The sequence below is a fragment of the [Actinomadura] parvosata subsp. kistnae genome (genome assembly GCF_900323885.1).
GTDB classification, from domain to species: Bacteria; Actinomycetota; Actinomycetes; order Streptosporangiales; family Streptosporangiaceae; genus Nonomuraea; species Nonomuraea composti.
Genome location: NZ_OOHJ01000031.1, coordinates 1 through 54,778, shown reverse-complemented (window position 1 = coordinate 54,778; position 54,778 = coordinate 1). Strand labels below are relative to the sequence as shown.

At 73.1% G+C, this 54,778-nt stretch carries 57 protein-coding genes and 1 tRNA gene (1 of these 58 cut by a window edge); 24 read left to right on the top strand and 34 right to left on the bottom strand.

Features of this window, described 5'->3' with window-relative positions; genetic code table 11:
• Positions 1–371, bottom strand: the 5' portion of a protein-coding gene (locus KIS93_RS67025; RefSeq protein ID WP_246005557.1) for a hypothetical protein. It extends 154 nt beyond the left edge of the window; 371 of the gene's 525 nt are visible here — the first part of the coding sequence; it begins with the start codon at positions 369–371; the stop codon falls past the left edge of the window.
• Between the two features lie 85 nt (positions 372–456).
• Here KIS93_RS67025 and KIS93_RS60095 point away from each other — a divergent pair, with 85 nt between their 5' ends.
• Genes KIS93_RS60095 through KIS93_RS60085 form a run of 3 tightly spaced genes read left to right on the top strand, consistent with a single transcriptional unit; the run spans position 457 to position 4,629 of the window.
• Entirely contained in the window at positions 457–1,509 is a 1,053-nt protein-coding gene (locus KIS93_RS60095; RefSeq protein WP_080040852.1) for a C39 family peptidase, read from the top strand.
• A 4-nt stretch (positions 1,510–1,513) separates the two neighbouring features.
• A complete protein-coding gene (locus tag KIS93_RS60090) occupies positions 1,514–3,370 on the top strand; it encodes a S9 family peptidase (RefSeq protein ID WP_230466382.1) in 1,857 nt (618 codons plus the stop codon).
• Positions 3,367–4,629, top strand: a complete 1,263-nt coding sequence (locus tag KIS93_RS60085) for a M20/M25/M40 family metallo-hydrolase (protein WP_080040854.1) — start codon at positions 3,367–3,369, stop codon at positions 4,627–4,629. Before KIS93_RS60090 ends, KIS93_RS60085 begins: the two co-directional genes overlap by 4 nt.
• Before the next feature lie 12 nt (positions 4,630–4,641).
• Here the strand turns inward: KIS93_RS60085 and KIS93_RS60080 are convergent, their stop codons facing one another.
• Positions 4,642–6,174 carry an FAD-dependent monooxygenase gene (locus tag KIS93_RS60080; RefSeq protein WP_080040855.1) on the bottom strand — a complete coding sequence of 511 codons (1,533 nt, stop codon included), beginning with the start codon at positions 6,172–6,174 and terminating at the stop codon, positions 4,642–4,644.
• 95 nt (positions 6,175–6,269) lie between these two features.
• On the opposite strand from KIS93_RS60080, the gene KIS93_RS60075 reads away from it, so the two are divergent.
• Positions 6,270–6,923, top strand: a complete 654-nt coding sequence (locus KIS93_RS60075; protein WP_080040856.1) for a TetR/AcrR family transcriptional regulator C-terminal domain-containing protein — start codon at positions 6,270–6,272, stop codon at positions 6,921–6,923.
• 64 nt (positions 6,924–6,987) lie between these two features.
• Positions 6,988–7,596, top strand: a complete 609-nt coding sequence (locus tag KIS93_RS60070) for a TIGR03086 family metal-binding protein (protein WP_080040857.1) — start codon at positions 6,988–6,990, stop codon at positions 7,594–7,596.
• Positions 7,597–7,653: 57 nt separating this feature from the next.
• On the opposite strand, the gene KIS93_RS60065 is transcribed toward KIS93_RS60070, so the two are convergent.
• The 4 genes from KIS93_RS60065 to KIS93_RS60055 are packed head-to-tail and all read right to left on the bottom strand — an operon-like array spanning position 7,654 to position 10,787.
• Complete coding sequence (locus KIS93_RS60065; RefSeq protein ID WP_080040858.1) at positions 7,654–8,397, bottom strand: DUF427 domain-containing protein; 744 nt, start codon at positions 8,395–8,397, stop codon at positions 7,654–7,656.
• A gap of 49 nt (positions 8,398–8,446) precedes the next feature.
• The gene (locus tag KIS93_RS60060; protein ID WP_246005556.1) at positions 8,447–8,923 is read right to left on the bottom strand and encodes a hypothetical protein; all 477 of its coding nucleotides are present in this window, start codon (positions 8,921–8,923) and stop codon (positions 8,447–8,449) included.
• Positions 8,875–9,036 (bottom strand): hypothetical protein, encoded by a 162-nt coding sequence (locus tag KIS93_RS67020; protein ID WP_246005555.1) that lies wholly within the window; start codon positions 9,034–9,036, stop codon positions 8,875–8,877. Before KIS93_RS67020 ends, KIS93_RS60060 begins: the two co-directional genes overlap by 49 nt.
• Before the next feature lie 11 nt (positions 9,037–9,047).
• Positions 9,048–10,787 carry a YibE/F family protein gene (locus KIS93_RS60055; protein ID WP_222108147.1) on the bottom strand — a complete coding sequence of 580 codons (1,740 nt, stop codon included), beginning with the start codon at positions 10,785–10,787 and terminating at the stop codon, positions 9,048–9,050.
• A gap of 76 nt (positions 10,788–10,863) precedes the next feature.
• Here KIS93_RS60055 and KIS93_RS60050 point away from each other — a divergent pair, with 76 nt between their 5' ends.
• Complete coding sequence (locus tag KIS93_RS60050) at positions 10,864–11,571, top strand: DUF72 domain-containing protein (RefSeq protein WP_080040861.1); 708 nt, start codon at positions 10,864–10,866, stop codon at positions 11,569–11,571.
• Positions 11,571–12,539: a magnesium transporter CorA family protein gene (locus tag KIS93_RS60045; RefSeq protein ID WP_230466383.1), complete on the top strand. Its 969-nt coding sequence runs from the start codon at positions 11,571–11,573 to the stop codon at positions 12,537–12,539. The genes KIS93_RS60050 and KIS93_RS60045 overlap by 1 nt, the downstream gene beginning before the upstream one ends.
• On the opposite strand, the gene KIS93_RS60040 is transcribed toward KIS93_RS60045, so the two are convergent.
• The 4 genes from KIS93_RS60040 to thrS form a co-directional block, all read right to left on the bottom strand.
• Positions 12,434–12,967, bottom strand: coding sequence for a DUF1850 domain-containing protein (locus tag KIS93_RS60040; RefSeq protein ID WP_186405125.1), 534 nt, complete (start codon positions 12,965–12,967; stop codon positions 12,434–12,436). The genes KIS93_RS60045 and KIS93_RS60040 overlap by 106 nt on opposite strands.
• Before the next feature lie 26 nt (positions 12,968–12,993).
• Positions 12,994–13,962, bottom strand: coding sequence for a TAXI family TRAP transporter solute-binding subunit (locus tag KIS93_RS60035; RefSeq protein ID WP_080040863.1), 969 nt, complete (start codon positions 13,960–13,962; stop codon positions 12,994–12,996).
• 5 nt (positions 13,963–13,967) lie between these two features.
• Positions 13,968–15,947, bottom strand: a complete 1,980-nt coding sequence (locus KIS93_RS60030) for a TRAP transporter permease (RefSeq protein WP_222108146.1) — start codon at positions 15,945–15,947, stop codon at positions 13,968–13,970.
• Between the two features lie 68 nt (positions 15,948–16,015).
• Positions 16,016–17,224, bottom strand: a complete 1,209-nt coding sequence (gene thrS, locus KIS93_RS60025) for a threonine--tRNA ligase (RefSeq protein WP_246005554.1) — start codon at positions 17,222–17,224, stop codon at positions 16,016–16,018.
• 198 nt (positions 17,225–17,422) lie between these two features.
• Between thrS and KIS93_RS60020 the strand changes: the two genes are divergently transcribed.
• Complete coding sequence (locus KIS93_RS60020) at positions 17,423–18,394, top strand: helix-turn-helix transcriptional regulator (RefSeq protein ID WP_080040864.1); 972 nt, start codon at positions 17,423–17,425, stop codon at positions 18,392–18,394.
• Between the two features lie 7 nt (positions 18,395–18,401).
• On the opposite strand, the gene KIS93_RS60015 is transcribed toward KIS93_RS60020, so the two are convergent.
• A complete protein-coding gene (locus KIS93_RS60015) occupies positions 18,402–18,716 on the bottom strand; it encodes a sensory rhodopsin transducer (RefSeq protein WP_080040865.1) in 315 nt (104 codons plus the stop codon).
• A 305-nt stretch (positions 18,717–19,021) separates the two neighbouring features.
• Positions 19,022–19,708 (bottom strand): L-2-amino-thiazoline-4-carboxylic acid hydrolase, encoded by a 687-nt coding sequence (locus tag KIS93_RS60010; protein ID WP_080040866.1) that lies wholly within the window; start codon positions 19,706–19,708, stop codon positions 19,022–19,024.
• Between the two features lie 290 nt (positions 19,709–19,998).
• Here KIS93_RS60010 and KIS93_RS60005 point away from each other — a divergent pair, with 290 nt between their 5' ends.
• Together KIS93_RS60005 and KIS93_RS60000 are read left to right on the top strand one after the other, a co-directional pair.
• Positions 19,999–20,337 carry a YciI family protein gene (locus KIS93_RS60005; protein ID WP_080040867.1) on the top strand — a complete coding sequence of 113 codons (339 nt, stop codon included), beginning with the start codon at positions 19,999–20,001 and terminating at the stop codon, positions 20,335–20,337.
• A 20-nt stretch (positions 20,338–20,357) separates the two neighbouring features.
• Positions 20,358–21,626: an RNA polymerase sigma factor gene (locus KIS93_RS60000; protein ID WP_222108145.1), complete on the top strand. Its 1,269-nt coding sequence runs from the start codon at positions 20,358–20,360 to the stop codon at positions 21,624–21,626.
• On the opposite strand, the gene KIS93_RS59995 is transcribed toward KIS93_RS60000, so the two are convergent.
• Together KIS93_RS59995 and KIS93_RS59990 are read right to left on the bottom strand one after the other, a co-directional pair.
• A complete protein-coding gene (locus tag KIS93_RS59995) occupies positions 21,606–22,796 on the bottom strand; it encodes a cytochrome P450 (protein ID WP_080040868.1) in 1,191 nt (396 codons plus the stop codon). The two genes, KIS93_RS60000 and KIS93_RS59995, sit on opposite strands and share 21 nt — an antisense overlap.
• Before the next feature lie 124 nt (positions 22,797–22,920).
• Complete coding sequence (locus tag KIS93_RS59990; RefSeq protein ID WP_230466384.1) at positions 22,921–23,388, bottom strand: ATP-binding protein; 468 nt, start codon at positions 23,386–23,388, stop codon at positions 22,921–22,923.
• Between the two features lie 171 nt (positions 23,389–23,559).
• On the opposite strand from KIS93_RS59990, the gene KIS93_RS59985 reads away from it, so the two are divergent.
• Positions 23,560–24,027, top strand: a complete 468-nt coding sequence (locus KIS93_RS59985; protein WP_080040870.1) for an adenylyltransferase/cytidyltransferase family protein — start codon at positions 23,560–23,562, stop codon at positions 24,025–24,027.
• A gap of 242 nt (positions 24,028–24,269) precedes the next feature.
• On the opposite strand, the gene KIS93_RS59980 is transcribed toward KIS93_RS59985, so the two are convergent.
• Positions 24,270–25,127 carry an NAD(+)/NADH kinase gene (locus KIS93_RS59980; protein ID WP_080040871.1) on the bottom strand — a complete coding sequence of 286 codons (858 nt, stop codon included), beginning with the start codon at positions 25,125–25,127 and terminating at the stop codon, positions 24,270–24,272.
• Positions 25,128–25,195: 68 nt separating this feature from the next.
• Between KIS93_RS59980 and KIS93_RS59975 the strand changes: the two genes are divergently transcribed.
• Positions 25,196–26,047: a DUF72 domain-containing protein gene (locus tag KIS93_RS59975; protein WP_080040872.1), complete on the top strand. Its 852-nt coding sequence runs from the start codon at positions 25,196–25,198 to the stop codon at positions 26,045–26,047.
• 26 nt (positions 26,048–26,073) lie between these two features.
• Here KIS93_RS59975 and KIS93_RS59970 read toward each other — a convergent pair whose 3' ends face one another.
• The 3 genes from KIS93_RS59970 to KIS93_RS59960 all read right to left on the bottom strand — a co-directional run bounded on the left by KIS93_RS59970 (position 26,074) and on the right by KIS93_RS59960 (position 29,371).
• Positions 26,074–27,396, bottom strand: coding sequence for an enolase C-terminal domain-like protein (locus KIS93_RS59970; protein WP_080040873.1), 1,323 nt, complete (start codon positions 27,394–27,396; stop codon positions 26,074–26,076).
• A gap of 8 nt (positions 27,397–27,404) precedes the next feature.
• On the bottom strand, positions 27,405–28,319 hold the full coding sequence (kdgD, locus tag KIS93_RS59965) for a 5-dehydro-4-deoxyglucarate dehydratase (protein WP_080040874.1): 915 nt from the start codon (positions 28,317–28,319) through the stop codon (positions 27,405–27,407).
• A gap of 134 nt (positions 28,320–28,453) precedes the next feature.
• Positions 28,454–29,371 carry a LysR family transcriptional regulator gene (locus tag KIS93_RS59960; RefSeq protein WP_080040875.1) on the bottom strand — a complete coding sequence of 306 codons (918 nt, stop codon included), beginning with the start codon at positions 29,369–29,371 and terminating at the stop codon, positions 28,454–28,456.
• A gap of 167 nt (positions 29,372–29,538) precedes the next feature.
• Between KIS93_RS59960 and KIS93_RS59955 the strand changes: the two genes are divergently transcribed.
• The 5 genes from KIS93_RS59955 to KIS93_RS59935 all read left to right on the top strand — a co-directional run bounded on the left by KIS93_RS59955 (position 29,539) and on the right by KIS93_RS59935 (position 34,416).
• Positions 29,539–30,546, top strand: a complete 1,008-nt coding sequence (locus tag KIS93_RS59955) for a tripartite tricarboxylate transporter substrate binding protein (RefSeq protein ID WP_080040876.1) — start codon at positions 29,539–29,541, stop codon at positions 30,544–30,546.
• Positions 30,547–30,686: 140 nt separating this feature from the next.
• Positions 30,687–31,232: a tripartite tricarboxylate transporter TctB family protein gene (locus KIS93_RS59950; RefSeq protein ID WP_080040877.1), complete on the top strand. Its 546-nt coding sequence runs from the start codon at positions 30,687–30,689 to the stop codon at positions 31,230–31,232.
• A 9-nt stretch (positions 31,233–31,241) separates the two neighbouring features.
• Positions 31,242–32,753 carry a tripartite tricarboxylate transporter permease gene (locus KIS93_RS59945; RefSeq protein WP_080040878.1) on the top strand — a complete coding sequence of 504 codons (1,512 nt, stop codon included), beginning with the start codon at positions 31,242–31,244 and terminating at the stop codon, positions 32,751–32,753.
• Positions 32,750–33,145, top strand: a complete 396-nt coding sequence (locus KIS93_RS59940) for a universal stress protein (RefSeq protein WP_080040879.1) — start codon at positions 32,750–32,752, stop codon at positions 33,143–33,145. Before KIS93_RS59945 ends, KIS93_RS59940 begins: the two co-directional genes overlap by 4 nt.
• On the top strand, positions 33,142–34,416 hold the full coding sequence (locus tag KIS93_RS59935; RefSeq protein WP_080040880.1) for a glucarate dehydratase family protein: 1,275 nt from the start codon (positions 33,142–33,144) through the stop codon (positions 34,414–34,416). The genes KIS93_RS59940 and KIS93_RS59935 overlap by 4 nt, the downstream gene beginning before the upstream one ends.
• A 52-nt stretch (positions 34,417–34,468) precedes the next feature.
• Here the strand turns inward: KIS93_RS59935 and KIS93_RS68190 are convergent, their stop codons facing one another.
• From KIS93_RS68190 to KIS93_RS59890, 9 genes are all read right to left on the bottom strand, one after another.
• Positions 34,469–35,500, bottom strand: coding sequence for a DUF6461 domain-containing protein (locus KIS93_RS68190; protein ID WP_080040881.1), 1,032 nt, complete (start codon positions 35,498–35,500; stop codon positions 34,469–34,471).
• 40 nt (positions 35,501–35,540) lie between these two features.
• On the bottom strand, positions 35,541–36,290 hold the full coding sequence (locus KIS93_RS59925; protein WP_080046996.1) for a FadR/GntR family transcriptional regulator: 750 nt from the start codon (positions 36,288–36,290) through the stop codon (positions 35,541–35,543).
• Positions 36,291–36,300: 10 nt separating this feature from the next.
• Positions 36,301–37,425, bottom strand: coding sequence for an L-talarate/galactarate dehydratase (locus KIS93_RS59920; RefSeq protein WP_080040882.1), 1,125 nt, complete (start codon positions 37,423–37,425; stop codon positions 36,301–36,303).
• Positions 37,426–37,429: 4 nt separating this feature from the next.
• Positions 37,430–38,551, bottom strand: a complete 1,122-nt coding sequence (locus KIS93_RS59915) for an L-talarate/galactarate dehydratase (protein WP_080040883.1) — start codon at positions 38,549–38,551, stop codon at positions 37,430–37,432.
• Between the two features lie 82 nt (positions 38,552–38,633).
• Positions 38,634–39,836, bottom strand: a complete 1,203-nt coding sequence (locus KIS93_RS59910) for a cytochrome P450 (RefSeq protein ID WP_080040884.1) — start codon at positions 39,834–39,836, stop codon at positions 38,634–38,636.
• 55 nt (positions 39,837–39,891) lie between these two features.
• Positions 39,892–41,472 (bottom strand): FAD-dependent oxidoreductase, encoded by a 1,581-nt coding sequence (locus KIS93_RS59905; RefSeq protein ID WP_080040885.1) that lies wholly within the window; start codon positions 41,470–41,472, stop codon positions 39,892–39,894.
• Between the two features lie 34 nt (positions 41,473–41,506).
• Positions 41,507–42,439, bottom strand: a complete 933-nt coding sequence (locus KIS93_RS59900) for a TIGR03620 family F420-dependent LLM class oxidoreductase (RefSeq protein ID WP_230466385.1) — start codon at positions 42,437–42,439, stop codon at positions 41,507–41,509.
• A gap of 49 nt (positions 42,440–42,488) precedes the next feature.
• The gene (locus KIS93_RS59895) at positions 42,489–42,695 is read right to left on the bottom strand and encodes a hypothetical protein (protein WP_080040887.1); all 207 of its coding nucleotides are present in this window, start codon (positions 42,693–42,695) and stop codon (positions 42,489–42,491) included.
• A gap of 15 nt (positions 42,696–42,710) precedes the next feature.
• Positions 42,711–42,983, bottom strand: a complete 273-nt coding sequence (locus KIS93_RS59890) for a hypothetical protein (protein WP_080040888.1) — start codon at positions 42,981–42,983, stop codon at positions 42,711–42,713.
• Positions 42,984–43,064: 81 nt separating this feature from the next.
• On the opposite strand from KIS93_RS59890, the gene KIS93_RS59885 reads away from it, so the two are divergent.
• Positions 43,065–43,937, top strand: coding sequence for a hypothetical protein (locus KIS93_RS59885; protein ID WP_155128109.1), 873 nt, complete (start codon positions 43,065–43,067; stop codon positions 43,935–43,937).
• A gap of 59 nt (positions 43,938–43,996) precedes the next feature.
• Here the strand turns inward: KIS93_RS59885 and KIS93_RS59880 are convergent, their stop codons facing one another.
• The 6 genes from KIS93_RS59880 to KIS93_RS59855 all read right to left on the bottom strand — a co-directional run bounded on the left by KIS93_RS59880 (position 43,997) and on the right by KIS93_RS59855 (position 50,633).
• Positions 43,997–46,768 carry an FAD-binding and (Fe-S)-binding domain-containing protein gene (locus KIS93_RS59880; protein WP_080040890.1) on the bottom strand — a complete coding sequence of 924 codons (2,772 nt, stop codon included), beginning with the start codon at positions 46,766–46,768 and terminating at the stop codon, positions 43,997–43,999.
• A 6-nt stretch (positions 46,769–46,774) separates the two neighbouring features.
• Positions 46,775–47,623, bottom strand: coding sequence for a fumarylacetoacetate hydrolase family protein (locus tag KIS93_RS59875; protein WP_080040891.1), 849 nt, complete (start codon positions 47,621–47,623; stop codon positions 46,775–46,777).
• Between the two features lie 11 nt (positions 47,624–47,634).
• A complete protein-coding gene (locus tag KIS93_RS59870) occupies positions 47,635–48,492 on the bottom strand; it encodes an SMP-30/gluconolactonase/LRE family protein (RefSeq protein ID WP_080040892.1) in 858 nt (285 codons plus the stop codon).
• Entirely contained in the window at positions 48,489–49,259 is a 771-nt protein-coding gene (locus KIS93_RS59865; RefSeq protein ID WP_080040893.1) for an IclR family transcriptional regulator, read from the bottom strand. Before KIS93_RS59865 ends, KIS93_RS59870 begins: the two co-directional genes overlap by 4 nt.
• Before the next feature lie 47 nt (positions 49,260–49,306).
• Positions 49,307–50,302: a zinc-dependent alcohol dehydrogenase family protein gene (locus tag KIS93_RS59860; protein WP_080040894.1), complete on the bottom strand. Its 996-nt coding sequence runs from the start codon at positions 50,300–50,302 to the stop codon at positions 49,307–49,309.
• A gap of 97 nt (positions 50,303–50,399) precedes the next feature.
• The gene (locus KIS93_RS59855) at positions 50,400–50,633 is read right to left on the bottom strand and encodes a hypothetical protein (RefSeq protein WP_080040895.1); all 234 of its coding nucleotides are present in this window, start codon (positions 50,631–50,633) and stop codon (positions 50,400–50,402) included.
• Between the two features lie 165 nt (positions 50,634–50,798).
• Between KIS93_RS59855 and KIS93_RS59850 the strand changes: the two genes are divergently transcribed.
• The 5 genes from KIS93_RS59850 to KIS93_RS68185 all read left to right on the top strand — a co-directional run bounded on the left by KIS93_RS59850 (position 50,799) and on the right by KIS93_RS68185 (position 54,021).
• Entirely contained in the window at positions 50,799–51,164 is a 366-nt protein-coding gene (locus KIS93_RS59850) for a nuclear transport factor 2 family protein (protein WP_080046997.1), read from the top strand.
• 98 nt (positions 51,165–51,262) lie between these two features.
• Positions 51,263–52,108, top strand: a complete 846-nt coding sequence (locus KIS93_RS59845) for an LLM class F420-dependent oxidoreductase (protein ID WP_080040896.1) — start codon at positions 51,263–51,265, stop codon at positions 52,106–52,108.
• 65 nt (positions 52,109–52,173) lie between these two features.
• Positions 52,174–52,500: a hypothetical protein gene (locus tag KIS93_RS59840; protein WP_186405124.1), complete on the top strand. Its 327-nt coding sequence runs from the start codon at positions 52,174–52,176 to the stop codon at positions 52,498–52,500.
• A 41-nt stretch (positions 52,501–52,541) separates the two neighbouring features.
• Positions 52,542–53,132: a TetR/AcrR family transcriptional regulator gene (locus KIS93_RS59835; protein WP_168005549.1), complete on the top strand. Its 591-nt coding sequence runs from the start codon at positions 52,542–52,544 to the stop codon at positions 53,130–53,132.
• A gap of 52 nt (positions 53,133–53,184) precedes the next feature.
• The gene (locus KIS93_RS68185) at positions 53,185–54,021 is read left to right on the top strand and encodes a GNAT family N-acetyltransferase (RefSeq protein ID WP_080040898.1); all 837 of its coding nucleotides are present in this window, start codon (positions 53,185–53,187) and stop codon (positions 54,019–54,021) included.
• 61 nt (positions 54,022–54,082) lie between these two features.
• Here KIS93_RS68185 and KIS93_RS59825 read toward each other — a convergent pair.
• A tRNA-Pro gene (locus tag KIS93_RS59825) sits at positions 54,083–54,159 on the bottom strand.
• 96 nt (positions 54,160–54,255) lie between these two features.
• Between KIS93_RS59825 and KIS93_RS59820 the strand changes: the two genes are divergently transcribed.
• Positions 54,256–54,681 carry a helix-turn-helix domain-containing protein gene (locus tag KIS93_RS59820; RefSeq protein ID WP_080046998.1) on the top strand — a complete coding sequence of 142 codons (426 nt, stop codon included), beginning with the start codon at positions 54,256–54,258 and terminating at the stop codon, positions 54,679–54,681.
• Positions 54,682–54,778 lie beyond the last annotated feature (97 nt).

Below are 54,778 nucleotides of genomic sequence, written 5' to 3'. Positions count from 1 at the left end.
AGCGGCCCGTTGACGTCGACGTTGGTGGTGCCGCGGTCGAGCATGTCGCCGTCGAGGGCGAGGACGTCGAGCCGGGCGTAGACGCCGCCGCAGGCGGAGAACGACTCGAACCTGAGCCGCTGCCCGTCGCACGTGACGACGGGGTCGCGGGTCGATCCGGGGCGGGGCTGGTGGTAGCGGGTGAGCGCCACGTCGGCCACGGCCAGGAGCCCGGCGGCGGCCGGGGCGGCGTGGGTGAGCAGCCCGCTGAAGAACCTCGGGTGGGCGGCGGGGCCGGATAACGCCGTGCCACCGGAGGTCGAGAGGCCGAGCTTCCCGCCGGCCAGCACGGAGGGCCCGGTGTAGGTGTATGCCTGTACCGCTGATGTCATGCCCCGAACCATAGGGATGATCACCGACACAATCCGGGGCCGGTACGTAAACCATCCGATGCGCGACGTGGAGTGCGAAACCACAATGTGCCTGGTGCTCACCGTCGATCTGGCCCATGTCGCCTTTGCCCGTCTTACCGTGCCGGCGGGCGCCCGCGTGTGGACCGGCGAGGAGCTGCCGATCGGCTTCGCCGCGACCCAGCTCGTCCCGTCGTGGACGGCGCGCACCCCGCCGGGCGCGTGGATCGAGGTCGCGCTGCGGGCCAGGACCGCTTCGGGTGAGCTGACCAAGTGGTACGTCATGGGCCGCTGGTCGGAGCAGGGCGCGCCGCGTACCTCGGTGCCGGGCCAGGGCGACGAGCACGGGGACGTGGCGGTGGACACGTTCGTGGCCAGGCAGCCGGTGACGTCGTTCCAGGTGCGGGTGACCCACTATGGCGAGGGCTCGCGGGTGACCGGGCTGGGCGTGATGGCCTCGGCGCTGCCGCGCGTGCCGCCGCCGCCGAGCGCGCCGGGCCCCGGCGGCGCGGTGGAGCTGGCGGTGCCAAGGCGTTCGCAGCACGCGCACGCGGGACATCACGTGCGCTACGACGGCGGCGGCGCCAACTGGTGCAGCCCCGCCTCGGTGGCCATGGTGCTGGCCTACTGGGGGCGCGGGCCCGCGCCGGACGAGTTGGCCTGGGTGGGCGACGGCGACCCGGCCCCCGACGTGGACCACGCGGCGGCCGGCACGTACGACGAGAGCTACCAGGGCACCGGCAACTGGCCGTTCGGCGTGGCGTACGCGGGGCGGTTCGGGTTGTCCGGGTTCGTGACGCGGCTGCGGTCGGCGGCGGAGCTGGAGCGGTTCGTACGGGCCGGCATCCCGGTGATCACCTCGCAGTCGTTCAAGGCGTACGAGCTGCCCGGCTCCTGCTACTCCACGAACGGGCACATCCTGGTCGTCACCGGTGTCACGGCCGGGGGCGACATCGTGGTCAACGACCCGGCCGCGCCGTGCGACGCCGAGGTGCGGCGGGTGTATCCGCGGGCGGCGTTCGAGCACGTGTGGCTTCGGAGCTCCGGCAGCGGCGGCATCGCGTACGTGCTGCACCCCCCAGACGTTCCTCTTCCTCCTTGTACGAATGGCAATTGGTGAGTTGATGAGCATTCGACCGATCGACGTGGCCCATATCGACGGCGGCCCCCAGTGGGTGGAGGCGGTGGCCACGCCCTCCGGTGTCGAGGTCTGGTGGGACGAGCCGCGCCCGCACGAGGGCGGCCGGCGGTGCGTGGTGCGCCGCCTGCCCGACGGCTCCCGCGTCGACGCGCTCCCCGAGGGCTGGAACGCCCGCAACCGGCTGGTCGAGTACGGCGGCCGCTCCTGGCGCCCGCTGCCCGGGGGCGGCCTGGTGTTCACGAACTGGGCCGACCAGCGCGTCTACCGGCTGGACGGCGGCGCCCCGGTGCCGCTCACCCCGGAGGGCCCGTCCCGGTACGGCGACCTGTACCTGCCGCCGGGCCGCGACGAGGTGTGGGCGGTCAGGGAGATCGCCGACGTGCGGGACCTGGTGGCGGTGCCGCTGGACGGCGGCCCCGTGCGGGTCGTGGCCGAGGCCCAGCACTTCCTGATGAACCCCCGCCTCTCCCCCGACGGCCGGTGGGTGGCCTGGATCGGCTGGGACCACCCGAACATGCCCTGGGACGGCACCGAGCTGTGCGTGGCGCCGCTGTCCGACGACGGCACCGCCGGGCCGTACGAGGTGGTGGCGGGCGGGCCGCGCGAGTCGGTCTGCCAGGCGGAGTGGCGCGACGACACGAGCCTGTACGCGGTGACGGACCCGACCGGCTGGTGGAACGTGCACCTCGTCCCCCTGGACGGCTCCCCGGGCCGCAACCTCACCCCGATGGAGCTGGAGTTCGGCATGGCGGCCTGGAAGCCGGGCCTGACCTGCCTGGCCGTGGCCGAGGACGGCCGCCTGGCCGTCGTCTACGGCACCGCCGACCACCGGCGCCTCGGCGTGCTCGACCCGGAGAGCGGCGACCTGCGGGAGCTCGGCGGCGCGGCGACCCACTGGGCCTCGACGGTCTCGGTCGCGGGCGGCAAGGTCGCGGCGGTGGGGGCGACGCCGTACACGCCGCTGGAGGTCACGCTCGTCGGCCTGGACGACGGCGCGCACGAGGTGGCGTCGCCGCGCAAGGCCCTGCCGGACCGCGCCCTGCTGCCCGATCCGGAGACCGTGACGATCGAGGGCGTGCACGCGCACCTGTACCCGCCGTCCGGGGTGCGCGGCCCCGGACCGTACGTGATCTTCGCGCACGGCGGCCCGACCGGGCACATGCCGGTCATGCTCGACCTGGAGATCGCCTACTTCACCAGCAGGGGCATCGGCGTGGCCGTGGTCAACTACGGCGGCTCCACGGGCTACGGCCGCGCCTACCGGGAGCGGCTGCGCCACCAGTGGGGCGTCGTGGACGTACAGGACTGCGCCAAGGTGGCGCGCGGCCTGGTCGAGCTGGGCCGGGCCGACGCCGCCAAGCTCGCCGTCAGGGGCGGCAGCGCGGGCGGCTGGACGACGGTGGCGGCGCTCGTGCACAGCGACGTGTTCGCGGGCGGGGTGGCGCACTACGCGATCACCGACCCGGAGAGCTGGGCCGCCGAGACGCACGACTTCGAGTCGCGCTACCTCGACGGGCTGATCGGCCCCCTGCCGGAGACGCGGCAGCGCTACACCGATCGTTCCCCGCTGCTGAACGCCTTCCGCGCCTCCGGCCCCTGCCTGATGCTGCACGGCCTGGAGGACGCCATCGTGGACGTGTCGCAGGCCCGCCGCTTCACCGCCGAACTGGACAGGCACGGCAAAGAGTGGGCCCTGCTGACCTTCCCCGGCGAGCAGCACGGCTGGCGCAGGGAGGAGACTGTCGTCGCGGTGCTGGAGGCCGAGCTGGCCTTCTACGGGCTGATCTTCGGCATGGACACGCCGGAGGTGCCGCCGCTGACTCTTAAGGGGAGAGCGTGAAGAGCGTTGCCGAGATCTGCTCGGACCTGATCAGGTTCGACACCACGAACCCGGGCTCCGGCGAGCGTCCGGCCGCCGAGTACGTCGCCACGCTGCTGGCCGACGCCGGCCTGGAGCCGGAGGTGTTCGAGTCGGCGCCCCGGCGCACCACCGTCGTGGTCAGGATGGCGGGCGACTCCCCCGACGCGCTGCTCGTGCACGGCCACCTCGACGTCGTGCCCGCCGACCCGGCCGAGTGGCGGATGCACCCGTTCTCCGGCGAGATCGAGGACGGCTGCGTCTACGGGCGCGGCGCCGTCGACATGAAGGGCTCGTGCGCGATGACCCTCGCCACCGTGCTCGGCATGCGGGCGCGCGGCGAGCGGCCGAAGCGGGACCTCGTGCTGGCGTTCCTGGCCGACGAGGAGGCCACCGGCGACTACGGCTCCCGGCACGCCGTCAGCGCGCACCGGGAGCTGTTCGACGGGGTCAGCGAGGCCATCAGCGAGTCCGGCGGGTTCAGCGTCGCCTCCGAGGGGCACCGCGTGTACCCGATCGCGGTCGGCGAGCGCGGCACCGCCTGGATGAAGCTGACCGCGCACGGCGTCGCCGGGCACGGCTCCCGCCCGGCCGTGGACAACCCCGTCGCCACGCTGGTGCACGCCCTGTCGCGGGTGGCGTCGTACGAGTGGCCGGTGCGGCTGACGCCGTCGGTCGCGGCGCTCCTCCAGGAGCTGTCGGAGATCACCGGCGCGCCGATCGACCTCGACCGGCTGGACGCCGAGGCGGCCCGGCTCGGCGCGCTCGGCAGCCTGTTCAAGGGACAGATCCGCAACTCCGCCAACTCCACCATGCTGGAGGCCGGCTACAAGGTGAACGTCGTGCCCTCGACGGCCTCGGCCCACGTGGACGGGCGCTACCTTCCGGGGCTCCAGGAGGAGTTCCTGGCCACCGTCGACGAGCTGCTCGGGCCGAAGGTCACCCGCGAGTTCGTGAACCTGGAGGAGGCGCCCGACGCGCCCTACCCGTCGGCGTTCTTCGACGAGCTGGCCGGGGCGCTGGTGGCCGAGGACGCGCACGCCCGGCCGGTGCCGTACGTGATGGCCGGGGGCACGGACGCCAAGTCGTTCGCCCGGATCGGCATCAAGGGGTACGGGTTCGCGCCGCTGATGCTGCGGCCCGATCTGGACTACTTCGGGATGTTCCACGGGAAGGACGAGCGGGTGCCGGTGGAGGGCCTGGAGTTCGGCACCCGCGTCCTCACCCGCCTGTTCACCTGACCCGCACCGGCCTCACGCGGCCGTGCGCGCGGGCGGGCCGAACCACGTGGTGAGCGCGTCGCGCGCCCCGTCGGGCTCACCGGCCCAGGCGACGTACCCGTCCGGACGGACCAGCAGCGCGCTCGCCCCGCCGAGGTCGGCGCCGGTCTCGGCGCGGGCGAACCGGACCCGGTCGCCGTGCCCGGCCGGGACGGCTTCGAGGCCGCCCGGCCGCGCGTCCGGTCCTGAGCCGCCGATGAGGAGGCCGTGGCCGTCGCGCAGCAGCTCGGCGACCCCGGCCGGGCCGGTCAGCGGCAGGTCGGCGGGGACGAACCGGCCCGTCAGGGGCACGGCCGCGCCGGGCGCGTAGTCGATCGCCGTGCCGTCCATCATGCCCGCGAAGTGCCGCCACGCCTCCGGCAGCCCGATCACCTCGCCCAGCACCTCGCGCAACGCGTCCACCTGCGCCCCGGGACGCATGAGCGCGACCTGCGCCCGCGCGTTCCGCAGGACCCTGGCCGCCACCGGGTGCCGCTCGGCGGTGTAGCCGTCGAGCAGGCTCTGGGGCGCCGCTCCCCGCGCCACCAGCCCCAGCCGCCAGCCGAGGTTGAACGCGTCCTGGAGCCCGAGGTTGAGGCCCTGGCCGCCGATGGGCGAGTGCACGTGCGCCGCGTCCCCGGCCAGCAGCACCCGCCCCTTCCGGTACGACTCCGCGTGCCGGGCGTTGTCGCTGTACCGGATGCCGGTCACGAGCCGCCGCACCACCACGTCCTTGCCGGTCACCCGCCGCAGGCTGTCCTGCAGCTCGGCGGCGGTGACGGGCGCGTCCCTGTCGCCGGGCCCGCCGTCGAACTCGATGGTCGCGATCTCCCCCGGCACCAGCGACAGGTTGACCAGCCCGCCGGGCCCGCGCAGTGACGACGTCACCATGGAGGGGTCGGCCAGCTCGGCGACCGCCGTCCGGCCCGTCATGGTGGGCGGCGTGCCGTCGAAGGCGAACCCGGCGCGCTTGCGCACCACGCTCCGCCCGCCGTCGCAGCCCACCAGGTACGCGCCGGGCACGGCGCGCCCGTCGTCGAGCACGGCGGTGACGGACGAGCCGTCCTGGACGACGTCGGTGACCGCGCGTCCCTGCCGGATCCGCACCCCCATGGCGGTGGCCCGCTCCGCGAGCAGCTCCTCCAGCCGGTCCTGGCGGAGCATCACGTACTGGGCGTTCCCTTCGGGGTCGAGGAGCGGCAGCCCGGCGAAGTGCCCGCGGATCTGCCCCTTGCGCAGGATCTCCAGCATCAGCGCGACCACGTCCCCGGCCTCGCCGGGCTCCTGACGGTCGGCGGCCAGGGCGTCGAGCATGTCCCACTGGGCCCGTTCGACCGGCTCGACGAGCCCGCGCAGGGCCAGCGACTGCATCGTGCGGGCGTTCAGCGAGCGCAGCCCGAGGCTGCGCGTCCGGCGCCGCTCGCCGTCGGCGGCCTCCAGCACCAGCGGGTCGGCTCCGGCGAGCTTGAGCTCGCAAGCCAGCAGCAGGCCGACCGGCCCGCCGCCGACGATGATCACGTCTTCCATCGATCTCCTCTACTTACAGCGTAAGCATACGCCGTAAGTAAAACACGTACACCGTAAGCTTTGTCAACCGGCACCCGAGGGAGAGGAAGGCGCACATGGCTCGACGCGAGCCGCTGAACAGGGAGAAGGTCCTCGACGCGGCGCTGGCGCTGGCCGACGAGGAGGGCCTGGACGGCTTGTCGATGCGGCGCCTGGCCAAGGCGCTCGGCGTGGAGGCGATGTCGCTCTACAACCACGTCTCGAACAAGGCCGACCTCCTCGACGGCATCGCCGAGCGCGTGTTCGCCCAGGTGGAGCCGCCCGATCCGGAGCTGCCGTGGCAGGAGCAGGTCAGGTCGGCGGCGCTGAGCATGTACCGGGCCTTCCGCCGCCATCCGGTGGTGCCGATGGCGCTGGTGACCGACCGCTCCAACCCGACCTCCGTGCGCGCGCTGTCGCCGCTGGACGCCCTGGTGGGGGCGCTGTACGCGGGCGGGTTCGACGACCAGGGCGCGTGGCGGGCACTGGGGGCGGTGAACTCGCTGGTGTTCGGGTCGCTGCTGCTGTCCACGGGCGGGTTCGCGGCGGACGTACGGGAGCACGCGGGCGCGACGAACGTCGGCGCGTACGTCACCCAGATGAACCCGGCCGCGCTGCCGCACTTCAGCCGGTTGCTGCGCTGGACGCAGGGTGGCGGGGTGGACCCGGAGGCCGACTTCCGCCACGCGCTCGACGCGCTCATCAAGGGGCTGGAAAACCAGGCGTCCTAAGAGTGGAACAAAGCATTCCGTTCTGATAGAGTGGTGTCAACAACAGCGGAAAGGGACACCACTCATGAGCGACAGCATCAACACCAGCGGCTGGGACGTTCTCGACGCCTCGCACGAGGCGCTGCGTCAGGCCGTGCGCGGCGTGCCCGCCGGCGGCTGGAGCCTGCCCACGCCGTGCGCCGGGTGGAGCGTCGCGCACGTCCTGCAGCACGCGGCGGGCGACCAGATCGGCTTCGCCTCCGCGCTCACCGGCGAGCCCGGCCCCGACTTCAACCCGTTCGACCCGTCCGGCACCATCGACGGCGACCCCACCGCCCTGATGGAGGACGCGCTGGCCCGCTCGGCCAGGGCGTGGGCGGGCGTCGACCGGGAGGCCGCCGAGGTGCCCACCCCCGTGCCGCCGCACAAGATGACCCCCGAGTCCGGCGCGGCGGCCTGCGCGCTCGACGCCGGCGTGCACGCCTGGGACATCGCCATGGCCACCGGCGGGCCGTCGCCCCTCACCCCCGAGCTGGCCCGGCCCCTGCTCAAGGTGGCCAGGGAGATCGTCGAGCCGCTGCGCGCCTGGGGCGCGTACGCCGCCGAGCTGGAGAGCCGGCCCGGCGACGACGACGTGGCCACGCTGCTGCGCTACCTCGGCCGCGACCCCCACTGGACGCCGGCAGCCTCCTGACTCCGGCAGCCTCCTGCCTCAGCCGGCCTCTGACGGCCGCCCGACCCGCCGCCCGGCTCAGGCGAACTTGGTCTTCGGCCGCTCCTGCAGCTCGCCGTCCACGTACACGTCGAGCTTCTCGTCGTAGAACGCGATCAGCCCCGCGATCTTCTCGCTCTCGGGCAGCGGCGTCCGGTACGACCACGCCAGGTCCTTCTTGCCGTTGACCGCCCAGTACTCCGCCGTGCCCTTGTAGGGGCAGTGCGTGACGGTGTCGGTGTGCTCCAGCAGGTCGAGGCGCACGTCGGTCTTCGGCAGGTAGTACCGGGCGGGCAGGCCCGTCTCGAAGAGGATGCGCGGGCTGCGGGAGTCGGCCACGGTCACGCCGTCCACCTCGATCCGCACGTGCCGCGAGCTCGCCAGGATGTCCACCCTCGTGTACGGGTCGCGCGGGTGGAAGAACACCTCCTCGTCCTCCTCGAACCAGGCGTCCATGGCGTCCCAGTCGAAGCGGACGTATCCCCGGATCTGCTCCAGCGGCGAGTCGGGATAGGCCAGCGCCGCGTCGGGGGCCTCGGCGGTGCCCGACGTGACGGTGTAGACGACCGCGTCGCCCCTGCTCGGGGAGTGCTTGGTGGCTCCGGTGGCCTTCAGCGCGGACTCGTCCACGTCGTCCGGCGGGAAGTAGTAGGTGGGGTAGTACGGGACTTCCCACACCAGCAGGGCGTCGGTGGTGTCGGCCACCACCCGCCCGCCCAGGTAGGTCCGCACGCGCTTGGCCGTGCGCTCGACGCGCACCCGGCCGCGGTTCGTGGCATCCATGTTGGCGCCAACCCCGCCGGCGGCGCCGCTATTCCGCCGGTGGGTGTCGTCAGATGCCCAGGCCGAACGCGCTGAGCGTCGCCCACGTCGTCAGCGTGCCGACCACCGCCCCGGCCAGCACCTGCGGCCCCGTGTGGTGCGACAGCCGTACCCGCGCCCAGCACACCAGCGCCACGACGGCGGCCCCGGCCAGCGCGGTCGGCCACGCGGGCAGGACGTGGGCCAGCACCACCACCGTTCCGGCCGAGACCGCGGCGTGGAAGGAGATCTTCCAGCGCGACGTGACCGGGACGGTCACGCCCAGCGCGACCAGCATCGCCGTCACGGTCGCGACCAGCAGCGTCGGCGCGCCCAGCACCACCAGCAGCGCCAGCGCCACCAGCACGGCCGCGACCGCCGCCAGCAACGGGCCGGTGCGGCGGGCGCGGTCCACGATGTGGTGCGAGTCGAGCCTGCCCGAGCGCACGCCGACCGCGATCACCGCCGCCGGCACCCCGCCGCAGAACGCCGACGCCACCAGCCCCACGCCGCCCCGCCCCAGCCCTGGGCCAGCAGGCCGACGAGCGGGGGCATGACGATCACCAGCACCTGGGGTGCCAGCACGTTCGTCACCCGTTTCGCCAGGAGGTCGGCCGTCATGTCAGGAAAGATTACGCGATCATGGCCCCCGCTCCCGCCCGCGGGTCCCGGGTCCGGCGCGGGCCCCTCAGGATGAGGTCAGCGGCCCGACCGGCGACGGTGGCGCGCCGGTCGGTCGGGACCCGGCCCCGGGCCGGGCACAGGTCCCGGGCCGGGCATAGGCCCCGCGCCGGGCACAGGTCCCGGGCCGGGCGCAGGTCCCGAGGTGGGACCAGGCGACGGGGCGGGCGCGGGCCCGGAGGCGGGGCCTGGCCAGGGGCGTCGGCGGGCCAGGGGGCGTCTTGGGGCCATGGGGCCGGGGCGGGCCCAGCGCCGGTCGGCCCGCGGCCGTCACCGTGCCGCCCGGCGGCGGGCGCCGGCTCCGGGCGGGCACGCGCGTCGGGGCGGGGCTGCGGCGTGAAGAACCCGTCGTAGTCGTCCTCGTCCCGATCGTGCCTGCGGGTGAAGAAGTCCTCGTATTCGGAGTCCCGCGCCGAGCGCCCGGAGCGCCCGGCATGCCCGCCGTGCGCGGAGTGCCCGACGTGCGCGGAGTGCGCGGCATGCCCGGCGGGGTCGGGGCGGTCGGCGGGGTCGGGGTCGGGTGCGGGATCCTCGGCGAGCCGACGGGAGGCCGTCAGGGCGGCCAGGGCGGTCGTGATGGGGACGGCGGCGATGAGGCCCAGCGTGCCGACGATGCTGCGGACGATCTCCTGCGCGATGACCGGCGTCGACATCACCTCGCCCAGCGGCTGCTCCCCGATGCTGAACAGCAGCAGCAACGGCAGCGACGCCCCCGCGTACGCCAGGATGATCGTGTTGATGACCGACGCGATGTGCGCGCGCCCGATCCGCATGGCCGAGCGGTAGAGGCGGCCGAAGCCGTAGGACGGGTTGGCGTGGGCGAGCTCGGCGACCGTGACGGCCTGGGTGACGGTGACGTCGTCGAGCACGCCGAGGGCGCCGATGATGATGCTGGCCAGCAGCAGCCCCTGGGTGTCGAGCGACAGGCTCATGTCGAGGGCGAGCGCGCTGTCGTCGGTGATGCCGTTGAGCCGGGCGAACCCCAGGGCGGCGTACGACAGCACGCCGGTCAGCGCCAGGCTGGCCAGCGTGCCGAGGACGGCCACGGACGTGGACAGGGAGAACCCGTGCGTGAGGTAGAGCACCGCCAGCATGATCGCCGCGGCGCCGACGATGGCGACCAGCATGGGCGGCCGCCCGTCGAGGATGCCGGGGATGACGAACGTCAGCAGCAGCACGAACGTGACGGCCAGCCCCACCAGCGCCGTCACCCCGCGCCACCGCCCGAAGGCGATGACGGCGAGCGCGAACGCCGCCCCGAACAGCCACAGCGGCGTCGACCGGTCGTGGTCGGAGATCTGGTAGGTGCCGTCGGCGCCGCGCAGCAGGATGACGTCGTCGGCGGCGGCGAAGTGCTGCGCGCCGGGCCCGCTGGGCAGGCGGAGCTCGACATCCTGCCCGGCGTCGGGCCCGTCGCCCACCTTGACGACGGCGTTGCCGCAGGTGGCGGGGTCGGGCCGGGGCGAGCCTTCGAGGGCGGCCGGGCAGGTCTTGAGCGTGACGCTGACGACGGTGCCGGTCAGCCGCTGCACGCCGGACTGCGCGGGCGCGGCCGCTTTCCCGCCGTCCGGCCACAGCCAGAGGAGGGCGGCCAGGGTGACGACGGCGAGCGGCACCAGGACGGCCAGACCGGCCACCACCGTGCGGCGCGAGCTGGGAACGGCGGTACCGTGCGCGTGGTTGGCGCCCATCGCGTGACAAGTCCTCCTCGGCTGACGAACTAGGACAGTTGTACTGCACGCGGCTGTGCAGGGTAGGCCAGATGCCATGACGCGGCTGGTGGGCACCTCGGGGTGGCAGTACAAGGACTGGCGTGGCGTCCTGTATCCGGAGGGCGTGCCGATGCGGTTGTGGCTGGAGACGTACGCGGCCGAGTTCGCCACCGTCGAGAGCAACAACGCCTTCTACCGCCTGCCGAGCCTGGAGTCGTTCGCGGCCTGGCGCGACCGGACGCCGCCGGGTTTCGTGATGGCGGTGAAGGCCAGCAGGTTCCTGACCCACATCAGGCGGCTGGAGGAGCCGGAGGAGCCGGTCGCGCGCCTGATGGGCGCCGCCGCCGGGCTGAAGGAGAAGCTGGGGCCCATCCTGCTGCAGCTCCCGCCGACGCTCAAGGCGGACCCCGCCCGGCTCGACCGGTGCCTGGGCTGCTTCCCGCCGGAGGTGCGGGTGGCGGTGGAGCCGCGCCACGACTCGTGGTGGACCGAGGAGGTGCGGCAGCTCCTGGTGGCGCGCGGGGCCGCGTTGTGCTGGGCCGACCGGCTGGGCCGGCCGGTGACCCCGCTGTGGCGGACGGCGGATTGGGGGTACGTGCGCCTGCACCAGGGCCGCTCCGGCTGGTCGTACGGCGAGGGCGCGCTGCGCACCTGGGCGGCCCGGGTGGCGGAGGCGGGCTGGCAGGACGCCTACGTCTACTTCAACAACGATCCGGGAGGGGCGGCCGTGCGCAACGCCCGACGATTTGCCAGACTCGGCTAGTGCATACGCGTCTGTACCGGAACGGCGTCCTCGAGAAGGAGGGCTTCCCCGTCGAGGAGGTCTCCGACCACGTGGCGGACCCGGAGAACGTGGTCTGGTTCGACCTGTGCGCCCCGTCGCCGGAGCAGCTCGCCGTCATCAGCGAGGAGCTGGGGCTGCACGAGCTGGCGATCGAGGACGTGCTCAGCGACCACGAGCGCCCCAAGGTGGACGTCTACGACCATCACCTGTTCGTGACGGTGTACGGGCTGTATCTCGAAGCGGGCCGGATCGTGCCCGTCGAGGTGGACGTCTTCGTCACGAAGAACGCCCTGGTGACCGTGCGCGAGAACGACCGCTTCGACCTGGGCGGGGTGCTCAGGCGCTGGGACTCCGCCTCCCGCATGGCCTGCCACGGCGTGACGTTCCTGCTGCACGGCCTGCTCGACCACGTCGTGGACCAGCACTTCGACCTGGTGCAGGAGCTCGACGGGCAGGTGGAGGCGATGGAGGAGTCGCTGTTCGCGCAGAGCGTCCGCGACGGCAGGGCGTTGCAGCAGTCGATGTACCTGCTGCGCAAGGACACGACGAAGCTGCGCCGGGTCACCTTCCCGATGCGGGAGGTGATCGGCACGCTGCTGCGCCGCGACGAGGACCTGGTGGCCGACCCGGCGATGAAGCCGTACTACGAGGACGTCTACGACCACGTCCTGCGGGTCACCGAGTGGGTGGAGTCGATCCGCGACATGCTCGCCAACGTGCGCGAGACCCGCCTGTCGCAGCAGGGGTTCCGGCTGAACGAGATCATGAAGCGGGTCACGAGCTGGGCCGCGATCATCGCGGTGCCGACCGCGATCACCGGCTTCTACGGCCAGAACGTGCCCTACCCGGGGTCGGGGACCCCGCTGGGGTTCTGGACGTCCACGGTGCTGGTGGCGCTGGCGTCAGCGGGGCTGTACGGGGTGTTCAAGAAGAAGGACTGGCTGTAGGGCCGCGAAGACCCCGGGGCACGGCACGCCGGGGCGGGCTGGGCGAGCGCGAGCGCCAGCCGCACCTCGCGGGCGCCCCGCTCCGGGTACAGCGGCAGGCAGCGCCCGCCCGAGACGAGCGTCCTGCGCCCGATCGGGGTCGCGAGCAGCGTCAGCTCCTCGTACGTGGCGGGCTCGGCCGGCCGCAGCACGTACGCGCCGCCGGGCAGGCGGGCCCGCTCGCCCTCCAGCGCGTAGTAGTCCAGCACGCCCCCGCTGAGCGACACGACGGCCCGCATCGTGAACCGGGTGCCCTCCACGGTGAACACCTCGGCGGAGGGCGCGCGGTAGACCGAATGCACGTACGCGATCGAGAACGTGCCCGCCACCACGGGCAGGCCGTTCACGGTCGGGCGCCCGGCGTCGCCGCCGGTGCCGAGCGCCGCCACCGCCGCGAGCGCCAGGAGCAGGCGGATCAGCCCTTCTCCTTGTAGTAGCGGGCCGCGCCCGGGTGCAGCTCGACCGGGGCGACCTGCTGCCCGAGTGCCGGGTCGAGCTTGCGGGCCTCCGGGTGCACCATCGCCAGCTCGGCCTTCTTCTCGAACAGGGTCTTGGTGATGTCATAGGCGAGCTGCTCGTTCATGGAGGTGGGGACGAGCAGCACGTTCGCGATGCCGATGGTCCTGATCGTGCCGGACAGCTTGTAGGTGTCGGCCAGGTCCACGTCGAGCAGGGCGTACTGCGGCCCGTACGTCTGCTGCAGCTTCGCCAGCACGTCGCGGGTGTCGAGCATCTTCATCCTGCTCTTGCTGGCGGCCAGGTCGGTGATGCCGGCCGTGGGCAGGCCGCCGACCCAGAAGAACGCGTCGATCGTGTCGTCCTTGACCGCCTGCACCGATTCGTTGATGGACAGCTGCTGCTTGCTGATGTCGGTGTCGGGGTCGAGGCCGGCCGCCTGCAGCATGCGCCTGGCGACGACCTGGGTGCCGGAGTTGGCGGGGCCGAGCGAGACGGTCTTGCCCCTGAGGTCGGCGAGCTTGGTGGCCTGGACGCCGGGGGCGACCACGACGTGCGCGTAGTTGTCGTAGATGCGGGCGATGGCCTTGACGGGCTGCTTGGCGGTGAAGGTGTCCTTGCCGTTGACGGCGTCGGCGGCGGTGTCGGCCTGGGAGAAGCCGATCTGGGCCTTGCCGGAGGCCAGCAGCTTGATGTTCTCGACGGAGGCCGAGGTGGCCGAGGCGATGGCGCGGGTCTGGGGGATGGTGGCCGACAGCTGCTGGGCCAGGCCGCCGCCGTAGACGTAGTAGACGCCGCTCGTGCCGCCGGTGGCGATCACGATGCGGTTGCCCGAGCCGCCGCCCGCGCCCTGCCCGCCGCAGCCCGCGACGGCCAGGACGGCGGCGGCGGCGATCGTGAACATGCGCTTCACTTCCGGCGTGAACATGCGCTTCACTTCGGGTCCCTTCTGCTTCTGAACAGGTGCAGGGCGACGGCCACGGCCAGCACGGCCAGGCCGGTGACGATCGGGACGGGCTCAAGGAACAGCAGCAGCACCGCGGCCACCGCCGCGAGCAGCCGCTCCGGCCAGCGGGCCAGCCCGCCGGTGGCCATGGCCAGGGCGGCCACCGCGACGGCCGAGACCGCGGTCATCAGCAGCACGGTGCCGAGCGGCCCCTGCGCGAGCAGGGCCTGCCCGTTGGGCGTCAGCACGAAGGCGAACGGCACCAGGAAGGCCGGCAACGTGTAACGCCAGGTCATCATCATGGTCCGGTACGTGTTGCCGCCGGTGATCGCGGCGGCGGCGACCGCGGACAGCGCCGTGGGCGGGCTCACCTCCGACAGGACCGCGTAGTAGAAGACGAACATGTACGCCTCGGGCCGGGTGACCCCGAGGTCGAACAGCGCCGGCCCGATGATCACGGCGGCGATGATGAAGCTGGCCGTCACCGGCACGGCCAGGCCCAGCAGCAGCACCGCGACGGCCGCCATGGCGGTGGTGATGACGAGGTTGCCGGCGCCGAGGTCCACGATGATGTCGGCGAGGTTCTGGCCGAGGCCGGTGAGCGTGATCGTGCCCACGATGATGCCGGCCGCCGCGCAGACCGCGGTGACGGGCAGCACCTCCAGCGTGCCCCTGGCCAGCGCCTGCCCGACGCGCTTGGGCCCCATGCGGTGCCGCGGGTCGAGGAACGACAGCAGGAACGCGATCGCCGTGGCGATCACCACGGACTGGAACGCCGAGCGGTCGAGCGCCATCAGCACGACGATGAGGAGCAGCGAGCTGAAGTGGTAGCCGAAGCGCAGCAGCAGCCGGCCGACGCCGGGCGTGTCCACCTGCACGGCCTGGGTGCCGAAGTGGCGCGAGTCGATCTCGATGGCCAGGAAGATGCCGAGGTAGTACAGCAGCGTGGGGATGGTCGCGTACAGCAGCACCTGGAGGTAGCCGACCCCGAGGTACTCGGCGATGATGAACGCCGCGGCGCCCAGCGTGGGCGGCGACAGGATGGCGCCGATGCCGCCGGCGGCGAGGATGCCGCCCGCGGCCTCCTTCGGGTAGCCGGCCCGCCGCAGCACCGGCCAGGCCACGCTGCCCAGGCTGACCGTGGTGGCCACGCCGGAGCCCGACACGGTGCCGAGCAGGAAGCCGGCCGTGGTGACGGTGCGGCCGGGGGCGGCGCGGGAGCGGCGGAAGGCGGCGAAGCTGAGGTCGATGAAGAACTTGCTGGCGCCGGAGTAGTCGAGCACGGCGCCGTAGATGGTGAACAGGATGATGTAGCTGGCGGCCACCTGCATGGGCACGCCGAAGAAACCCTCGGTGCCGGTGTAAAGCTGCGAGACGATTTGTCCGATATCAAACCCGGAATGCCCGATAGTCCAGTCAATGGGCAAATATGAGCCGTAGTACGTATAAAGCAGGAAAAGGAGGCAAATGATGGCGAAGGACCAGCCGACCGTCCGCCGTACCGCCTCCAGCAGCAGCACCGTCAGCACGACGCCCGCCACCACGTCCACGTCCGTCAGCGCCGCGCCCGAGCCCCGGTCGCGGAAGGCATCGATGTCCAGCAGCGGGTAGACGAGCACGGCCAGCGCCATCGCGGCCAGCACCCAGTCCATCGGGCTCGGCCACTCCGCCCGCCGCTCGCCGTCCTGCGGCGCAGGTGGCGGCTCGGGGCGCCGCAGGAGGCGCCGCGCGAACGGCGCCAGCCCCGAGCGGTAGCAGAGGAACACCAGCGGCAGCGCCACCGCCAGGAACGTCATGCGGTGCTGGATCGTCTCGACCGGCCGGAAGACCACCACCAGCGAGTACGCGGAAAGCAGCCCGCCCATGACCCAGACGCCGAGCTTGAGCGGCCCGCCCAGTCGCCGCGCCGGACGTTCCTGCTCGTGAGCGGAGACCAGCTCTGACTCGCGATCGCTCAGCTCGGTCAAGTGCGTCCTCCCCCGACACGGCGTTGCAGGGACTTTACGAGCCGTTTACGCGATCAGGGAAGCCTCTGTTATGCATTTGATTTCCGCTTTTCAGGCGAACGGCCGCGATCGTGCGGCCAGTTCCTCGATCGGCACCTCCCCCGCCTGGCTGCCGTCGCGCAGCCGCACCGCCGCCCGCCCGGCCGCTCCCCCGTCGGCCGCCTCGCGCGGCCCCACCACGAGCTGGTACGGCACCAGCCGGTGCGCCCTGATCCTGGCCCCGAGGCTGCCCCGGTCCGGGGCGCCAGCTCGGCCCGCAGCCCGGCGGCCACGCAGCGGCGCAGCACCCGCTCGGCGGCGGGCAGCTCGGCGTCCGACAGCGGCAACACCACGGCCTGCACGGGCGCCATCCACTCCGGGAACGCGCCTCCGTGCACCTCGATGAGGTGGGCGACCAGCCGCTCCAGGCCGCCGACCACGCTGCGGTGCACCATCACGGGCCGCTCGCCGCCGACGTAGCTCAGGTCGAAGCGCTCGGGCTGGAAGTAGTCGACCTGGACGGTGGACAGGGTGGACTCGCGGCCCGCCGGGTCGGCGATCTGGATGTCGATCTTCGGGCCGTAGAAGGCGCCCTCGCCGCGTTCCTCGTCGTACGGGCGGCCCCGCTCCTTGAGCACGTCGCGCAGCACCGACTCGGAGCGCGCCCACATGCCGGGGTCGTCCACGAACTTGGCGCCCTCGCCGCGCAGCGACAGCCGGTAGCGGGCGACCCGGATGCCGAGCCGCTCGTGGGCGGTCTCGATCAGGTCGAGCGCGGCCGACACCTCGGCGGCGGCCTGCTCGGGCGCGCAGAACACGTGCCCGTCGTTGAGCTGGATGGCCCGCACCCTGGTCAGCCCGCCGAGCACGCCCGACAGCTCCGAGCGGTACATGCCGCCCAGCTCGGCGACGCGCAGCGGCAGGTCGCGGTGGCTGCGCTGCCGGGAGCGGTAGATGATCGCGTGGTGCGGGCACAGGCTGGGCCGCAGCACGAACTCCTCCCCGCCCACCCGCATCGGCGGGAACATGTCCTCGGCGTAGTGCGACCAGTGCCCCGACCGCTCGTACAGCTCCCGTTTGCCCAGCACCGGCGAGTTGACGTGCTGGTAGCCGTTGCGGCGCTCCAGCTCGTGCACGTAGTCCTCAATGGCCTTGCGCACGGCCGCCCCGGCGGGCAGCCAGTAGGGCAGGCCGGAGCCGATGAGCGGATCGGTGTCGAAGATGCCCAGCTCGCGGCCGAGCCTGCGGTGGTCGTTCATGATCAACCTCTCTCAGGGAAAGGGCGAACGACCAGGCTCCCGGGCGTCCGCCCGGGAAGCATGCAGTCAGCGCGCCGGGACGGTGTCCGGCGTCGTCGTGACGAGAGCGCGCTGCATGAGAACGACCCTAGCACCCCCCGCCGTGCGGCCACCGGGTAAATTTCCGGGCTGGAAAACGGCAAGTGATATAAAAGCACCGTGGCCGAGATCACCGTGGACGTGCGCCATCTCCAGGCGTTCGCCGAGGTCGGCTACCAGGTGGCGGGCGGTGGCGGCGCCGAGGGCGCGATGGCGGCGCTGCGCCGCGTGGTGCCGCTCGACGCCTACGAGTTCGTCGCCTACGACCCCGCGACGGGCCGGCACCAGAGCGTCGTCTCCGACGGCCATCCGCGCATCGACCACGACGCGGCCGAGGAGTACGCCGGGCTGGAGGCGTACCGGCGGGCCATCGCCACCCGCGCGCCCGTCGCCATGCCCGAGCCGGGCACCGAGCGTTACTTCCGCCGCCACCTGGCCCCCTACGGCTGGCGGGCCGGGCTGACGGCGCCGCTGTTCCTGCGCGAGGGCCGCTACACGGGGCTGCTGCACCTGGCGGCCAGGCAGGCGTTCCCCCGGCGCACCGGCGCGCTGGTGGCGGCCGTGAGCCCGATGCTGGCGCACGTCACCGACCTGAGCAGGTGCGTCATCGACCCGGTCGGGCTGCCGCCGGGCTTCCGCGCGGTCGCCTACGACCGGCTCGGCACGCGCCGCGAGGTGCCCGGGCACGAGGTCTCGGCCGCGCTGTGGGACGACCCGGCGATGGCCGCGTACGCGCGGGCGTTCATCGACTCGCGGGAGCTGAGCCGGCACGGGCTCTGGCTCGGCGCCGGCGGGCGCTGGCACGAGGTGCGGCTGCTGCGGGCCGGCGTGGGGTTCCAGGGGTCACTGCAAGGAGCGGTGGCCGCCGAGCGGCGCTGCCACCTGCCCTACGACCTGACGGGGCGGGAGGTCGACGTCCTGACCCGGGTGGCGGCCGGCGACTCCAACCCGCAGATCGCGGCGGCGCTGGTGCTCAGCGTGCGCACCGTCACCACCCATCTGGAGCACATCTTCGCCAAGCTGGGCTGCGACAGCCGCACCCGCCTCACCACCAAGGCCCTCGCCGAGGGCCTGTGCCGCCTCGACCTGTGACAGGTGCTCAGGCGGCGGGGCGCCGGGGCTCCGGCACGCGTTGCGCGGCCCGGACGAGCACCGGGGCGTCCGACACCACCACGACCGAGTAGCGCCGCTCCGGGGCGGGCAGGCCGGGCCCGGCCAGGTCGGCCAGCACGTGCGAGCGCGTCCGCTGCGACGGGACGACGAGCCGGAACGGCCCCTGCGGCCGGCCGCCCTCGGCGCAGAACGTCACCTCCACATGGGCGTCGCCCGGCCCGGTGTTGTACAGGTCGAGCCGGTCGCCGGGCAGGCACCCGTCGGTGATCGCCATCTTCCCGTACCGCACCATCGTGCCCATCCGTGACTCCCGTCCGTCGTCGTACCGGCGTTCCGCTACCCAGGCGGGGCGCGATCTATCCGACCGCGCCCCTCCGGTCAGGACTCACCACCAGTCCCAGCCGCCGCCCCATGGGCCGCCCCACCAGCGCCTGCGGTGGCGGCAGCGGCGGCGCCGCCAGCGGCGTCCCCGGCAACCTCCTCCTTCACGGAATCCGGTCATGATTCCTCCCCCGACTGTCGACTCCCCCTCCTTTCGACGTTATGCCTGTTGAAGATGACAATCGAGGGCATATACCCCTATTTCGCCCAGCGTTGGGCGTGATTTCAGCCGGCTTCTCCCGCGCCGGTGCGCGTGAAGTGGAACGGGCAGTGGGTGCCGCCCAGGCCGATCGTGGTGGGCCGGTCGAAGCGGAAGCCGTCCTGGTCGGGGGCGATCGCCTCGATCCAGTTGCCGTCGAACGCGCACAGGGCCGGGGTCAGCTCCGGAGCGCCGTTCGCCACGAGCACGTCGTGGTAGAAGCAGCGCCGCACCTCCAGCAGGTAACGCCGGTCGTCGTCGGCCGTGCGGCGGAAGACGAACCCCTTGCCGAAGGCGTGCTCCTCGCGGGACTTGGAGACGGCCACCATGGCCGCGAACGGGTCGGGCGCCGCGTCCAGCATCGCCCGGGTGCCCTCACGGACGGCCGCGCCGAGCGGCTCGATCAACGCGGCGCGTACCGCGTCGAGGGCCACCTCCCGCCCCAGCCGGGGCAGCAGCGCCTCGTACGCCGCCACCAGGGCGAGGGTGATGCGCAGGTTGTGGCGGGCGGGCTCGTCGACGATCAGGTGCGCGTTCGCGCTCTCCAGCTTCGCGTGCCGGGCGCGCATGGAGGCGAGCAGGCCGGCGGGGAGGTGGTGCGCGCGCAGCGTCGCGGCGACGTGCTCGAAGAAGCCGTCGATGAGCGCCGCCGTCTCACGCCCGGGATCGGGGACGTAGTCGCCGCCGGTGAGTCCGAACTGGTCGGTGGACATGGGTAACGTCCTTTCGGGGACAGGCTCGGCCCCGAACACGGCTCGGCCTCACGCGGAGCATGCCGACCGTGCTCGCCACCGAGCGAGCACGCCGACGCGCTCCACCGACCGACCAGGCGTCAACGAACTTCATGGATACTGACCCGTCGATCATGCCACGCGCGAGCACCCGCCCGCGCCCGCGACGGGGCGAAAAAGTTTTTTCGCGGGTCGTGTCCTTCCGGGCCGGTCCCGTTCGTAGACAGGGCGACGCGGCACTCCGGCCGCGTCCGGACGACAAGGGAGACACCATGAAGTACATGCTGCTGATCAACAGCCTCGGCATCGACGGCGAGGCCGGGGAGACCTCGTTCGAGGAGTGGGTGGCCTACGACAAGAGCGTCAGGGACGCGGGCGTCTTCGTCGCCGGCGAGTCGCTCGCCGACCTCACCACCGCCACCACCGTCCGCGTGAGCGCCACCGGCGAGCGGACCGTCACCGACGGGCCGTTCGCCGAGACGCGGGAGATCCTCGGCGGGTTCTACGTCATCGACGTGCCCGACCTCGACGCCGCCCTCGACTGGGCGGCCCGCTGCCCGGGGGCGCGCGCCGGCAACGTCGTGGTCCGGCCGGTCGCCCAGTTCGACTGAGAAGGAGAGGGGACGGGGTGATGATGGCCGGTGTGGGGCCCTCCATCGAGGCGGTGTTCCGCGAGGAGCGGGGGCGGCTGCTCGCCGCCCTGGTGAGCCGCTTCGGCGACCTCGACCTGGCCGAGGAGGTCGCCTCCGAGGCCATCGAGGCGGCGCTGGTGCACTGGCCCAGCGATGGCGTGCCCCCGAACCCGGGCGGCTGGCTGATGACCACCGCCCGCCGCAAGGCCGTCGACCGGCTGCGCCGCGACCGCGCGTACGCGGCGCGCCTGGCCATCCTCCAGGTGGAGGCCGAGCGGGCCGGCCCCGCCGGTCCCGCCGACCATGGCGAAGGGGAGCTGCCCGACGAGCGGCTGCAGCTCTTCTTCACCTGCGCCCACCCCGCCCTGCCCGCCGAGGACCGGGTGGCGCTGACGCTGCGCTGCCTGGCCGGGCTCACCACGCAGGAGGTCGCGCGCGCCTTCCTCCTGCCGCCCGCCACGATGGCCAAGCGCATCGTGCGGGCCAAGAAGAAGATCCGCGAGGCCCGCATCCCGTTCCGCGTCCCGGGCGCGGACGAGCTGCCCGGCCGGCTGCCCGGCGTGCTCCAGGTGATCTACTCGATCTTCACCGAGGGGTACGCCGCCAGCACCGGCCCCGACCTGCAACGGCTCGACCTGGCGGAGGAGGCCATCCGGCTGGCCCGCATCCTGCGCCGCCTCCTGCCCCGCGAGCGGGAGGTGGCCGGGCTGCTCGGCCTGATGCTGCTCGTCCACGCCCGCCACGCGGCCAGGATCGGCGCGGACGGCGAGCTGGTCCTGCTCGCCGACCAGGACCGCGGCCGGTGGGACCGCGCGATGATCGAGGAGGGGCAGGCCCTCGTGGTCGCCGCGCTCAAGGGCGGCCCGCCCGGCCTGTACGGCGTGCAGGCCGCCATCGCCGCCCTGCACGACGAGGCCGCCGACGTCGCCACCACCGACTGGCCGCAGATCGTGGCCCTGTACGACGTGCTGCTCGCGCTCGCCCCCTCCCCCGTGGTCGCGCTCAACCGGGCCGTGGCGGTGGCGATGCGCGACGGCCCGGAGGCCGGGCTGGCGCTGCTGGACGAGCTGGCGCGGGAGCCGCGGCTGCACGGCTACCAGCCGTACGCGACGGCGCGCGCCGACCTGCTGCACCGGCTGGGCCGGCACCGCGCCGCCGCCGACGCCTACCGCCAGGCCATCGACTGGGCGGGCACGGAGCCGGAACGTGCCCACCTGCGCCGCCGACTGGAGGAGTGCGAGACATGCCTACGAGAGGCTGACGACTAACCCCCTGATCTCGTAGCCGCCGATGTCGTTGTTGAACGTCACCCTGGGCGCCGCCGCCATCCTGACCCCCTCCATGGCGAGGAGCCGGGTCAGGAAGACGTCGGTCTCGAGGATCGCGATCGCGGACCCGGGGCACTTGTGCGGGCCGTCGCCGAACGCCAGCGCCGCCGCCCCCGTGCCGTCGCTGACCGCCCGGCCCGGCCGCACCGCCAGCGGCTCGTCGCCCACGGCGGCGGGGTCGGTGTTGGCCGCGTCGACCAGCACCTCCACCACCGCGCCCGCCGGCACCGTGACCGGGCCGCCGTCGCCGGGCAGCTCGATCGGGGCCGTGGTGCGCCGCCGCAGCCGCGCCACGACCGGCTCCAGCCGCACGATCTCGTGCAGGACGGCCAGCCGCTCGGGCTCGTCGGCGGCCCGGTAGCGGGCCATCAGCGCGTCGTCGGTGAACAGGTGCCAGGCCGCCACGCAGATGAACTCGCGCGTGGTGACCATCCCCGCCGCCGCGAACGTCAGGCACTCGCCGAGGATCTCCGCCGCCGAGCACCCGTCGTCCAGCAGGTGGGTGATGAGGTCGTCGCGCGGCTCGCGGCGGTGGTCGCGGATCGCGGGGCGCACGTCGGCCAGGTAGAAGCGCAGCCAGTTGGCGTTCTGCCGGAACAGCCAGTAGAGGCCGTGCAGGCTGGTCAGCCCCGGCCTGCCGTACTTCTCGGGGAAGAAGCGCTCCAGCCGCTCGCGGATGCCCGGCCTGCTGGAGGTCAGCCCGATGATCGCGGAGGCCACCTCGATCGCCATCCCGAAGCTCAGCTCCGACAGCGGCGCCCGGCCCGCCGCCCGCAGCTTGCCGAGCTGCCGGTCGGCGACGTCCGCCATCAGCCCGCGGTAGCGCTCGTCCACGCGGCGGGGCGTGAAGAAGCGGGCCGTCTGCCGCCGGTCCTCCCGGTGCTCGGGCCCGTCGCGGTACAGGACCGGCCGCCGGAGCCTGGCCGGCAGCTTCTCCACCGTCTCGATGCCCAGCCCCGCCTGCACGGTGGCCTCGCTGCGCAGCACGGCGCGGGCCGCCGTGTGGCCGCTCACCTGCCAGGTGCCGTCGCCGGCCCGGTGGATGGGGCAGGCCGGCCGCTGGGTGCCGGGCCGCTCGATCTTGCGAGCGTCACCGCCGTCCTGAGTCACGCCGCCGCGTCTCCCGTCCGTGCTCGCCCGTTTCGACCATGATCCCGCTCGCTCGGCGGCGGATCAAGACGGCGGATCAGACGGGGGCGGATCAGACGGGGGCGGATCAGACGGGGGCGGCTCGTCAGCCCGCCAGGCGGGCGTCCACCCGCTCCCGCAGCAGCTCGAACCAGACCGTCGTCGCCCCCGCCTCCCTGGTGAACCCCCAGCGGTGGCTGAGCGCCTCGATCAGCGGCAGGCCGCGCCCGCTCGTGGCCTGCGTGCCGGTACGGCACACGCACGGCGGCTCCTCCGACCCGCCGTCCGCCACCAGCACCCGCACCGCGGTCGCCGACGCCGCCACGCGCACCGTGAACGAGCCGCCGGCGCCGGACTTGGTGTGCAGGATCGCGTTCGTGGCCAGCTCGCTGGTGAGCAGCGCCACGTCGTCGTAGAGCGGATGGTCGCGGCCGAGCGCCGCCGTGACCAGCTCTCTGGCCCTGGCCACCTGGGACGGCATCCCCGGCAGCCGGACCACGAGATCACCCGCGCCGCCGCGATCGTCCCCGTCCGTGTCGCGCGAGTCCGTGTCGTGCGAGTGCGGCGCTGCCACGGTGACCTCCCCCGAATCCGGTGACGTCATGAGACGCCCCAGAGGTGGTCCGGAGATGATTGCGAAAAGGTAGGAATGACCTTTCCCGAGGTCGCCTGCACGCCCCGGTTCACCGACCGAGTACGCTGCGATCGACGAGTCGTCTAGGCCCGTGGGGGAGCAGGAGGTCGTGTGAGCAGCCTGGAGGCCGTCTGGACGCTGCCGTACGAGCGGCCGGGGGCGGCGGTCGTGACCGGTGTCTTCGACATACTTCACGTGGGTCACGTGCGCTATCTCGGCGCGGTGGCGGCACGCGGGCTGCCGCTGGTGGTGGGCGTCGAGGACGATCCGCGCGTGCGCGCGTGGAAGGGGCCGAGCCGCCCGTTCAACCCGTCGGCGGAGCGCGCCGAGGTGCTGGCCGCGCTCCGCTTCGTCGCCGGCGTCTTCATCGTGACGGGGCCGCCCGAGGCGCACGGCCCTGACGACTACATCGACCTGCTGGCCCCGATGCGGCCCGCGGCGCTGGCCCACACGGCGGGCGACCCGCACGCGGGGGCGCGCGCCGCGGCGGCGGCGATCCTGGGGGCCGACTGCTGGGAGATGGCCGCCATCCCCGACCGCTCGACGACCCGCATCGTCAACGCGGCCGGCAAGGGCTGAGCCGAGCTTCCAGCGGGCCGAACTCCGAGCGGGCCGAACTCCGAGCGGGCCGAGCTTCGAGCGGGCCGAGGTTCGAGCCGGCCGAGGTTCGAGCCGGCCGAGGTTCGAGCCGGCCGAGGTTCGAGCCGGCCGAGGTTCGAGCCGGCCGAGGTTCGAGCCGGCCGAGGTTCGAGCCGGCCGAGGTTCGAGCCGGCCGAGGTTCGAGCCGGCGAGCGGGCGCCCGGCCCGCGTCATGGATGGCGTCAGTCGACCTCGGCGCTGCCGTCCACGCGGAGCTTGCGCCGCGCCCGTTCGTAGAACGTGGTGCCCAGCCGCACCACCTTGGCGGCCCCTGGCCAGGCCGAGACCGTGATGCTGTCGCCGGGGCACAGGTGCCCCACCACGGCCCCGTCGACCTCCACGGCCAGCCGCCCGCTGGTCGGCAGCACCTGCAGCGTCACCTCCTCGTCGGCGGGCAGCACCAGCGCCCGGTTGAACGACGAGTGCGCGGCGGCGGCCACGACGAGCACCGCCTCCACGCGCGGCGACACGATGGGCCCGCCGGCGGAGAAGCTGTAGGCGGTGGACCCGGTGGAGGTGGCCACGATGACGGCGTCGGCGGAGTAACGCACGAACGGGCTGCCGGACGGGGTGACGGACACGCCGGCCAGCCCCTCGCCGGGGATGCGGACGAGCGCGATGTCGTTGAACGCCGTCACCTCGGCCCCGGCCACCGTGCTGCGGATCGCCATGCGCGGCTCGATCGTGTACGCGTGCTCGTCGATCGCCGACAGCGTGCCGGGCAGCTCGTCCACGTCGATCTCGGCGAGGAACCCGAGCCGCCCCAGGTTCACGCCCAGGATGGGCGTCGGCCGGCCGGCCAGCAGCCGCATGGTGCGCAGCATCGTGCCGTCGCCGCCCAGCCCGACCAGCAGGTCGGCCCGCTCGACGAGCGAGGTGGCGTCCACGGGGACGGCGGTGCAGTCGATGCGGCCCACCTCCTCGGGCAGGCCGAGCACGGTGGCGCCCTTGTCGGCGGCCCACCGCAGGATCGTGTCTATCGCCTTCTTCGAGTCGCGCTGAGGATGCAGAACCAGCCCGACCGTCCCGACCATGCCCATGTGCCCACATTACGGCCACCTCCTGTGTGGGGATGTGACGGGTCGCGGGTGGCGATAACGTCGTGCCCATGCGGCTTCACGTGGGATGCGCGATGTGGGCACACGCGCGCTGGCAAGGACGCTTCCTCCCCGCCCACCTCTCCCCCGGTGACCGCCTGCGGGCCTACGCCTCGTGGTGCGACGCGGTGGAGGGCAACACGACGTTCTACGCCACCCCGTCCAGGGCCACGGTGGAGTCGTGGGCGGCGCAGACGTCCGAGGACTTCCGGTTCGTGATCAAGCTGCCCAAGCCGGTCACCCACGAGCACCGCCTGGTGGGCGCGCAGGCGGAGCTGGCGGCGTTCCTGGACGCGATGGAGCCGCTGGGGCCACGGGTGCACGCGTTCTGGATCCAGCTGCCCGGCTCGTTCTCCCCCGCCGACGTCGGCACGCTCGCGGCGTTCCTGCGCGGGCTGCCGCAGGGGCACCGGTACGCCGTGGAGGTGCGGCACCGCGCCTTCTTCGAGGACGAGCGCGCCGAGCGGCTCCTGGAGCGCGTGCTGGAGCCGGCCGGGGTGGAGTGGGTGCCGTTCGACACGACGGTGATGTTCGCCGGCCCGCCCACGAGCGACGCCGAGCGCGACGCGTGGACGAAGAAGCCGCGGGTGCCGCGCCGTACGCGGGCGCTGACGGCCCGCCCGATCGTGCGCTACCTCGGCAGGGACGCCGAGGAGCGCACGGTGGAAGGCTGGCGGCCGTGGGTGGAGCAGGTCACGCGGTGGCTGCGCGAGGGGCGCGAGCCGACCGTGTTCGTGCACACCCCGGACAACGCCGACGCGCTGCGGCTGGCCCGCCGCTTCCACGACGAGGTGCGCGCCGGCGTCCCGGAGCTGGACCCGCTTCCGGATCCGACGCCGGACGAGCCGCTGACCCTCTTCTGACGGGCGGGCGGGCTCCTGGCGGGCTCCTAGCGGACCAGGCAGGGCCGCTTCGGGTCGAACACCCAGCCCTCCACCAGGAACTGCATGGCCACGGAGTCGTCGCGGGCGCCGAGGCCGTGCCGCAGGTACAGCTCGTGGGCGGCGGCGAGGGCGTCGCGGTCGAGCTCGACGCCGAGCCCCGGCGTGTCGGGCACGTCGATCGCGCCGTCCACGATCCGGAACGGCTTGGTGGTCAGCGCCTGGCCGTCCTGCCAGATCCAGTGCGTGTCCAGGGCCGTGATCTCGCCCGGCGCGGCGGCCCCGACGTGCGTGAACATGGCCAGCGAGATGTCGAAGTGGTTGTTGGAGTGCGAGCCCCACGTCAGCCCGAAGTCGTGGCAGAGCTGGGCGACGCGCACGGACCCGGCCATGGTCCAGAAGTGCGGGTCGGCGAGGGGGATGTCGACCGCGTCTGAGCGGATGGCGTGGGCCATCTCGCGCCAGTCGGTGGCGATCATGTTGGTCGCGGTGGGCAGGCCGGTGGCGCGGCGGAACTCGGCCATCGTCTCGCGCCCCGAGAAGCGGCCCTCGGCGCCGCACGGGTCCTCGGCGTAGGCGAGCACGCCGCCGAGGCCGCGGCACAGCCGTACGGCGTCGGCCAGCAGCCAGCCGCCGTTGGGGTCGAGCGTGACCCGCGCGTCCGGGAACCGGGCGGCCAGGGCCTTGACCGCCTCCACCTCCTCCTCGCCGGGCAGCACGCCGCCCTTGAGCTTGAAGTCGGCGAAGCCGTAGCGCTCCTGCGCGGCCTCGGCCAGCGCGACCACGGCCTCGGGCGTCAGCGCCTCCTTGCGGCGCAGCTCGGACCAGGCGTCGCCGGCGCCGTCGTCCACCAGGTACGGCAGGTCGGTCCGGCCGGGGTCGCCGACGTAGAACAGGTAGCCCAGCATCGGCACCCGGTCGCGCTGCCGCCCGTCGCCGAGCAGGTCCGCGACGGGCAGGCCGAGGTACTGGCCGTGCAGGTCGAGCAGGGAGGACTCCAGGCCGGTGACGGCGTGCACGGTGGTGCGCAGGTCGAAGGTCTGCAGGCCGCGCCCGCCGGCGTCCCTGGCGGCGAACCGCTCCGACACCGAGCGCAGCAGCGTCCGGTAGCGGGCCACGGGCTGACCGGCCAGCAGCTCGCCGGCCTCCTCGATGGTGCGCCTGATGGCCTCGCCGCCGGGCACCTCGCCGAGCCCGGTGCGCCCGTCGGAGTCGGTGGTGATGACGACGTTGCGGGTGAAGAAGGGGCCGTGCGCGCCGCTGAGGTTGAGCAGCATGCTGTCGTACCCGGCGACCGGGACGACCTCGACGCGCTGGATCGTGGGTGACACGCGACCCCCTAGCTGATCTTGTTGATGAGGGCGGTCAGCTCGGCGAGCTCGCCGTCCTTCAGGTTCGACAGCGGCGGGCGCACCGGCCCGGCCGGGCGGCCGACGGCGGCCAGGCCCGCCTTGATGATGGAGACGGCGTAGCCCTTGGTGCGGTCGCGGATGTCGAGGTAGGGCACCACGAACTCGCGGATGCGCCGGTAGACGGCGGCGCGGTCCTGGGCGCGCACGTCGGCGTAGAAGTCGAGCGCGTACTGCGGCACGAAGTTGAAGATGGCCGAGGAGTAGGTGCTCATGCCGAGCTGCAGCAGCGGCAGCGCGAACGTCTCGGCGGTGGGCAGGCCGCCGATGTAGGCCAGGCGGTCGCCGACGGCGGCGTAGATGCGGGTGAGGTTCTCGATGTTGCCCACGCCGTCCTTGAAACCGACGAGCGTCTCGTTCCGCTCGGCCAGGGCGGCCACGGAGCGGTCGTTGAGCACGGCGTTGGCGCGGCTGTAGACGATCACGCCCAGGCTCGACGCCTGGCACACCGCGGAGACGTGCTCGACCAGGCCCTCCTGGCCGGCCTCGGTGAGGTAGGGGGGCATGAGCAGGATGCCGTCGGCGCCGGCCGCCTCGGCGGCCCTGGCCTGGGCGACGGCGTTGGCGGTGCCGCCGGTGGCGGGGGCCACGACCGGCACGCGGCCGTTCACCTCGCTCACCGCCGCGCGGACCACGCGGTCGATCTCCTCGGCGGTCAGCGAGAAACCCTCGCCGGTGCCGCCCGCGGCGAACAGGCCGGCCACCGGGTAGGAGCTGAGCCACGCCAGGTGCTCGCGGTAGGCCGCCTCGTCGAACTCCAGATCCTGGGTGAAATGGGTGACGGGGAACGACAACAGGCCGCTCTTGAGCTGGGTGGCGAGCTCCTGCGGGGAGTAATGGGGCATGTCGGGCGCTCCTCGCTTCACTTGCGGCCGTGGGATTTCTCCGCGCCGCCGGTAAGAACTGTCGCCGACAGGCTAAGGAGGTGGGGCGATACTTGTCCAAGTGCGATTCTGTATCCGGCGATACCCGTAGGGCATCACCCGGCTTCCAGGTCCGGCAGCAGCTCCAGCACGCGGGCCAGCGCCGGGTTGGTGGAGTCGCGGCTCCAGATGACGTGCAGCTCGACCGGCTCGCCGTTGCCCGCCTCGCCGTCCAGGGGGTCGCCGCCGCCGCGTACGAGGTCACAGAAGGCGATGCCGTCCACGCCGAGCGAGCGGGCGCTCGCCGGCGCCAGCGCCACGCCGCGCCCGGCCGCCACGAGCAGGACGGCGGTGAGGATCTGGTGCACCTGCTGCTCGATGCGGGGGTGGGCGTTGGTGAGGAAGCGCACGGTCAGCTCGTGGAAGTAGCGCGACTGGACCGGGTTGTAGCTGATCACCGGCAGGCCGTCGAAGTCGTCGGGCGCGAGCGGGCGGCCCAGCTCGGCCAGCGGATGGCCGAGCGGCACGGCGGCGCACAGCGGCTCGCGGAAGACCACCCGGGAGTCGAGCGTGTCGATGTCGAACGGCGGGCGGGCCAGGCCCAGGTCGAGCTCCCCGCGCAGCAGGCCGTCCACCTGCCCGGCGGTCACCCGCTCGTGCAGGATGACGTCGATCTCCGGCAGCTGCTCCGACAGCCGCCGCAGCAGCGCCCCGAGCATGCTGATGGCCGAGACGGCGGTGAAGCCCAGGCGCACGGTGCCGGCCGCGCCGCTGGCGATGCGCCGCGCCCGGTCGCCGGCGGTGTCGACGAGGGAGAGCATGCGCCGGGCGTCCTCCAGGAAGCCGCGCCCGGCGTCGGTGAGCACGACGCGGCGGTTGTCGCGTTCCAGGAGGGTCACGCCGATCACGCGCTCCAGCTTCTGGATGTGCCTGCTCAGCGGGGGCTGGGTCATGCGCAGCCGATCAGCCGCGCGGCCGAAGTGCAGCTCCTCGGCGACCGCCACGAAAGCCCGGATCTGATCGAGTGTTAGCATGATGCATGAAGAGTATCACTCGATACCGAATTGAGCCTGGACAGGCATCGAGGCTGGTCCATAGTCTCCGGAGACTACAGAGCGGAAACCTTGCCGTAACCTTACGCAACCCCTCTCCGCTGCACGAAGATCCACGGGCGGCACCCGCCCGCACGAAGGAGAAGTCAATGCCGACATCTCGGACAGCCCCCCGTCGCATCCTCCTGGGTGTCGTCGGCGCCGCCGCCGCGGTCGCGCTGACCGCCTGCGGTGGCGTCAAGACGACCTCCTCCGGTGGCGGCGACGGCGAATATCCCACGGGCAACATCGAGTTCAGCGTGGGCGCCTCCGCGGGCGGCTCGACCGACCTCATCACCCGCGCGCTGGCCCAGGGCATCGGCAAGGAGCTCGGCGTCTCCACCCCCGTCCTGAACAAGCCGGGCGCGAACGGCGCGCTGAACGCCAAGGAGCTGCAGTCCGCCAAGCCCGACGGCTACAAGATCGCGGTGCAGAACGCCTCCCTCTTCACGATCACGCCGCTCACGGTGTCGCCCGCCGAGGCCACGAAGATCGACTCGTTCGACGTCATCACCGGCATCTCGCGCGACGACTACGTCATGGCGACCAGCGCCCAGTCCGGCTACAAGTCGATCGACGACCTGAAGAAGGCCGGCAAGACGATCAGGTACGGCACCACCGGCGTCGGCACCGGCGCCCAGCTCGCCTCCGCCCTGACCTTCAAGACGGCCGGCATCGAGTCCACCGCCGTGCCCTTCGACGGCGGCGCCCCCAACCTGACCGCCCTGCTCGGCAACCAGGTGGACGTGTCGACCATGCAGATCGGCGAGGCCATCGAGAACATCAAGGGCGGCAAGCTCGTCCCGCTCGCCGTCTTCTCCAAGGAGCGCATCCCGTTCCTGCCGGACGTCAAGACCGCCAAGGAGCAGGGCTACGACGTCCAGGTGACCCAGTACCGCTTCCTGACCGCGCCCAAGGGCACGCCCGAGAACGTCAAGGCCAAGCTGCTCGACGCGGCCAAGAAGACGTTCGCGACGACGGAGTACAAGAAGTTCAACGAGGAGAACTCCCTCACCCCGATGGAGGTCTCCCCGCAGGAGGTCCTCACCTCCCTGCAGAACGACTCCGCCACGTTCAAGGCGCAGCTCGACAAGTACGGCATCAACCTGGCCGGTTGACGAGGGAGCGGCGGGCGGGCGCACCGGCCGCCCGCCGTCCCCCCTCCGCTTCTCGCCGCCGCTTCCGCGCTGTTTCCGCGCCGCTGCCCTGCCGCTTCCGGCGCCGCACGAAGCCCGCGCACTAAGGAGTGTTGAAACCCATGTCCGACCCCACGCAGCCGCCGGGCGCGGCGCCCGAGCAGGCCGGCCTCGATCTCCAGGAGGAGACCGAACGGCTCCAGGCCGAGCTGGAGGAGGCCAGGCCGCCGCACGCGGGCCCGATCTCGCAGATCGCGGCCGCCGTCGTGGCGCTGGCCGTCGGCGTCTTCGGTGCGGTCGGCTCGTACGCGCTCGGGCTCGGGCGGCTCACCCAGCCCGGGCCCGGCCTGTGGCCGTTCGCCATCAGCGTCGTCATCATCGTGCTGTCGGCCGTGCTCGTCGTCACCGGGCGCGGCCTCCAGGACACCGAGCGGTTCTCCCGCTCCAGCCTGCTCACCGCCGCCGGCCTGGTGACACTCGTCGGGCTCGCCGCGCTGCTGCCGGTGATCGGCTTCGAGATCCCCTCGCTGCTCCTGATGTTCATCTGGCTGCGCTGGCTGGGCAAGGAGTCGTGGCGCTCCTCCATCGTGATCAGCATCGGCGCCGTGGCCGCGTTCTACGTGCTCTTCGTGCTGCTGCTGCAGATCCCGCTCCCTCGCCTCATCTGAGAAAGTCACATGGACATCTCCCCGATCCTCGACGGTTTCGGCGTCGTCCTTGAGCCGACGAACCTGCTCTACTGCCTCATCGGCGTCATCATCGGCATGCTCATCGGCGTGCTGCCCGGCCTCGGCCCCGGCGCGACCATCGCCATCCTGCTGCCGATCACGTACGGCATCGGGCCCGTGTCGGCGATCATCATGCTGGCGGGCATCTTCTACGGCGCCCAGTACGGCGGCACCATCACCTCGGTCCTGCTCCGCCTGCCCGGCGAGGCGTCCTCGGTGGTCACCGTCTTCGACGGCTTCGCGCTGGCCAAGCAGGGCAAGGCGGGCACGGCGCTGGGCATCGCGGCCATCGGCTCGTTCATCGGCGGCACCGTCTCGATCATCGGCCTGACGCTCGTCGCCCCGGTCGTCGCCGGGTTCGCGCTCGACTTCGGGCCGCCCGAGTACGCCGCCCTCGGCATCCTCGGCGTGCTGCTGATCTCCTCCATCGGCAACGGCAACAAGCTCAAGGCCATCATCGCCGCCTGCGTCGGCCTGCTCATCGCGACCGTCGGCCGCGACACCTTCACCGGCGCCGAACGCTTCACCTTCGGCAGCCTCAACCTGGCCGAGGGCATCGACTTCATCCCGATCGCCATGGGACTGTTCGGCCTCAGCGAGATCCTCTACAACCTGGAGGAGCGGCACAACCAGGTGCACGCGCCGGCCAAGGTCGGCAACGTGTGGCCCTCGCGCAAGGACCTCGGGCAGGCGAGCGGCGCCATCGGGCGCGGCTCGCTCATCGGGTTCGTGCTGGGCGTGCTGCCCGGCGGCGGCGCCGTGCTGTCGTCGCTGGCCGCGTACGCGCTGGAGAAGCGGCGCGCCAAGCAGCCCGAGCGCTTCGGCAAGGGCGCCGTCGAGGGCGTCGCCGCGCCGGAGACCGCCAACAACGCCGCCGCCACCTCCTCGTTCATCCCGCTGCTGACGCTCGGCATCCCGGCGAACGCGACGATGGCGCTGATGTTCGGGGCGCTGCTCATTCAGGGCATCCAGCCGGGGCCGCAGCTCGTCACCGAGCACCCCGACGTGTTCTGGGGCGTCATCAACTCGATGTACATCGGCAACATCCTGCTGCTGATCATGAGCATCCCGATGGTCGGCGTGTTCGTGCGCATCCTGCGGGTACGGCCCGCCATCATGGCCCCGATCACCGTGCTCATCACGCTGCTCGGCGCGTACACCGTGCGCAACCAGGTCTACGACATCTTCCTGGTGATCGCGTTCGGCGTGCTGGGGTACCTGATGAAGAAGTTCGGCTTCGAGCCGGGGCCGCTGGTGCTCGCGTTCGTGCTGGGCTCGATGATCGAGAGCTCCGCCCGCCAGGGGCTGCTCATCTTCGGCGGCGACCCGACCGGCTTCGTCACCCGCCCCATCTCCGGGACGATCTTCGCGCTGATCCTGGCGGTGGCGGCCTGGCCGCTGATCCGCAAGGCGCTGCCCCGCAAGACCTCCGTCGAACGTGTTGAGGAGAAGATCAAATGACCATCCTCGTCGGGTACCTGCCCACGCCCGAGGGCGAGGCCGCCGTCGACGCGGGCCTGCGCGAGGGCGCGCTGCGCGGCGAACGCGTGATCATCGTCAACTCGCCGCGCCGGGGCGCCCCCGTCGACGAGCACATGATCGACGACGCCGCCGGGGCCGAGCTGCTGCGCCGGGCGCGCGCGGCCGGGGTCGACGCCGAGCTGCGCCAGCCGCTGCACGACGACGACCTGCCCGAGACGTTCGAGGCGCTGGTCAAGGAGACCGGGGCGACGCTCGTCGTGATCGGGCTGCGGCACCGGTCGCTGGTCGGCAAGTTCATCATGGGCAGCGAGGCGCAGCGCATCCTCATGGAATCGACCGTCCCCGTCCTGACCGTGAAGGCGGCCCAATGAGCGTTCGCGAGGCCGGGCGGATCAGCCGGGTCACCGTCACCCCCGTCGCCTTCCGCGACCCTCCCCTGCTCAACGTCGTCGGCGTGCACCAGCCGTACGTGCTGCGCACCATCGTCCAGGTGCACACCGACGAAGGGCTCGTGGGGCTCGGCGAGACGTACGCCGACCAGGGCCACGTGCGGCGGCTGGAGGCCGTGGCCGCCGCCCTGCCCGGCGCGGACGTCTTCGACCAGCACGCGCTGCGCCGGATCGTCAGCGAGACGCTCGGCGCCGCCACCGGGGGCGCGGGCGCCAGCTTCGGCGGCATGCTGGAGGTCTCCAGCGCCGTCGACACCGTGGTGTCGCCGTTCGAGGTGGCGCTGCTCGACCTCCAGGGCAAGGCGCTCGGCCGGCCCGTCAGCGACCTGCTCGGCGGCGCCGTCCGCGACCGCGTGCCGTACTCGGCGTACCTGTTCTACAAGTGGGCCGGCCACCCCGGCCACGACGAGGACACGTGGGGCGAGGGCCGCACGCCCGAGCAGCTGGTCGCCCAGGCGCGCCGGATGGTCTCCGAGTACGGCTTCACCGCCATCAAGCTCAAGGGCGGCGTGTACGAGCCGCGCCACGAGCTCGAGACCGTCGAAGCCCTCGCCGCCGCCTTCCCCGACCACGCCCTGCGCATCGACCCCAACGGCGCCTGGACCGTCGAGACCTCGATCAAGGTGGCCGACCGGCTCTCCGGCGTCCTGGAGTACCTGGAGGACCCGACGCCCGGCATCCCCGGCATGGCCGAGGTCGCCAAGCACACCTCACTCCCCCTGGCCACGAACATGTGCGTGATCGCGTTCGAGCACCTCAAGCCGGCGGTGGCCGCCGACGCCGTCCAGGTCGTGCTCTCCGACCACCACCTGTGGGGCGGCCTGCGCCGCTCGGCCCTGCTGGGCGGCATCTGCGAGACGTTCGGCATGGGCCTGTCCATGCACTCCAACTCCCACCTCGGGGTCAGCCTCGCCGCCATGACCCACCTGGCCGCCGCCACCCCCAACCTCACCTACGCCTGCGACACCCACTACCCGTGGAAGACGGAGGAGGTCATCAAGCCCGGCGCCCTGCAGTTCACGGACGGCGCCGTCACCGTCCCCACCGGCCCCGGCCTGGGCGTGGAGCTGGACGAGGACGCACTGGCGATGCTGCACGAGCAGTACGTGCGGTGCGGGCAGCGGGGCCGCGAGGACACCGCGTACATGCGCACGATCGTCCCCGACTTCACCCCGAACACGGCCCGCTGGTAACCCCGCGTCCCCCTGCCGCCCGGCCAGTCAGCCCAGGATCGCGCCCGGCTGCTCAGCCCAGGAGCCGCAGCAGCCCGGCGCGGACCTCGTCCCACCCGGCGCCGAGCGCGAGACCGGCGTGGTGGAAGGCGTCGAAACCCTTCGCCCGGTGCCCCGGCCCGCCGGCCAGGACCGTCAGGGCCCGGCCGGCCTGCATGCGACGCCAGCGCGGATCCTCCTCCTGCGGGACCTCGCCCTCCCGCTCCCGCCAGGCGCCCGTCAGCGGCCAGGTCAGCTCCTCCCTCAGCCGGTCGGCGTCGCTGAACGCGGAACGGCGGGCCAGACTCTCCAGGACGTCATCGGCGACGGCGTACTCGCCGAGCCCGAACCGGCCACGCAGCTCACCGGCGAGCTCACGTATCACCGCCCACTGGGCGGAGGCACCGGCCCGCGCGAAGCTCCGGCGCAGCACCGTGTCAGGATCGTCCAGCGGCTCCGCCGTCGCCCCCGGTGGAGCGGGACGGGCCAGCACGGCGTAGGGATGCGGGCTTCCCAGCCACTGCGAGGTGAGGCGCACGCCGGTGTAGAGCTCGACCGCCACGAGCGCCCCCTGCTGCCATTCCTCGTCATCGGCGGCGACGACCCCCTCCAACGCGGCCACACCCGGCGCCACCTCCGCCGTCACCTCCCCATCCCGGTCCTCCGGCTCCATCGCGTCGACGGACAGGACGATCCGCCCGCCGGCGGCGAAGGTGAGCCGGTTGTTCCCATCGACGTCCCAGTACACGCCGCAGGCCCTGCCACCGGCGCTCACCCGGCTCAGGCAGGCGGGCGAGGCCGCGAGGTAACCGTTCTGCTCGAAGATCCCGATCCCGCCGGGCGCGAGGCCGACGCTGGGGTGCGGCGGCCCGTCGGGCGGCACCTCCCACGGGCTCACCGCCTCGCGCAGGGAAGTGCGGGGGCGCCCGTGCAACCGGTCGGCGACGCCCTGGACGTCCAGGTTCGGCGCCGTGACCGCGACCCAGCACAGGGCGACGCTCAGCCTGGGGTCGCCGGCGAGCAGGGCACGGTAGTGACGCAACACGTCGAGAGGGGGCGCGGCCATGCGCCCATCCTGCCGTGCGGGCCGCTGCCCCGCCGCCGGCTCAGGGCGCCTGGAGGCGGGCGCGGGAGTTCGACAGGTGGAGGCGCATGGCGGCGCGGGCGGCGGCGGCGTCCTGGGCGGCGATGGTGCGGTAGATGTTCTCGTGTTCGAGCGTCACCCGCGTGAAGTGGGTGGCGTCCGACACCGTGTAGACGTGCTCCAGGCGGGTGCGGGGCAGCATGATCATCATGGGGCCGAGCGAGGCCAGCAGGTCGGAGTAGAAGCGGTTGTTCGCCGCGAGGGCGATCTTGAAGTGGAACTCGAAGTCGGCCTCCACGGCGTTGCTGGGCTGCTCGCCGGAGCGGCCCAGGTCGACAAGGGCGCGTTCGATGGCCTTGAGCTGCAGGTCCGTACGCCGCTGCGCCGCCAGGCCGGCCGCCTCCGACTCGATGCCGATGCGGAAGTCGATCATGTCGAGGATGTCGCGGTGGGTCCGCACCTGCGACGCCTCCACCGAGAACGCCGTGGAGGCGGGCAGGGCCAGCACGAACGAGCCGCGCCCCTGGAAGGTCTCGACGAGCCCGGCGGCCTGCAGCCGGGAGACGGCCTCGCGCACCACCGTGCGGCTGACGCCGAACTCCTGGATCAGGGACGACTCCGTGGGGAGCTTCTGGCCGGGCTGGATCTCGCCGGCCAGGATGCGGGCCTTGAGCCGTTCGACGAGCTCGTGCGCGAGCCCGCGACCGGTGTCGCGATCAAGCCTGCGATCCGAAGGGCCGGGGTCGCGGGCGGGCTTGGGGTCTGGCGGCACGGCGGACAATCTACCGGCCGTTCAGGTGGAACTCGACCTGGTCAAGCCGCCAGTCCCGCGCCCGTCCCGCCAGGCTCAGCCCGAGCCCCGGACGGTCGGGCACGGCGATGCGGCCGTCCGCGATCTCCAGGCGCTCCTCGAAGAGGGGCGAAAGCCATTCGATGTGCTCGACCCAGGAGTCGCGCGGGCAGGCGGCGGCGAGGTGGACGTGGATCTCCATCACGAAGTGCGGCGCGACCTGGAGGCGCGCGTGGTCGGCGAGCGCGGCGACCTTGAGGTACGGGGTGATGCCGCCGACGCGCGGCACGTCGGGCTGGAGATAGTCGACGGCCCGCAGGTCGATGAGCCGGACGAGGTCGGGGATGCTGGAGAGCATCTCGCCGGTGGCGATGGGGGTGTCGAGGGCGGCGGCGAGCTGGGCGTGCCCTTCGGCGTCGTACGCGTCCAACGGCTCCTCGATCCACACCAGCCCGAACTCTTCCACCGCCCGCCCGAACCGGAGGGCGCTGGGCCGGTCCCACTGCTGGTTGGCGTCCACCATCAGCGGCACCCCGTCACCGATGTGCTCGCGGACAGCGGTCAGGCGCCGCAGGTCCTCGGCCATGGCGGGCTGGCCGACCTTGATCTTGATGCCGCCGATCCCGCCGGCCAGCGACTGCGTGGCCTTCTCCGTGACCTCCTCGATCGGGGCCTGGAGATAGCCGCCGGAGGTGTTGTAGACGCGCACGGAGTCGCGGTAGGCGCCGAGCAGCTTGGCCAGCGGCAGCCCCGCCCGCTTCGCCTTCAGGTCCCACAACGCCACGTCGATCGCGGCCAGCGCCTGCGTGGCCACCCCCGACCGGCCCACCGAGGCGCCCGCCCACAGGAGCCGGTCGTAGAGACGCCCGATGTCGGCGGGGTCCTCGCCCAGAAGGAGCTCGCCGACCTCCTTGACGTGCGCGAACTGCGCCGGCGTGCCGGCCCTGGTCGTGTAGGAGAACCCGAGCCCCGCGATCCCATCCGCAGTGGTGATCTCGCAGGTCAGGACGTCGATCCGGGACAGGGGGCGCTGCCGCCCCGTGGCCACCTTGGCGTCGCTGACCGGCCGGGCGAGGGGCACGGCGTGGCGGCCGAAGCGTACCGACTGGACGCGCACGGGCTCAGGCCCGCCCGAACGCGACGGAGTCCACCGTCCACTTGCGGCACTGCTCGCTGAGCGTGAACCCGAGCCCGGGGCGGTCCGGCACGATCATGCGGCCGTCGCGCGTCTCCAGGCGCTCGTTGAACAGCGGGTTCAGCCACTCGAAGTGCTCCACCCACGGCTCGCGCGGGTAGGCGGCGGCCAGGTGGAGGTGGATCTCCATGGCGAAGTGCGGCGCGAGCTGCAGGCCGGCGTGGTCGGCGAGGGTGGCCAGGCGTAGGAACGGGGTGATGCCGCCGACGCGCGGGGCGTCGGGCTGGATGATGTCGGCGGCGCGGGCCTCGATGAGGCGGACGTGCTCGGCGACGCTGGAGAGCATCTCGCCGGTGGCGATGGGGGTGTCGAGGGCGGCGGCGAGCTGGGCGTGCCCTTCGGCGTCGTACGCGTCCAGCGGCTCCTCGATCCACACCAGCCCGAGCTCTTCCACCGCCCGCCCGAACCGCAGCGCGCTCGGCCGGTCCCACTGCTGGTTGGCGTCCACCATCAGCGGCACGTCGTCCCCGATGTGCTCGCGGACGGCGGCCAGCCGGCGCAGGTCCTCCTTCATGTCCGGCTGCCCCACCTTGATCTTGATGCCGCCGATGCCGTCGGCCAGCGACTGGGTCGCGCGCGCCTTGACCTCCTCGATCGGCGCGTGCAGGAAGCCGCCGGAGGTGTTGTACGTCCGGACGGAGTCGCGGTAGGCGCCGAGCAGCTTGGCCAGCGGCAGCCCGGCCCGCTTCGCCTTCAGGTCCCACAACGCCACGTCGATCGCGGCCAGCGCCTGCGTGGCCACCCCCGACCGGCCCACCGAGGCGCCCGCCCACAGCAGCGACTCGTACACCTTGCCGATGTCGGACGGGTCCTGCCCGATCAGGTTCTCGCCGACCTCCTTGGCGTGGGCGTACTGGGCGGGGCCGCCGGCCCGCTTGGAGTAGCTGAAGCCGGTGCCGCTGTGGCCGTCCTCGGTGGCGATCTCGGCGAACAGGAAGGCGATCTCGGTCATCGGCTTCTGCCGCCCGGTGAGGACCTTGGCGTCACTGATGGGGACGTCGAGCGGGAGCGTGACGGAGGAGAGCGCGACGTGGCGGATGCGGTCCATGGGGATCCTCGACGGGGGTCGGCGGCAGATTCATCCGTCATCGTACGAGTCCATAAGTCGTATGACAACATGGCCTCCCCGCTCAGTCGATCCCGTCGTACTCCACCACCAGGTGACGCGGCCCGCGCAGGACGGCGCTGGGCCGGTACGGCGGCGGGTCCGCCACCAGGCGCGGCCCGCGCAGCCGGCGGACGAGCTCCTTCAGCACGATCTGCGCCTCCAGCCGGGCCAGCGGCGCGCCGAAGCAGTAGTGCACGCCGCCGCCGAAGCCCAGGTGCTCGTTGCGCGGCCGATCGACGTCGAACTCGTCGGGACGGTCCACGTGCGCCGGGTCGCGGCTGCCCGCCGCCATGGCCAGCACGATCGGCGCCCCCGCCGGGATCGTGGTGCCCGCGATCGTGATGTCGTCCAGCGCCACCCGGGACGACACGAACTGCACGGGCGGCTCGAAACGCAGCAGCTCCTCCACCGCCGGGATGATCAGCTCGGGGTCGTCGCGCAGCCGGCGCAGCAGGTCGGGGCGGCGCAGGAAGGTGAGCATGCCGTTCGCGATCAGGTTGATCGTGGTCTCGTGCCCGGCGATCAGCAGCAGCACGGACGTGGCCACCGCCTCGTCCCTCGTCATGCCGCCGGCGGGGCCCCGGTAGGTGATGAGCCCGGACAGCATGTCCGCGCGCGGCGCCCGCTCGCGGGCCTCGGCGAGCCCCGCCAGGTAGCGCGACAGCTCCATGGCCGCCGCCTTGCGGGCCCGCTCGCGTTCCGCCCGGTCCTCCTCCCCCGGCCCGAGCGTCTCGACGACCTCGTCCGCCAGGGCGTGGAAGCGCGGCTCGTCCTCCTCGGGAACGCCGAGCAACGCGCAGATCACCGCGACCGGCAGCGGGTAGGCGACCTCGTCCACGATGTCGGCCCTGGTCCTGCCCTTGAGGGCGTCGATCAGGGCGGTGGTCAGCTCCAGCATCTTCGGCCGCAGGCGCTCGACCGTCTCCGGCGAGTGCGGCGGGCCGAAGTGGCGCATCGCCAGGCCGCGCAGCCGGTCGTGCTCGGGAGAGTCGAGCCCGATGAAGGACGGGTTGAAGTCGTCCTGCTCGGCGGGCGCGCCGGCGCTCAGGTTGCGGCGGTCGGAGCTGACGCGCGGGTCGTGCAGCAGCGCGACGATCTCGCGGTAGGTGCTGACCAGGTACGTGCCGTCCTCCTGCACCGTCACCGGGCTCTCGCGCAGCGCGCCGAAGTACCGGTACGGGTCGGGACGGGCGGCGGGGTCGAGGATCTGCTTCAGGACGTTCACGGATCTCCTTCGGGCTCAGCCCGGATGGACGAGCGAGGCACGGCGTTCGGCGGGCTCAGCCCGGATGGACGAGCGAGGCACGGCGTTCGGCCGGGTCGTGGCCGGTCACCACCACCGTCGCCCCGGCGGTGGCCACCAGCCGCTCGGGCACGCGCGCGGGCACCGGCCCGCCGTCCGCTCCCCCGCCCACGTGGCGGAAATCGGGCGGGAACGGCGCCGCCCGCTCGATCTGGCGCTGGTAGAACTCCAGCCACATGGCCTGGTCGAAGGTGACCGCCGCGGTGATCCGGCCCCGGTAGCCGTAGACCGCCACGAAACGCCGCTCCGCCCGCGAGCCCTGGGCGAAGACGATCTCGTCGGCGAACGTGGGCACGCCGACCGACTTGATGTTCACCCCGAACTGGCTGGACCAGAAGACCGGCACCGACAGGTGCGGCCAGCGGTGCGCCTGGTCGCTGACCATGTTGTGCGCGGCGACCTCGGCCTGCGCGACCGCGTTGCCCCAGTGTTCGAGCGACATGAACTGGTACTCGTACAGCGGGTGCGGGAAGCGGGCGATGTCGCCGGCCACGAAGACGTCGTCGGTCACCAGGCCGTTGCTGTCGACGGCGCGGCAGCCCGCGTCGCAGGCCACCCCCCACGCGCCGACGGCCAGGCCGGAGTCGCGCAGCCATTCGACGTTGCGCACGGAGCCGAGCGCCACCACGGCCACGTCCGCCTCGATCGTGCTGCCGTCCGACAGCCGCGCGCCGGTCAGCCGCCCGCCGTCGCCTTCGAGAGCCGTGACGGTCGTGCCGCAGCGCAGGTCCACGCCGTGCTCGCGCTGCAGCTGCGCGGCCACGTCCCCGATGACGCCGCCCATCGCGTTGTGCAGCGGGGCGGGGCCGCGCTCGACCAGCGTCACCGGCAGCCCCAGCTCGCGGCAGACCGAGGCGATCTCGCTGCCGGTGAACCCGCCGCCCAGGATCAGCACGCGGCGCGGCCCGGCGCCCAGCGCCCGCCTGAGCGCGGCCGCGTCACGCGCGTCCCGCAGCGTGTGGACGCCTTCCAGCGCCGCCTCGGCCTCGTCCGGCCAGGGGCGGGCGCGGGTGCCGGTGGCCAGCAGGACCCGGTCGAAGCCCACCTCGCGGCCGTCGGCCAGCAGGACCCGCTTGCCCGCCACGTCCAGCGCGGCGGCCGGCGTGCCGCACAGCCACTCCGCGTCGATCTCGCGCAGGCGCGGCAGCAGGGTGTGCTCGGGCGGCACCTGGCCGGTCAGCACCTGCTTCGACAGGGGCGGCCGGTCGTACGGCTCGCCCGCCTCCGCGCCGATCATCGTCAGCCTCCCGGCGAACCCCTCCCGCCGCAGCACCTCCGCCGCCCGCGCCCCGGCCAGCGACGCCCCGACGATCACGATGCGGCCGTCCTCCATGACCGGCGCCCATTCGCGATCGTCGTTCGGGGTGCTCGCCGTCCGGTCGAGGTGGATGGCCTGCACCGGGCAGGCGGCCGCCGCCCGCAGCACGTGCTCGCGCCGCTCGTCGGCGGGCTGCAGGTCGTACAGGAGCGCCTCCTCGTGCATGGTGAACACGTCGGGTGCCAGGAACACGCACTGCCCGTACCCCTGGCAGCGCGTCAGATCGACGACGACTCGCACAAGCCCGTTTCCCTTCTCGCGGCGGCGCGGCGGCTCAGATCGTGACGATGTCCGCCCGGGCCAGGATGCGCAGGTGGTCCAGCAGCTCCTCGGCGCTGCCCGTGAGCGGCTGGATGCAGACGTGGTCGGCGCCCGCGTCGAGGTGCGCCTGGACCCGCCCGGCGATCACCTCCGGATCGCCCCACACCACGACGGCGTCCACCAGCGCGTCGCTGCCGCCGTCTGCCAGGTCCTCGTCCGTCCAGCCCAGCTCGCGCAGGTTGTTGGCGTAGTTCGGCAGCGCCAGGTACCGCGTGGTGAACTGGCGGGCGATGCTCCGCGCCCGGTCGCGATCGGTCTCGAGCAGGACGGTCTGCTCCGGCGCCAGCAGCGGCTCAGGCCCGAGCACGGCCCGCGCGCGGGCGGTGTGGTCGGGCGTGACGAAGTACGGATGCGCGCCGGACGCCCGGCTCGCGGCCAGCTCCAGCATCTTTGGCCGGAGCGCGGCCAGCACCCGCGGCGGCGGCTCCGGCAGCGGGCCCACGTACTCGGTGGCGTCCATGGCGTCGAGGTAGTGGCGCATGGCCGTGACCGGCCTGCGGTAGTCGTGCCCGCGCGCCGACACCGCCGGCGCGTGACTGACCCCGAGCCCGAGCACGAACCGGCCCTCGTACGCCTCGGCGAGCGCGTTCGCGCCGTTCGCGGCGGCCGTCGGGTCGCGCGCCCAGATGCTCGCGATGCCGGTCGCCACCGTGAGCGCGCTCGTGGCGCCCAGCAGGATCGCCGCGTGGGCCAGCGACTCCTTGCCGTTCGGCGTCTCGCCGATCCACAACGCCTTGAAGCCCAGGCTCTCGATCTCCGCCGCGGCCTCCCGCTCGACCGCGGCCGGCTCCCTGGTGAGGGTGGCGTTCCACACCCCCACCCGCCCCAGGCGCTCCTTCAGCGCCTCGATCCCGCTCGTCCCCGGCATCGCGCCCCACCACCTCATCGACCGGACCATGCGAGATCCACCCTAGGCAGGGCATGGTCGAGGAAGGTTAATGACGTGCCGTACTCGCGGCCATCCCCGTCCCGGGCCGCTCCGCGATCACCCCGCCGTCGGCGAGAACCGCCAGGAACAACCCGAGGCACAGCAGCGCCACGGGCCACACCTTCTGGGTGAGGGCGAGAACGAGACCGGCGAAGAGCGCCACGAGGGCGAGGATGTCGAGGGCGTGCATGATCAGGCCCCTGCCCGCTCGCACGGATCTCAGGCCGGGTTACACGGATCTGACCCAGGAACGTGCCGTTCTGGGCGGCATCGCCAGCTCGTCCTGCACGAGCCGGACCGCGGCCTCCTCATGCCCGCGCACCTTGAGCTGGCGGACGCGGCCGATCAGGTCGGTGGCTCTGAGGACGTCCGTGTACTTGAGCACGCGGCGTATCCGCCACGACTGCACGGCCTTGACCACGAACATGATCACGAATGACACGAAAAGCGTCACGAATACCGCCACGAAGGCGCCGCCCAGTAAACCGGGGTCGATGGTCATGGCGCGATCCTAAGCGCCTCTGATCCTCGGGCGGTCGCTGTCGATTTGAACCGATCGCCGCTCGTGATCGTCATGAGCGGTATGAGATCACGTGGGACCGCCGTCCCGGTGCTGGCGCTGGTGGTGGGGCTGGCGTCGGCGGCATGCGGGGGAGTGGGGGCCGGGCAGGCTCGGGAGACGGCGTCCGACACGGCGTCCGACACGGCGTCCGACACGGCGTCCGACACGGCGTCCGATCCAGCGCCCGAGACGGCGTCCAGGGCGGCGTCGCAGGCGGCCGGCGCCGCCGGGCGGCCGGTGGCCGAGTGGCTGCGGTTGGGGGGTCTGCGGGCGCCGGCCCTCAGCGCGTTGCGGCCGCCGTCGCTGGTCGTCTACGACGGCGGGCTGGTCGTCGCCGACGCCGCCCGTCAGTTGCGGCTTCCGCCCGCCCAGGTCGCCGCGCTGGTCGAGGAGCTGGAGCGCGACCTGGCCGGGCAGCCCGCGACCGCCTCCCCGCGGCCGGGCTCGCCGACGGTGTACGACGTGCCGGCCACGGTGCTCGGCGTGGACTCCGGTGGCGGGATGCGGGAGGTGCACGTGCCGTACCTGGACGTGGCCCCCGACCATTACGACCCGGCGCTCGCCAAGGCCCGCGACCGGCTGAGCGGGCTGGCCGACCGGGTCACCGCGCAGGGCACGGCCTACACCGCCGACCGCGTCCGGCTGTCCGCGGAACGCCTCGGCCGCGCCGACGCCGATGCCGAGCGCTCCGGCCGCGCCGACGCCGATGCCGAGGTGGAGCCGTGGCCGCGTGGCCTGCCGTCCCTTCCGGAGAAGGAGACCGCGGACTACAAGGGCGCCGAGGCGCGGGCGATCGCCCGGCTGGTCCCGGGCGACGGCCGACGGCACGTCTACCGCACCGCGTCGGGCGAGCGGATAGCGCTCTCGTGGCGGTACCTGCTCCCCCACGAGTGACGCTCACATGACGGCCGTCTCCCGCACGCGGCGCGCCCCGGACGGCGGGATCCTGCGGGTCACGGCGTCGTGGCCTGGTCGAGCAGCTCCAGCAGGTGGTGGTACGGCTCGCCGGTGGCGCGGGTGAGGCCGAGCTCGCAGGTGCGGTTGACAGAGGCGTGCGCGGCGAAGTTCCCGGCCCGTACGGCGGCGGCCTCGGCCCGGGTGGCGGAGGCGGTCAGCTCCGGGTGCAGCAGGCCGCGGTCGCCGGCGAATGCGCAGCACTGCCAGCCTTCCGGGACGGTGACCTCGTCGGCGATCGCGCGGGCGACGGCGGTGATGGCGGCGTCGAGCCCGAGGTGGGTGGAGGAGCAGGTGGGGTGGACGGCCAGGGTGGGCAGGCGGCGTTCGACGGTGAGGCGGGGCAGGAGGTGCTCGGCGGTGTAGGCGACGGCGTCGGTCACGTTCAGGCCGATGCGCTGGAAGCCCTCGGTGCAGGAGGCGGCGTCGCTGACGACCGGGACGCGCCCGCCGTCGGTGGCCTTGAGCAGCGCCGCGCGGACGCGACCGGCCATGACCTCGTGCCCGCCGGTGAACCCCTTGGACGACCAGGGCGTGCCGCAGCACAGCCCGCCGATCTCCTCGGGCACGTGCAGCCGCACGCCGGCGCGCCTGGCCAGCCGGGCGAACGCGATCATCACGCCGGGTCCGCCGTCGGCGGGGGCGAACATGGTGTTCAGGCACGACGGGAGGTAGACGACGTCGGCGCCGGGGTCCGGCAGGGGGCGGCGGCGCATCCCGCCGCGCGGCAGGTCGCGGCTCCACTGGGGGACGGCCTCGGGGCCGGCGACCGCGCGGGCGGCGCGGGCGGCGGCCTCGGGCAGCGCGGGCGGGGTGGCGGCGGCGGCGGTGTCGAGGGCGGCGTTCATGGCGCGGGTGATGCCGTCCCAGTGCCGGGCGGCGCTCTTCCAGCCCTGGCGGGCGGCGCGGCCGTGGCGTTCGGCGCGCAGGCGTTTGGTGAGGTCGCCGGTGTTGATCAGGACGGGGCAGGCGGTGGCGCACATGCCGTCCACGGCGCAGGTGTCGAGGGCGTCGTAGCCGTACTCGGCCTCCAGCTCGCGGGCCAGCTCGTGGTCGCCGGCGGCGCGGGCGGCGGCCTGCTCGCGCCTGAGCACGATGCGCTGGCGCGGGGTGGTGGTCAGGTCGCGGCTGGGGCAGACGGGCTCGCAGTAGCCGCACTCGACGCACCGGTCCACCTCGGGCTCGACGGTGACGACGGCTTTGAGGTCGCGCAGGTGGGCGTCGTCGCGGTCGGTGAGCACGACGCCCGGGTTGAGCGTGCCGGCCGGGTCGCACAGGCGTTTGACCTCGCGCATCACCTCGTACAGCTCGTCGCCGTACTGGCGGCGCACGAACGGGGCCATGACGCGGCCGGTGCCGTGCTCGGCCTTGAGCGTGCCGCCCCGCGACAGGACGGCCTCGACCATGTCCTCGGTGAAGGCGGCGTAGCGCTCCAGCTCGGTGTCGAAGCGCTCGTTCAGCATGAAGTGCAGGTTGCCGTCCTTGGCGTGGCCGAAGATGACGCTGCGCTCGTACCGGTGCCGGGCGAACAGGGCGGTCAGCTCGTCGCACAGGCCGGCGAGGGCGGGCACGGGGACGGCGACGTCCTCCAGCAGGGCGGTGGTGCCGCTGGGGCGGGCGCCGGCGACGGAGGCGTACAGGCCCTTGCGGATGTGCCACAGCGCGGCCCGGCCGCCCGCGTCCCTGCTCAGCGCGGCGGGCACGGCCAGTTCCAGCTCGGGCAGCAGTTCCCCGGCCGCGCGCTCGCGCCCCGCGAGCAGGTCTTCCTCGGACTCCTGCCACTCGACCAGGAGGGCGGCGTGCCCGGCGACGTCGAGGGAGCGCAGCAGCTCGCCGGCCTCGGCGTCGGTGCGGGCCACGCGCAGGGACTCGGCGTCCAGCAGCTCGACGGCGGCGGGGTCGGCCTCGACGAGGTGGGGCATGGCGGCCATCGCCGCGTGCAGGGTGGGGAAGACGAGCAGGCCGGTGGCGGCCAGCGGGTGCGCGGGGACGGTGCGGAAGACGGCCTCGGCGACGAAGCCGAGCGTGCCCTCGCTGCCGATGACCAGGTGGGCGAGGATCTGCGCGGGCGTGTCGTGGTCGAGCAGGCTGTTCAGGCCGTAGCCCATGGTGTTCTTGAGCGAGAACTGCGCCTGGATGCGGCGCACCGAGTCCGGATTGTTCCGGACTCGGTCGCGCAGCCTGGCCAGGCCCTCCGCGAGGGCGGGCTCCAGGGTGCGCAGGCGCTCGTCGGCGTCGGGGGCGCCGGTGTCGATGACGGTGCCGCTGGGCAGCACGATCGTCATCGACTCCAGGGTCCGGTACGTGTTGGCGTGCGTGCCGCAGGTCATGCCGCTGGAGTTGTTCGCGACGACGCCGCCGATGGTGCACGCCGACTCGCTGGCCGGGTCGGGGCCGAGCTTGCGCCCGTAGGGGGCGAGGCGGGCGTTGACCTGCCGCAGCACCGCGCCCGGCTGCACCCGCACCCGGGCCCCGCCGTCCAGCACCTCGATGGAGCGGAAGTGCCGCCGCGTGTCGACGAGCAGGTGCTCGCTGACCGCCTGCCCGCTCAGGCTGGTGCCGCCGGAGCGGAACGTCAGCGGCAGCCCGGCGCGCAGCAGCGCCGCGACCTGCTCCACGCTCTCGGGCACCAGGACGGCCTGCGGGGTGAGCAGGTAGTGGGAGGCGTCGTGGGCCAGGCCGAGCCGGTCGCTCGCGCGCGTCCTGGCGATGCCGGGGACGGCGGCCTCCACCCTGGCCAGGACGGCGGGGTCGGGTGCGATCAAAGTCATGGCGCGTTACCGGGGCCCGACGACATGCTGGCGCTGGCTGCCCAGCCCGTCGATGCCCAGCTCCATGACGTCGCCGGGCTGGAGCCAGATCTGCGGGTCGTGGCCCATGCCGACGCCGGGCGGGGTGCCGGTGTTGATCAGGTCGCCGGGCTCCAGGACCATGAACTGGCTCAGGTGGTGCACGATCACGTACGGGTCGAAGATCATCGTCTTGGTGGTGCCGGTCTGGCGGCGCACACCGTTGACGTCGAGCCACATGCCGAGATTCCTGACGTCGGCGATCTCGTCCGGCGTGACCAGCCATGGGCCGGCCGGATTGAACGTCTCGGCGGACTTGCCCTTGCTCCACTGGCCGCCGCGCTCCATCTGGAACGCCCGCTCGCTCACGTCGTTGACCACGCAGTAGCCCGCGATGCGGTCGCGTGCCTCCTCGACGGAGTCGAGGTAGGAGGTGCGCCGGCCGATGACGATGCCCAGCTCCACCTCCCAGTCGGTCTTGGTGGCGCCGCGCGGGATGCGCACGTCGTCGTTGGGGCCGACCAGCGTGTTGGGCGACTTGGTGAACAGGATCGGCTCGTCCGGCACGGCCTGGCCGGTCTCGGCGGCGTGGTCGCTGTAGTTGAGCCCGATGCACAGGATCTGGTGCGGCCGGGCGATCGGCGCGCCGATCCGCTCGCCGGCGAACTCGCGGGCCTCGCCGGCGGCGACCCGCTCGGCCAGCAGCGCGGGGCCGCCCGCGGCGAAGAACCTCTCGTCGAAGTCGGGGGTGACGTCGGAGACGTCGATGTAGTGGCGGTCGTCCACGCGGACGACTGGCTTCTCGGCGCCGGGGGCGCCGATGCGCATGAGGTACACGGGTGTCTCTTTCAGGAGTGGTTCCAGTAGGGCGCGGGCAGGCCGCGCACGCCCACGCGGGCGGTGAACAGGCGGCCGTCGTCCGGCCCCGGCTCGCTCAGGCCGGTGGTGGCGGTGGTGATGACGAGGACGTCGAGGCCGGGGCCCGCGAACACCGGGCAGGACGTGTGCGGCGCGCCGGTCTCGACGACGTCGAGCAGCTCGCCCGCCGTGCTGCGGCACTCGACGCGGCCCAGCCCCCAGTTGGCGATCCACAGGTTGCCCGCGGCGTCGGCGCACATCCCGTCGGGCGAGCCGTCGGTGATCGTGAACGCCTCCCGCCGCGGCCCGGTCTCCCCCGTCTCCGTGTCGTAGTCGCGCACCCAGATCGTGCCGAGGACGGTGTCGACGTTGTAGAGGCGGCCGTCCACCCAGGCCAGGCCGTTGGAGAGCACGAGGTCGGTGTCGAGGTAGGTCAGGCCGGTGCCGTCGAGGCGGGCCAGCACCTCCTGCCCGTAACGGTCGTCCTGCGCCAGGCTGCCGATCAGGAAGCGCCCGGCCGGGTCCACGGCGCCGTCGTTGAGCCGGCTGCGCACCCCCTCCGGCAGCACCCGCGCCAGCTCCTCGCGGCTGCCGTCGGTGCCGACCCTGATCAGCGTGGACTGCGCGGCGACGAGCAGCGTGCCGTCGGCCGCCACCGCGACCGCGCCCACCGTGCCGTCGAAGATGTGGCTGCCGGTGACGGTGATCGCGTCGCCGTCGAGCCGCCCCTCGTACACGGTGCCGGCGACGATGTCGACCCACAGCAGGCGCTGCCGGGCGGCGTCCCACACGGGGCCTTCCCCCAGCGTGTGGACGCCGGCCGAGGCCGGGACGGCGGTGAACGTCACGAATGCTCCTCCCCGGAGACGATGGCGCGGATGGCCGGCAGATCGTCGATGAGCCGCTTCAGCGGCGTGCGGTAGGCCAGGCCGCTGACGCTGATCGCGCCGCTGGGCACGGTGGGCGAGGTCAGGTAGGCCGCGACCGCCACGCAGTTGACGCCCGGCTCGTTCTCCTGGTCGTCGGTGGCGTAGCCCTGCTCGCGGATGCGGGTCAGCTCGGCGTGCAGCTCCTCCACCGTACCGATCGAGCGCTCCGTCGGACGCTCCAGGGTGCGCCCGTCCGCCCACGCCTCGACCGCCTCCCGCGTCGGAAGGGCGTCGGCGAGCAGCACCTTGCCGACCGCGGTGCAGTGCGCCGGGTTGCGCCCGCCCACCACCGAGGTCAGCCGCACCGCCCCGCTGGCCGGGTCGAGCTTCGAGCGGTAGACGACCGAGGGGCCGTCGAGCACGGCGTAGTGCGCCGTCTCGCCGTACCGGTCGCACAGCGCCTTGAGCACCGGCATGACCCGGACGTGGTCGGGCCGCGCCTCGTGGTGCGCGAAGGCCATCCGCAGGAACTCGTCGCCCAGCACGTACCGGCCGTGACCGTGCTGCGCGGCGAAGCCGGCGCGGCGCAGCGCGGCCAGCGCCCGGTGCACCGTCGGCTTGGGGCTCGCCACCGCGCGCGCCATCTCCTCCAGCCCGATGCCGTCGGGGTGGCGCGCCAGCTCGGCCAGCACCGCCAGCACCCGGTCGGAGCCGACGAGCTTGTCCGCGGAGTTCTGCTCGGACATGTTCCGAACCCTAGACCATCGTTCCACCAGGCGAAAGTTCGCCGCGCCTACTGGACGGTGACCACGATCTTGCCGACCTGCGCGTTCGACTCCAGGTGGCGGTGCGCCTCGACGATCTCCCCCAGCTCGAACGTGCGGTCCACGACCGCGCTGAACGCGCCCGAGCGCAGCCCCGACGCCACGAACGCCTCCGCCCGGCGCAGCCGCTCCGGCCGGGTCGTCGTCTCCAGCATCGTGTACGTCCGCATGGACAGCGCCGGCATGCCCAGCTCGATCCCCGGGTAGGGCGTCGGCTGCCCGCTCAGCGCCCCGTACACGAGCAGCTTGCCGTCGTCCGCGACGACCCTGGCCAGGTCCCGCACGCCGGGCCCCGCGACCGCGTCGAGGACGATCTCGGCCCCGCGGCCATCGGTCGCCGCCAGCACCCGCTCCACCACGTCCTCGTCCTCGGTGACGATCACCTCCGCCGCCCCTTGCTTCAGCAGCGCCTCCTTCTTGGCGGCGGTGCGGGTCAGGGCGATCGGGGTGGCGCCGAGGCGGCCGGCGACGTGGATGGCGGCCAGCCCCACGCTGCTGGAGGCCGCGTTCAGCACGACGGTGTCACCGGGCCGCATCCCGCCGGCCTCCATCAGCGCGCCGTAGGCGGTCACGTACGCCATCCACACGGCGGCGCCCTCGACGGCGCCGAGCCCTTCGGGGCGGCGCAGCACCGCCGCCGCGGGGACGATCACGCGCTCGCCGTACACGCCGTGGTCGTTCATGGAGAACGTCTGCACCGTGCTGACCGGCTCCCCCGGCCGCAACCCGGTCACCCCGGCGCCGACGGCCTCGACCACGCCGGCGGCCTCCGTGCCCAAGGTGGCAGGGAAGCGTCTCACGGGCTCGATGTAGTGGCCGGAGCGGAACAGGGACTCCGACCGGTTCAGCCCGATCGCCTCCACCCGGATCCGCACCTCGCCGGGGCCCGGATCGCCCACCTCGACGTCCTCGACCCGCAGCACCTCGGGCCCGCCGAGCTCGTGGAACAACACTTTCCTGGCCATCGCACAGTCCTTCCGCAGCAGGAATGGGAGGCCCACTCCAGCACGGAAGTACGACGGCTGTCAAACTTCGACAGCCGTCGTACTAATGCGGCGACCCCTAGGCGGGGCGCTTGGTCCCCGAGTCGCCGTCGGCCAGCACGAACTGCGGGCGCTTGGTCCCCGAGTCGCCATCGGCCTGCACGCCGCTCACCTGCGGCGTGCGGACCACGGTCGCGGCGTTGCACGGGTCGGACCCGCTGTCCGCCTGCGCCGGGGCGGCGCCCAGCACGAACACGGCGCCCAGGGCCGCCGTCGCCGCGGCGGCACGGCGCGTCCGGGTACGGAACATCATGGGGCTCCTCCAGTGGTCCGGTGATCACGGGCGTGCTGCTCACCAGCATCGGGGTCACACCCCCGGCCGTCCACCCCGGAATGCTTGCTTTTCTGCTAGTTGCGCGCCGCACGTGGTCCCGTATCGTCCCTGCCAACGATCCTGATCACGTGAGGGGTGATCGGCATGTCCGCCGCTGCGATCCGGCACGTCTTCCAGGTGGTCGACTCCTTCGACGCCGACGCGTTCGTGCAACTGCTGGCCGAGGACGCCACGCTCGTCTTCGCCAACGCCGAGCCGGCGACCGGGCGCGAGGCCATCGCCGCCGGGCTGCGCGAGTTCTTCGCCACCATCGGCGGCCTGCGGCACCGCATCGTCAGGACGTGGCAGGTCGGCGACGACAACATCGCCGAGACCGAGGTCACCTACCGGCGCCTCGACGGCAAGGACGTCAGCGTCCCGGCCGTGTCGATCTGGCGCGTCCGCGGCACCGACGGCCTGATCACCGACTACCGCATCTTCGTCGACCTCGCCCCCGTCTACGCCGCCTGATCCATAGCCGGCGGCTATGACAGCAGGTATTGGACGCCGCAGCCGCCACTCGCCGATCATGAGCCCCGTCCGCGAAGTCCCGAAGGACGGAGAACGTGATGGAGCTCGGCGTCAACGGCCTGAACGCCAAGGCCACCCTGGGGCCGGCCGAGACGGCCCGCCTGGTGCGCCTGGCGGAGGACCTCGGCTACCGCTCGTGGTGGGCGGGCGATCACGTGGTGCTGCCCAGCCCGCGCGTGCCCGCCTCCCCCATGGACCCCGAGGACCCGATCCTCGACCCGCTCGTCCACCTCGCCCATGTCGCCGCGCTCAGCACCACGCTCGAGCTCGGCACCGGCATCATCATCCTGCCCCAGCGCAACCCGCTGGTCCTCGCCAAGCAGGCCGCCAGCCTCGACGTGCTCAGCGGCGGCCGGCTGCGGCTCGGCGTGGCCGGCGGCTACCTGGAGCCGGAGCTCGCCGCGCTGGGCGTGCCGATGTCCGAGCGCGGCAGCCGTACCGACGAGTATCTGGACGCGATGCGGGCCCTGTGGATCGCGCCCGCCCCCGTCTCCTACGCGGGGCGGCACGTCTCGTTCGAGGGCCTGGACGCCCACCCGCGGCCGGTCCAGCCGGGCGGCCCGCGGGTCATGATCGGCGGGCACAGCCCCGCCGCGTTCCGAAGGGCCGTGGCCCGCGGGCACGGCTGGATCGGCAACGGCCGCTCCCCCGAGGACCTGGCCGCCGCCCTGGCGGGGCTGGAGAAGGCGGCCACCGAGGTCGAGCGCCCGGCCTGGCTCGGCCGGCTGGAGATCACGTACATGCAGCTCGACCCGGTGGAGGTGGACGCCGCGACCGCGTCGCGCTACCGCGAGCTGGGCGTGGACCGGCTGCTGGTCTACCCGCTGCCCCTGGAGGACCCCGACGACGTGGCCGCGTTCCTGGAACGTCACGCCACCCTCTAGAAAAGTCCCCACATGAGGACTTATGCTGATCCTGACCCCGTCACCCCTGGCGATCAGGAGATGCCATGTACGCAGTCGTACGCCACTACCGCACCACCCCGGGCGCCGTCGAGGCGATGATCTCCGCCGTCGACGACGAGTTCGCCGACCGCGTCCCGCAGCAGGTCGGCGCCGTCCTCTACAGCGCCGTCGACACCGGCGACGGGACGGCCATCACGATCACCGTCTACGAGGACGAGGCGGCGGCCGTCCGGTCGGAGAGCACCGTGGGCGAGCTCCAGCGCGACCTCGGCGAACGCTTCGGCGTCAAGGAGACCTCCGCGCACCGGGGCCAGGTCGTGATCAGCCGGGCGAGCGAGGCCATCGTCCGCCCCGTGCACGCGAGGGCCTAGCCCCTGCGTGGACGGTGGCGCGAGGGGCTAGCCTCACCTGCATGAGCAGGACAGGACGGCGGCCGGGCACCTCCACCACCCGGGAGGAGATCCTGGCGGCGGCGGCCGAGGCGTTCAGCGTCGCCGGCTACGAGGCCACCAGCATGCGGCAGGTCGCCGCCGCGGCCGGGGTCGACCCGGCCCTGGTGCGGCGCTTCTTCGGCGGCAAGGAGCAGCTCTTCAGCGCGGTCGTGACCGACGTGTTCCGGCCGGAGCAGGCCCTGCCCATGCTGCTCGACGGCCCGCGCGCCGGCCTGGGCGAGCGGCTGGCCGCGTACGTGCTGGGGCTGCTGGGCGAGGTGGAGCGCCCCGGCCCGCTGCTCGGCCTGATGCGCTCCGCCGCCACCAGCGCCCACGCCGCCGCCCTGATCAGGACCTTCCTCGCCGACGAGATGCTCGGCAAGCTCACCCGGCAGCTCGGCACCGACCACCCGGAGCTGCGCGCCGCGCTGGCCGCCGCCCAGCTCGTCGGCCTGGCCATCACCCGGTACGCCGTGCGGGTGGACGCCCTGGTCACCGCCGATCCCGCCGAGCTGACCGCCTGGGCCGCCCCGGCACTCCAGCGCTACCTGACCGGCCCGGCCCCTCGCTGACCAGCAGAGCCGCCAGCATCCAGTCACCGACCGGCTCAGGGGGAGCGAGGACATGCCGCACACCGCAGTGCGCGCCGCCACGGAAGGCGACATGCCCGCCGTACGCGGCGTCGCCGAGCGCTTCCGCCTGCTCAGCGGCTGGCATCCCGGCTCCCCCGACTTCCTCGACGCCGAACGCGCCTTCGGCACCCTGCTCCTCGCCCCGGGCGGCGAGGACGGGTCCGCCGCGGGCTTCGGCGGCACCCTCCGCAGGGGCGACCTCACCCACCTGGGCGACCTGTTCGTCCTGCCCGCCCACCAGTCCTCGGGCGTCGGCCGCACCCTCCTGTCCCGCCTGCTGTCCGGCGACGGCCCGAAGGTGACGTTCGCCTCGTCCGATCCCCGCGCGATGAGCCTGTACGTCCGCCACGGCCTGCGCCCGTGGTGCCCGCTGCTCTATCTGACCGGCCCGCCGGCCGGCCTGCCCGCCCCACCCGTCCGGATCACCACCGCCGAGACCACCGCCGAGACCACCGCCGCCCTGGACGCCGACGTCTCAGGCGGGCACCGCGCCGGAACCCTCACCTGGTACGCCGCCCTGCCCGGCGTCACGGCGTACACGACGGACGCCGGCTACGCCTTCGCCCGCACGACCGCCGACGGCACCGTGATCGGCCCGGCGGGCGGCACCACCCCGCACGACTGCGCGACCGCCGTCCTCGGCGCCCTCGCCGCCACCGCTCCCTCGCCGCACCCCGCGAAGCTCGCCGTGCCCGGCCCGCACCCTCTCGTCCCGCTGCTGCTCGGCACCGGCTGGCGCATCGCCGACCTGGACACCTTCATGGCGGACGACGCGGCACTCGCCCTGATCCGTCCGGACCGGTACGTGCCGCACCCGGACCTCGGCTGAACCGCGGACATGCGAAAGGGTGCCACCCGAAGAGTGACACCCTGATCGACCAGCGAGAATCTGGTCGGGACGACAGGATTTGAACCTGCGACCCCTTGACCCCCAGTCAAGTGCGCTACCAAGCTGCGCTACGTCCCGGCTTGTGTCGGCCGCCCGGTGTGGGGCGGGACGTCATAACCTTAGCGCACATCGGAGGTGCGCGCGTACACGGAGAGCGGGAGCGGAGGCGGCCAGGTGGGGCGTAAGGCGACCATTGATCGCAAGGAGCTGGCGCGGCTGGTGGCCGAGGGGATGAGCGTGCAGGAGCTGGCCGCTCACTTCGGCGTCAGCGAGTCGGGGGTGCTGCAGGCCAAGCGGGCCGCCGGGCTGGCGAAGCCGATGCTGGACCACAGCGCCGCCCTGCCGTGGAAGCTGGCGCGCGCGCACGCCCAGTCGGGGCCGGCCACGAACCTGCGTAACCTGTCGGCGGCGGCGCAGGGCAGGCCGCCGGCGGCGGAGCGGCTGAACACGGCGTTGCGGTGGGCGCAGCGGCTGGTGGACGGCGGCCTCGACGTGCGTTATGACGCCGCCGAGGGATTCACAGAGGTGCCGGCCGCCCCTCAGGGCTCACACGTCGCCTCCGTGCTGGCCGCGGCCAGGAAGGCACTTGACAACCGCTGAGAAACGCGTTTCGACCTGCCGTTCGAGGGCAGTCGCTGGTCTCGACACAGAGACCGGAGGCGAACATCATGACCACCTGGGCATGGGTGGCCGTCGT

What these genes read in the sequence shown, in the direction of transcription:
- KIS93_RS60095 (WP_080040852.1), top strand. Translation starts at nt 457, where the DNA reads ATGTGCCTGGTGCTCACCGTCGATCTGGCCCATGTCGCCTTTGCCCGT.
- KIS93_RS60090 (WP_230466382.1), top strand. Translation starts at nt 1,514, where the DNA reads ATGAGCATTCGACCGATCGACGTGGCCCATATCGACGGCGGCCCCCAG.
- KIS93_RS60080 (WP_080040855.1), bottom strand. Translation starts at nt 6,174, where the DNA reads ATGGAAGACGTGATCATCGTCGGCGGCGGGCCGGTCGGCCTGCTGCTG.
- KIS93_RS60075 (WP_080040856.1), top strand. Translation starts at nt 6,270, where the DNA reads ATGGCTCGACGCGAGCCGCTGAACAGGGAGAAGGTCCTCGACGCGGCG.
- KIS93_RS60070 (WP_080040857.1), top strand. Translation starts at nt 6,988, where the DNA reads ATGAGCGACAGCATCAACACCAGCGGCTGGGACGTTCTCGACGCCTCG.
- KIS93_RS60065 (WP_080040858.1), bottom strand. Translation starts at nt 8,397, where the DNA reads ATGGATGCCACGAACCGCGGCCGGGTGCGCGTCGAGCGCACGGCCAAG.
- KIS93_RS67020 (WP_246005555.1), bottom strand. Translation starts at nt 9,036, where the DNA reads ATGACGGCCGACCTCCTGGCGAAACGGGTGACGAACGTGCTGGCACCC.
- KIS93_RS60055 (WP_222108147.1), bottom strand. Translation starts at nt 10,787, where the DNA reads ATGGGCGCCAACCACGCGCACGGTACCGCCGTTCCCAGCTCGCGCCGC.
- KIS93_RS60050 (WP_080040861.1), top strand. Translation starts at nt 10,864, where the DNA reads ATGACGCGGCTGGTGGGCACCTCGGGGTGGCAGTACAAGGACTGGCGT.
- KIS93_RS60035 (WP_080040863.1), bottom strand. Translation starts at nt 13,962, where the DNA reads ATGTTCACGCCGGAAGTGAAGCGCATGTTCACGATCGCCGCCGCCGCC.
- thrS (WP_246005554.1), bottom strand. Translation starts at nt 17,224, where the DNA reads ATGAACGACCACCGCAGGCTCGGCCGCGAGCTGGGCATCTTCGACACC.
- KIS93_RS60015 (WP_080040865.1), bottom strand. Translation starts at nt 18,716, where the DNA reads ATGGGCACGATGGTGCGGTACGGGAAGATGGCGATCACCGACGGGTGC.
- KIS93_RS60010 (WP_080040866.1), bottom strand. Translation starts at nt 19,708, where the DNA reads ATGTCCACCGACCAGTTCGGACTCACCGGCGGCGACTACGTCCCCGAT.
- KIS93_RS60005 (WP_080040867.1), top strand. Translation starts at nt 19,999, where the DNA reads ATGAAGTACATGCTGCTGATCAACAGCCTCGGCATCGACGGCGAGGCC.
- KIS93_RS60000 (WP_222108145.1), top strand. Translation starts at nt 20,358, where the DNA reads ATGATGGCCGGTGTGGGGCCCTCCATCGAGGCGGTGTTCCGCGAGGAG.
- KIS93_RS59980 (WP_080040871.1), bottom strand. Translation starts at nt 25,127, where the DNA reads ATGGGCATGGTCGGGACGGTCGGGCTGGTTCTGCATCCTCAGCGCGAC.
- KIS93_RS59975 (WP_080040872.1), top strand. Translation starts at nt 25,196, where the DNA reads ATGCGGCTTCACGTGGGATGCGCGATGTGGGCACACGCGCGCTGGCAA.
- kdgD (WP_080040874.1), bottom strand. Translation starts at nt 28,319, where the DNA reads ATGCCCCATTACTCCCCGCAGGAGCTCGCCACCCAGCTCAAGAGCGGC.
- KIS93_RS59960 (WP_080040875.1), bottom strand. Translation starts at nt 29,371, where the DNA reads ATGCTAACACTCGATCAGATCCGGGCTTTCGTGGCGGTCGCCGAGGAG.
- KIS93_RS59955 (WP_080040876.1), top strand. Translation starts at nt 29,539, where the DNA reads ATGCCGACATCTCGGACAGCCCCCCGTCGCATCCTCCTGGGTGTCGTC.
- KIS93_RS59950 (WP_080040877.1), top strand. Translation starts at nt 30,687, where the DNA reads ATGTCCGACCCCACGCAGCCGCCGGGCGCGGCGCCCGAGCAGGCCGGC.
- KIS93_RS59945 (WP_080040878.1), top strand. Translation starts at nt 31,242, where the DNA reads ATGGACATCTCCCCGATCCTCGACGGTTTCGGCGTCGTCCTTGAGCCG.
- KIS93_RS59940 (WP_080040879.1), top strand. Translation starts at nt 32,750, where the DNA reads ATGACCATCCTCGTCGGGTACCTGCCCACGCCCGAGGGCGAGGCCGCC.
- KIS93_RS59935 (WP_080040880.1), top strand. Translation starts at nt 33,142, where the DNA reads ATGAGCGTTCGCGAGGCCGGGCGGATCAGCCGGGTCACCGTCACCCCC.
- KIS93_RS68190 (WP_080040881.1), bottom strand. Translation starts at nt 35,500, where the DNA reads ATGGCCGCGCCCCCTCTCGACGTGTTGCGTCACTACCGTGCCCTGCTC.
- KIS93_RS59915 (WP_080040883.1), bottom strand. Translation starts at nt 38,551, where the DNA reads ATGGACCGCATCCGCCACGTCGCGCTCTCCTCCGTCACGCTCCCGCTC.
- KIS93_RS59900 (WP_230466385.1), bottom strand. Translation starts at nt 42,439, where the DNA reads ATGAGGTGGTGGGGCGCGATGCCGGGGACGAGCGGGATCGAGGCGCTG.
- KIS93_RS59890 (WP_080040888.1), bottom strand. Translation starts at nt 42,983, where the DNA reads ATGACCATCGACCCCGGTTTACTGGGCGGCGCCTTCGTGGCGGTATTC.
- KIS93_RS59885 (WP_155128109.1), top strand. Translation starts at nt 43,065, where the DNA reads ATGAGATCACGTGGGACCGCCGTCCCGGTGCTGGCGCTGGTGGTGGGG.
- KIS93_RS59880 (WP_080040890.1), bottom strand. Translation starts at nt 46,768, where the DNA reads ATGACTTTGATCGCACCCGACCCCGCCGTCCTGGCCAGGGTGGAGGCC.
- KIS93_RS59865 (WP_080040893.1), bottom strand. Translation starts at nt 49,259, where the DNA reads ATGTCCGAGCAGAACTCCGCGGACAAGCTCGTCGGCTCCGACCGGGTG.
- KIS93_RS59860 (WP_080040894.1), bottom strand. Translation starts at nt 50,302, where the DNA reads ATGGCCAGGAAAGTGTTGTTCCACGAGCTCGGCGGGCCCGAGGTGCTG.
- KIS93_RS59855 (WP_080040895.1), bottom strand. Translation starts at nt 50,633, where the DNA reads ATGATGTTCCGTACCCGGACGCGCCGTGCCGCCGCGGCGACGGCGGCC.
- KIS93_RS59850 (WP_080046997.1), top strand. Translation starts at nt 50,799, where the DNA reads ATGTCCGCCGCTGCGATCCGGCACGTCTTCCAGGTGGTCGACTCCTTC.
- KIS93_RS59845 (WP_080040896.1), top strand. Translation starts at nt 51,263, where the DNA reads ATGGAGCTCGGCGTCAACGGCCTGAACGCCAAGGCCACCCTGGGGCCG.
- KIS93_RS59840 (WP_186405124.1), top strand. Translation starts at nt 52,174, where the DNA reads ATGTACGCAGTCGTACGCCACTACCGCACCACCCCGGGCGCCGTCGAG.
- KIS93_RS59835 (WP_168005549.1), top strand. Translation starts at nt 52,542, where the DNA reads ATGAGCAGGACAGGACGGCGGCCGGGCACCTCCACCACCCGGGAGGAG.
- KIS93_RS68185 (WP_080040898.1), top strand. Translation starts at nt 53,185, where the DNA reads ATGCCGCACACCGCAGTGCGCGCCGCCACGGAAGGCGACATGCCCGCC.